Below are 57,671 nucleotides of genomic sequence, written 5' to 3'. Positions count from 1 at the left end.
AATAGATGAAATCATTTCAGAAGCATTTTATTCTTCAAGTCAATTTACGACGTCTCATTCTATTCATCGCACTTTCCGGTATGTCAGTTATTTTTGTAAATAGCTATTTCGCCTTCTACGACACGCAAAAAAAATTATTGACCGATCAGTTTTTTAAAATAAACCTTAACTATTCATTAAAACTCGCAAATACCGTCGAAACTTTTTTTTCCTCTTCCCAGTCACAGCTCAGTTTTAGCGCCCAACTGCTCGCCGATAACATGAAAAATGCCGACACGCTGCAAAATGAGATCGAGCGAATTCGGCAGATTGGCCATCGCTTCAACTCCGTGTCGGTCATTGATAAACAGGGCTATGTTCGCGCGTTCTCGCCATTACAACCAGGGGTCATTGATGCGCGGCTGACATCCCCTTCCCATGCGGCCGCCATTCAGGCCAACACCTTTTTTATCAGCCAGCCCTATGTTTCTCTGATTGGCAACCTGATTGTCTATATTTCTGTTCCTATCCACAATGCCGATGGTGAACAGTTAGGGTACGTCGGCGGTTCTATTTATCTCAACAACCGCAATGCTACAAATGAATTTATGAATTCGCAGTTTGATGACGATAATTACGATACCTTTGTCCTCAATAAAGATGGCACAATTATTTATCATCATGATAAAAATCGAATTGGGCAAAAAATAGACGACAACTCTTTAAAACAGATGGCGCTATTAGGGAATAAAGGCAATTTTCGTCTGACAGATTCACAAGGCGCAACATTTTTAGCCGGGTTTGCCAAAGTTAAACGCGCGGATTGGATTATTCTTACGCTACAAACCGAGGATATTGTCACTCAGGCATTAAATAACGTAATGATTGATGTGACCAAGAAAAGCGCTCCGGTGCTGCTCATCACTTTATTTATGATTACCTTGCTGACCATCTATATCGCCAAACCGCTGCGCATGCTGGGATTGGCAGCCAGCCGTATGGACGATCCCGATGTCATCAGCAAGATTCGCGCAGTATCCTCCTGGTATTTCGAAGTTGAGCACCTAAAGCGCGTTATCCTGTGGGGCACTATTCTGCTGCATAAACGTATTGGAAAACTCAGCTCGCAGGCTCACACCGACCCGCTCACCGGCCTGCTCAATCGGCGTGGATTGCATGAAAACATTGAAATGTCGCTGCTCAACAACAGCGTCGTTTCAGTGATTGTTATCGACATTGATCACTTTAAAAATGTCAATGACACCTACGGGCACGATGTGGGTGATGAAGTGATTAAAATGCTGGGACGGCATCTTAAAACCAACTCGCGCAAAACGGATCTGGTGTGCCGAACCGGCGGTGAAGAGTTTTTGATGCTGCTGCCCGGCATTGATATCCATCTGGCCGTGGTCATCGCCGAGCGGCTTCGCAAAAATGTCGCAGAAATGAGTTTTCCCATCTGCCAACACATCACCATTTCGATTGGCGTAACCTCCTTCCTGCCGAAAGAAGTGCCTATCGATGCCGCACTAAAAACCGCTGATAACGCGCTGTATCGCGCTAAAAAGGCTGGGCGCAATAAAGTGATCGTGCAGGATATCCCTGAGGATTTGGCGCTAATGCTGCATAAGCAGCAAAATGATTAGTGCTGGAGGGGAAAGAAAAACCCCGTAACCTTTTACTTGGCTACGGGTGATATCTATTCCCAACACACTGATATATTACGTAAAGAATAATACTGCCTGTACGGCAGTGAACAGCGGGTTTAGGGCCTGACGGCTTCAGGTTGATTTTCTAAGCTGCCTATGCGGCAGTGCACCGATATCCGGCACGCAGTTGCGCCCATTTCCATTTATAAGCTGCCTATTCGGCAGTGCACTGTGCATGCAAGCAAGTGGGGGCTCCCTCAGCTTTCTAAGCTGCCTATACGGCAGTGCACGATTAAGGCGGCATAGTTATAAATCAACGGGATTTCTAAGCTGCCGTATAGGCAGTTTAGAAAATCACAGATTATCCGGCGGAAAGAAACGCTAGTGCACTGCCGCACAGGCAGCTTGGCAAGTATCAGTTTCATGGACGCAGCGGGTTCGTCGGTTCTCTGCTGTCGAGCAACGTAAATGAATGGGCGCTGCCAATGCTGCGCCCAGAAGAGAGATCAAAACGAGGTCCAGTCCTGATTATTCTGTGCGGAGGTGCCTGTAGCTAACGCCAGCGTAGGCTTGGCAGGCCGGGTAACCGTTGATTCCCGCGCGGTCAACGGCGTGGCAACCGTCTCCCCGGCGTTAAGTTTGAATGCGCTCACCGTATGGGTTAATGCCGAAGCCTGAGATTGCAGCGACATCGCCGCCGCGGCTGACTCTTCCACCAACGCAGCATTCTGCTGAGTCGTGGTATCAATCTGTCCAACGGCGACGTTAATCTGGCTGACGCCATCGCTCTGCTCTTGGCTGGCTTGGGAAATCTCCGCAATGATCGCGTTAACATCCTGCACATGGTTGGTCAAACGACCCAGGGTTTCATCGGCACTGTCTACCAGACTCATCCCGTCCTGAATGTTGCTGACGGAATCATCGATCAACGTCTTAATCTCCTTGGCCGCCGTCGCGCTGCGCTGCGCCAGTGAACGCACTTCGCTGGCAACCACGGCAAAACCGCGTCCTTGCTCACCCGCGCGCGCCGCTTCAACCGCCGCATTGAGTGCCAGAATATTAGTTTGAAACGCAATGCTGTCGATAACGCCGATAATCTCAGCCATACGCTGCGATGACGATTGAATACCGCGCATTTTTTGCGTCACCGAGAGCATCACTTCACTGCTGTTTTTGGCCGCATCCGATGCCTGATGCGAAACCGACGTTGCCTGACGGGTGTTATCGGCGGTGTTCTTGATGGTTGAGGTCAGCTCTTCCATGGAGGAGGCGGTTTGTTCCAGCGAGCTGGCCTGTTCTTCGGTACGCGCCGAGAGATCCTGATTACCGGCGGCAATCTGCGAAGCCGCAGTAGAAATCGCCTCGGCGCCGTCGCGCACTTGACCCACAATATGACGCAAGCTGCTGTTCATGTTATCCAATGCCTTGAGCAGCAAACCGGTTTCATCCTGATGGACAGCCTGTACGTGGTAAGTAAGATCGCCCTGCGCTACGCGATCGGCCAACTCCAGCGCCTGATGAATCGGGCGGGTCACGCTGCGCGTAATCAGCCAGGCGATCATACCGCCCGCCGCTGCCGCCGCCAGGCAGATCAGCACCAGCAGCAAACGCGTTTGATTGTATGTGGCCGTCATGGTGTCGAGGGTTTTGGACATGGTGCCGTTTTGAAAGGCGACCAGTTTGCGCACTTGCTCGCGGTAGTTGCGCTGTATGTCATTCATGGCAGTAGTGAATTCACGCACACCCGCCTCACGATCCCCGGCGTTCAATGACGCGATAATCTTATCGCCAGATGCCAGAAACTGTGGGCGAATCTGTTGGATATCCCGAATAATCTGTTGCGACGCCTCGGGGCTATTGCTGGCGACCAATTTATCCAGCAACTGACCGCCGCGTTTGCGCAGATCGCCCAGCATCTCCAGCGTGCTTTTCACTTGAGCCGGATCGGTAACCAGCAGCAGTCGCTGGTAGGCAACCAGCGTGCTGTTCACCACATCGATAAGATCGGTGGTTGTCACCGTATCAGGATAAACCCGCGTGACAATCAGCTTCGCATCTTCATGAAACAACGATAGTTTCGAGATTGAGAACGCATTGACCACAAACAGCATCAGTACCAGAAAAGCAAATCCACTGCCGAGACGATAACCGATGCGCCAGTTAGCGATATTCATTCTTCACTCCTTCCCATATTGCGTATCACAGCCAGGTTATTCTTCCATTGTTAAATCCCATCAGAATGAGTGATGATCTGTTGCTGGCGAAGCCTGTCTCGCGTTAACACTAAGCAATATAAATGGCTGTTTTGTCGATGTTAGGGAAATAGCATCCCCTCACCCATTATTCAGTGCTATCATCGAAAAAATAAAATCTGACGCTAAGAATTGCGGCTTAATGTTACCCAGCAATCGCCGTCATAATACGTTGCTGATGTTGTTGTCTGCTTCGTTTCGCCCCAGATTACCCCTGATGTCTCTAGGTTTATCGGCAGTAAGCATATCATCTTTACACCATTGATCGTTTTAATCACTTAAAAATTAACAAATAAAAGTCAAAACCTATCAATATGAGTGGATCGATCGACAGAATCATGCAATAAGTAAAAGATACCTCTGCGGCTATTTTTTAATAGGATAAGTGGCGCGTCATACACAGAGAAAATAGAAAATAATTCTCGTGTGATTCTGTTCGAAAGGATATTTATTGCTGAGAGGAATAGCGTGAAATAAGCGCATGACAGCGAAGGCGGTGCTTATCGAAATAAAAAGTAAACGTGGCCCCCTTTATAATCACGACGCCCGGCGCAACACCGGGCGTCGTGAACAGCACTACTTGCGTGCCAATATCGGCTTGAGGAAACGGGCAGTGTGCGACGCTTCGCAATTGGCTACCGTCTCCGGGGTGCCGGACACCAGTATTTGACCGCCACCGCTGCCCCCTTCCGGCCCCAGGTCCACAATCCAGTCTGCGGTTTTAATCACATCCAGATTGTGCTCAATCACCACAATGGTGTTGCCCTGATCGCGCAGCTGGTGCAACACGTCCAGCAGTTGCTGAATATCGGCAAAATGCAGGCCGGTGGTCGGCTCGTCAAGAATATACAGGGTCTGACCCGTTCCCCGCTTGGACAACTCGCGGGAGAGTTTCACACGTTGTGCTTCACCGCCGGAGAGCGTGGTAGCCGACTGGCCAAGACGGATATAGGAAAGCCCCACGTCGATAAGGGTTTGCAGCTTGCGCGCCAACGCAGGAATGGCATCAAAGAAATCACGCGCCTCTTCAATGGTCATTTCCAGCACTTCGTGAATGCTTTTACCTTTGTATTTGATTTCCAGCGTTTCACGGTTGTAGCGTTTGCCTTTGCACTGATCGCAAGGCACATAGATATCCGGCAGGAAGTGCATCTCCACTTTGATGACGCCATCGCCCTGACAGGCCTCACAGCGCCCACCGCGCACGTTAAAACTGAAACGCCCGGGGTTGTATCCGCGGCTTCTCGCCTCTGGCACACCGGCAAACAGTTCACGGATAGGAGTAAATACGCCGGTGTAGGTCGCCGGGTTGGAACGCGGTGTGCGCCCAATCGGGCTTTGATCGATATCGATCACCTTATCAAAATGCTCAAGGCCATGAATCTCACGGTACGCTGCCGGTTCCGCCAGCGTTGCGCCATTGAGCTGACGTTGCGCCAGCGGAAACAGCGTGTCGTTAATCAGCGTCGATTTACCCGAACCGGAGACACCGGTGATACAGGTGAACAACCCGACTGGCAGCGTCAGCGTGACATCTTTCAGGTTGTTGCCCTTTGCACCCACCAGCTTCAACACTTTGGTCGGATCGGCAGGCACCCGTTGCGACGGCACTGAGATTTTCCGCTCACCGCTCAGGTACTGGCCGGTCAGCGATTCAGGCACCGCCATAATCTGTTCTACCGAGCCTTCTGCCACCACCTGACCGCCGTGCACCCCCGCGCCCGGTCCGATATCAATCACATGATCCGCCGCGCGAATGGCGTCTTCATCATGCTCCACCACAATCACCGTGTTGCCCAGATTGCGCAGATGGATCAATGTCTCCAGCAGGCGTTCGTTGTCCCGCTGGTGCAAGCCAATGGAAGGTTCATCCAGTACGTACATCACCCCGACCAGCCCGGCACCAATTTGGCTCGCCAGTCGGATACGTTGCGCTTCACCGCCGGAAAGCGTTTCGGCAGAACGCGACAGCGACAGGTAGTTCAACCCGACGTTCACCAGGAACTTCAAACGATCGCCGATCTCCTTCAGCACTTTCTCGGCAATCTGCGCGCGTTGCCCACTCAGCTTCATGTTTTGGAAGAATGTCATCGCATGGCCGATGCTCATGTCGGAAATCTGCGGCAGCGTGGTCTGTTCGACAAACACATGGCGCGCTTCCTTACGCAGACGCGTGCCGCTGCAACTGGCACAAGGGCGGTTGCTGATGAACTTGGCCAGCTCTTCGCGCACTGCGCTTGATTCGGTTTCCTTGTAGCGCCGCTCCATGTTATTCAACACGCCCTCGAAGGGATGGCGTCGCACGGACGTATCGCCACGATCGTTGATGTATTTGAATTCGATGGTGTCTTTACCAGAGCCGTAAAGAATGACGTGACGAATTTTTTCACTCAGGCTGTCGTAAGGTGCCTCGACGTCAAAGCGGTAATGCTCCGCCAGGGAGCGCAGCATCTGAAAATAGTAAAAGTTACGTCGATCCCAGCCACGAATCGCACCGCCCGCCAGTGACAGCTCACCGTTTTGCACCACGCGCGCCGGATCGAAGAACTGCTGCACGCCCAACCCATCACAGCTCGGGCACGCGCCTGCCGGATTGTTAAAGGAGAACATACGCGGCTCGAGCTCATGCATGCTGTAGCCACACTGCGGGCAAGCAAAGTTGGCGGAGAACAGCAGTTCAGGCAGCTTGCTGTCATCCATATCCGCCACGATAGCGCTACCGCCGGAAAGCTCCAGCGCGGTTTCAAACGATTCCGCCAGACGCTGTGCCAAATCTTCACGCACTTTGAAACGATCGACCACCACTTCGATGGTGTGTTTCTTCTGTAATTCCAGCTTGGGCGGATCGGAAAGATCGCACACCTCGCCGTCGATACGGGCGCGGATATAGCCTTGTGTCGCCAGGTTTTCCAGCGTTTTGGTGTGCTCCCCTTTGCGATCTTTAACAATGGGCGCAAGCAGCATCAGGCGAGTACCTTCCGGCTGCGCCAGCACGTTATCCACCATCTGGCTAACCGTCTGCGCCGCCAGCGGCACATCGTGATCCGGACAGCGCGGCTCACCCACGCGGGCAAAGAGCAGACGCAAATAGTCGTGAATCTCGGTGATGGTGCCCACGGTTGAGCGCGGGTTGTGAGACGTGGATTTTTGCTCGATGGAAATCGCCGGTGACAACCCTTCGATATGGTCGACGTCCGGTTTCTCCATTAACGAGAGAAACTGGCGCGCATAGGCAGACAACGATTCAACGTAGCGCCGCTGCCCTTCCGCGTACAGGGTATCGAACGCCAGCGACGACTTACCGGACCCCGACAGCCCGGTGACCACAATCAGTTTATCGCGCGGAATTATCAGATTGATATTTTTGAGGTTATGAGTACGGGCACCACGAACTTCGATCTTATCCATTCACATACATCCCGGAGTTAACGCTATTTTCATCATCCCGCAGGCGGAGATAACCGGTACGAAACGTGCAATTATGACACAAAAAATCACCCGCTGCGTTTTTTAGCACCGCAGACGGCGGCTCAGTGGGGGGACAAGCAGAAAAAATACGCTAACAAAAAACTGAATAAATATCCAGTACTCTGATGCAACAATGTAACCAATAAAAAAAGTGTGGATGCAACATCGCGGGTACTCAGCACTGTGCTGGCATGTTATGATTTCTGGCTTAGACTTTACGTATTGACTCATCAGGAGACACAAGCATGGCCAGCAGAGGCGTTAATAAAGTGATTCTTGTCGGGAATCTGGGGCAAGACCCGGAAGTCCGTTATCTGCCGAACGGTGGTGCCGTTGCTAACCTGACTCTGGCCACGTCAGATACCTGGCGCGACAAGCAGACCGGCGAGCAGAAAGAGCGCACAGAATGGCACCGGGTCACGCTGTACGGAAAGCTGGCTGAAGTGGCTGGAGAATACCTGCGCAAAGGCTCACAGGTGTATGTCGAAGGTCAACTGCGCACGCGTAAATGGCAGGATCAGGGCGGACAGGATCGTTACACTACAGAAGTGGTGGTCGATATCTCCGGCTCTATGCAGATGCTGGGCGGCCGTCAAGGCGGTGGCGCACCGGCAGGCGGCAACGCAGGCAACAGCGCACCGCAGGGTGGCTGGGGACAACCGCAGCAGCCTCAGGGCGGTCAGGCCTTCAGCGGTGGCGCACAGCAAGCACCGCGCCAACAGAACAACGCCCCGATGCCTGGCGGCAATGAACCCCCGATGGACTTTGACGACGATATTCCGTTCTAAGCCTTGGGTAGGTAAAACAAGGTCCCATCAAAACGTAACGCCCTACTTTAGCAGGGCGTTACGTTCAGGATATTCTCAAGGGTACAACTGCGCTAATAGCCCGTTACTTCACCATACCGCCGTTATACAGCTCATCGCCTCTTCCTGCTTTAATCATCTGATTGGCGTGTTGCTTACGCTCAAAGTTAGCTTTTGCGCGTTCCGCTTGATTTGCTCTGTACCTGTCTTCATTTTCTCGATTAAATTGCGCTTGTTGCTGTGAACCCTTGAATTTAGAACAGACCTTATTAAGCAAAAGATCAACGTCGACATTTATTTTTTCCAGGTTGGTCCGTTTCGACGCATGATGCTGATATGAGGAGCCGTCGAGTTTACTCAACAAGGTAGTTGCGCCCTCGTTCACGCGTTCCAAAGCGGCCCTTAGACGATTAAAACTCTCTTCACCCGGTTTAAAGATCCCTGGTTTATCAAGACCCTTACAAAAATCCTCTATGCTGTTCTTCACATCTTTCAACGTTGCCTTTAGTGTGGAAACATCTTTAATGTGGACAGTTTTAGCACTGGTTACCGTCTCTCTATTCACCGCACTGATTTGATTACTGTTTACTGCCGAAATACTCATCATTACCGCTGATACCTTTCCGTTATTAAATCCAGCGATAATGCTATAGGGTGATAAACGTATAATCTTTCATTTATTGTTCACAATCTGAGCAAGGCACCGCATCTTCACCGATTAGCGCAACGCGGGCTGTGTTTCCCGCTCTGCCACCTGTGTTTTTGCCGTTTTTTGCATCATTCGACGCAAGCGAGAGAGCCCCACATCATGCTGGTAGAGGTATTCGTAAGCGCTCGCGTCCGGCGCCAGGTTCTCCAGCAAGATGCGATCCTGTTCCAGCACGGCCCAATGCAATTTCTCCAAACGGTTTCGGTACATAAAACGCCACATATCACGCTGCCAGCCGACCACACGGCGAATGCGCCAGAAAAAAACGCGGCAGTTATCGTTATCCTCCGGCACCACCATGCTGACAATCCAGAAAGGGCCGCCGGGGCCGAAACGTTTTTGATAGGGGATCGAGAGCCGCATCCAGTAAGCGCCGCTGATACCTAACTCAACCCAATCAAAATTAACCCCAGATTGGTTTTTTTTTCTGAAGATAAAACCGCTTGATGTCGGATCGAGCACCATCTCCGCTTTACGCGCCCCCTGCGCCATGGAATGAGACGCGGAATGCAGGTAAGTTCCGTGCATCGGGTCCATCACATTTTCCAGCGCATACTGGTAGTTACAGCGCCAGGCGGCAGTACAGAGAAAATGACTGAAAGTTTCTCCGTCGGTCAGCTCTTCAGGAAACACCAACGGCTCCGCTTCCTGGTTGGCGGTAATACCGAACCAAAGAAAAATGGCACCATGAGCTTCTTTAACCTGATAGCTCACCACCACCCGTTGCCCGACTAACGGGCAGCGTTCAACGGCGGGTACATCCTTGACCACACCATCTCCCGCAACCTCAACGCCGTGATACCAGCAGGCGATGCGATCGCCAAGGTTCCAGCCAAGCGACAGGCGAGCGCCCCGGTGCGGGCAGCGGTCTTCCAGTGCCTGAACCTGGCCGTCGCTGTCGCGCCACACCACAATCTGCTCCCCCAACCGCGTGATGCCGACAGGATTGGCCTGTACTTCCCAACTGGCCAGTACCGGATACCATAAGCCCCGTAACCCGCGATCGAGGTATTGCTGCACCGTTGAATCCATTGCGTCCTCCTTTACTTGCCGTTTTCTTGCAAAAAGGCCCGCAGCGTTGCTTCCTGCCAGGGCTGACCTTGCTGATCGTACAGTGCTGCTGAATTCAACCCTTCCACCAACGCGGGCAGGGTATCGATACCTTGATCAAACAGGATTTCCAGCCCGGCGATAAAGGCCAGCGTCCAGGGCATTGGCGCGCTGCTTCGACTCTGCCAGACCAGATTGCGGTATCCACCGGGAGCATGGATGCAGCCGTTACCGCCGCCAACGGACGAGATAGTCGGCTGCTGCGCTGCGAGTGCCGGATTAAATTCCTGATCGGCCTTCATGCGATGGTCTCCTCCGTTAGCCTGATTTGAATGTGATTTTCAACGCGCCGCACCCGGTAGCAATGCAGGTCACGCTCACCCGGCCCGCCGAGACATTGCCCGGTTTTAATATCAAACACTGCGCCGTGTAAGGGGCACTCAACGCTACCGTCTTCAATAAATCCCTGACTCAACAAGGCATAAGCGTGCGGGCAAATATCCTCGAGGGCGTAGTACTTGCCATCAAGCAGGTAAATACCGACGGCGTTATTTTCCACGCTGCCACTAAACGGCCTGTTTTCCTGTATCTGATCTGCCTCGCAGACACGAATCCAGCACATCGTTCTCTCCGACATCGGTTTCATTAGTGAAATAGACGCTATCGTCTTCGAACAACTATAAAATTGATGCTTAAATCGTCAAGGAAGGCGGCAAATCAAGAGTGGAATTTGTTAAAAGGCGAGAAAAGCAGATACTGCAAGGGCAACGCCAAAAAATTGACGTTGCCTCATGCTAACGCAACGTATATCCCCCGTCGCAATAGAGCGTGTTGCCCGTCATGTGCGTGTTGTCGAGCAGGAACAGCGCCGCATCGGCCTGCTCTTCCACCGTTGCAGGACGTTGCAATACGTTGAGTTTGCCCCACTGTTGGTAAGCGGCCTCGCGCACCTGCGCCGGACGACCCTGCCACAGCGTGCTGTCGGTGGTGCCCGGAGACAAACAGTTTACCCTGCGTGGCGCCAATTCAACCGCCAGCCCGCGCGCCAATCCTTCCAGGGCGGCATTGCACGCCGCATAAGCGGGCGCACCAAGGGGACGCGCAGAAGCGGCTCCCGACATCAATACCACCGCCGCATCCGGCAACAGCGAGGGCAACGCGGCATACACCGCCCAATATTGCCCCCAAAATTTTGCCTGAAACAGCGCTTCGCTGGTCTCAATGCTCCCCTCCTGAAACGCGCCCGTGGTGTAAGATGCGGCGGGCGTAAACAGCCCGGCAAGCGCGGAGGTTTGCGCAAAGAAGGCGGCCAGAGAAGCGCGATCGGTAGTGTCGACAGCATAGGCGGATGCCCGCTCGCCCAGTAACCTGAGCGCAATGGCCCGTTTTTCCGCCGAACGCCCGCCGATCGCCACGCGATCGCCGCGCGCGACCAGTCGCTGAGCCAGAGCGAACCCAATGCCTGAAGTGCCACCAAGAATGGCGTAAGTCTGTGTCTTTTTCATAAAACAGAGCTTATTGGCGAATATCATTCCGGTAAAATGAAATACACTACCAACATTTATTCCTCACGTTCAGCAATAGGCACTATGCGACATTACCCCGGAGATGACATCGGCGTATTTCTGGCCGTATGTGACAGCGGCAACTTTACCGCAGCGGCCGCCCTGCTTGGGCTCACCCCGTCAGCGGTTACCAAAGCCATTCGACGATTGGAAAACCGCCTGAAAACCCCCTTATTCACCCGCACCACCCGCCAGCAGACCATAACGGCAGAGGGTGTGACCTATCGGGATGCCTGCCGGACGGCAAGGAACGAGGTTGAGCGCGTCGAAACGCTGCTTGCCAGCATCACAGCAGAACCCGCAGGCCAGCTAGCGGTAAGTGTACCGCCGCTGCTCGGCGCGCACGTCGTCACGCCCGCCCTGTTGACGCTGTGCCAGCAGTGGCCCCAGTTGAGTATCAGTGTCTCGGCCTCTGTCGAGATGGCCGATCTGTTCGATGGATCTGTCGATCTTGCTGTGCGTGTAGGAGAACTGCCGGATGCGGCGGGAATTGTCGCCAAAAAGTTAGGCACACAACGCATCGTACTGTGCGGCACACCGGGTTACTTTGCCCACTCACCGCCGCTGCACGGCATAGACGATCTTCATCACCACACCCTGATCGGCACGCTGAAAGAGGGCTACGCCGCCCCGTGGCACTTTCAGTTGGCTGACAAAACACACCGGGTGCTGACTCCGGATAGCCGTTTATTGCTGGATGGTGCACTGTTGACCGTCAATGCCATCAAGGCGGGATACGGTCTCGGCAGGGTGCCCTATTGGTTAGTCAAGGAAGAACTCGAGAACGGCTTGCTGGTTAGCGTGCTGGACGAGGTCATTGCCGGACATTTGGCGATTCATGCCTTATGGCGGGCAACACCGGTGATGTTGCCCCGCCTGCGTTTGGCAATAGATGCGCTGGTCGCGGCCACCGCAGCACGATTTTAGGCAGGCATCAGGCGAGTGCGTTGAGACGTTTTACCGATTCTCGCACCACCAAATGCCCGGCCAATTCAACATGCTGTGTCACCCCAAGCGACTGTGCAGGCACCAGTTGCTGCGTTAATAGTTGCAGTGCGGCTCTGGCAACCGCATCAAGCGGCAAGTGCACCGTGGTCAGTGACACCGGCAGCATATCCAGCGGCAAAATATTATCCATTCCCACCAGCGATATATCATCCGGAACGCGAATGCCACGCTGTGCCAGCGCATCCACCACGCCCACCGCCTGATTGTCCGCCGCGCAAAAAATCGCGGTCACGCCAAGGCGGTCAGGATGTGCGGAAAGCCAGCGCAGCATGGCATCGCGCGCGGTGAGCGGGTGGAAATCAGGCAAAGAAAGAATCAGTGACTCATCGACAACAATCCCTGCCTCCAGCAAAGCATCACGGTAGCCGCGCTCCCGCTGTTTGATGGTGGTGCAAGACGACCAGGTCAAATGCAGAATTCGCCGGTGCCCGTGTTCTATCAGATGACGAACGGCACAGGCCGCAGCGGGATAGTTAGCGGGTGTGACGCGATTTAAACACATGGCAGGATCTTCACCGTTGATCAACACGGCAGGTATGCCACTTTTCACCACCGCCTGCAACAAGGGGGCTCGCTCGTCATTGACGATCACAATGCCTGTTTGCCGTACACCTTGCAGCGATGCGACCAGTTGATCTTCCGTCATGGCATCATGCTCCGAGGGAAAGGGGCGCAGTCGAATATTACGCTGCACGCACAAGGTTTTGAGCGCATGGATCAATGACAGAGAAACCAGGTGGTAATCACTTTCCAGCATCAGGTTGCGCGGTGCTGCCAGCAAAACATGGCGCAAGGGCTCCAAGGCTTCGGTCACCGGTTTCGCCAGTTTATGCAGGGGATAGCCCTGTTCAGCGGCAATCGCCAGGATCTGCTGTTTGACTTTAGCACTGATAGGCGCAGTGCCATTTAATACACGAGAAACCGTACTGATAGAAACGCCTGCACACTCCGCGATATCCTTTAATGTCGCCATTGCTCTTTTATCCCTGTGTTTGCGAGGCTCACGATAGACGGTGTTAGCCAGAAATCACTCAACGCATCAGCCCACTCTCCTACCGTTTATCTCTACACTGTTGAGGGTTAACGCAATAACAACCACGAGAACATTTGCACACAGACCAGGGCCAAAGCTGCGATGTCACATTCTCTTACGCCTTTCTGCTAGCGCTTTGTTTGTTATATTATAACATAACGTTAAATATCCCTCTGCATGGCACTCTCGAGTGAGCTTCTATTCTCTTTCAGCCTGGGCGCGTATCAGCATTGCGCTGGCGCTGTTGGCGTTGCTATGGGCGCTGGTCGCCTGGGCGGTATCGCTGCCATGATCGCGCTGCACAATCTGACATTTGGCTACACGCCGTCTTCACCGCTTGGCACGCTGAGCGGCAGCTTCAGCGCAGGTTCACTGACGGCCATCGTCGGTGAAAACGGCAGTGGCAAATCCACTCTGTTAAAAACCCTTGCCGGGCTGATTCCGCCCTTGGCAGGCACGCTGGTTCCCGATGGCAACGCACTGCCGCGCATTGGCTATTTGCCGCAGCTGTCGGAGTTCGATCGCCAATTTCCGTTGAGCGTTATGGATTTGGTGTTGATGGGCAGCCTGCCGCAGCGCGGGCTGTTCGGCGGCCTCACCCGCGTCTGGCGACGCAAAGCAGAGGCAGCATTGGAGGCGGTCGCGATGACCGCGTTCGCCACCCGCCCTATCGGCCATTTGTCGGGAGGCCAGCTACAGCGCGTTCTGTTTGCCCGCTTGCTGCTGACGGACGCACCGGTGCTGCTGTTGGACGAACCGTTTACCGGCGTAGATGCCGACACTACCCAGGCACTGCTGGCCTTGATCCATCAACGTCATCAGCAAGGATGCACCGTGCTGGCGGTGCTGCACGATCGTGCCATTGTCGACCGCCATTTTCCGCTGGTACTACAGCTCAGCGCCGCAGGCCATCGCTGGGGCGCAACTCATGACATATTCACCTCGACGCTCCCCGCGTCCCACGGCGCGCAGGCGCGAGTCAGGGCGGTGGTATGATGACGATAAGTCTCCTTTCACCGCTGGTGGAGTTCGGGTTTATGCGGCGCGCGCTGGTGGGATGTATCGCGCTCACGCTCAGCGCCACACCGTTGGGTTGCTTTTTGTTGCTACGCCGCATGAGCCTGATTGGCGATGCGCTGTCGCACGCGGTGTTGCCCGGCGTCGCCATCGGGTATCTGCTCTCCGGCATGTCGCTGTTGGCAATGGGTACCGGCGGGTTTATCGCCGGGCTGGCCGTGGCGCTGCTGTCCGGTTTTGTCAGTCGCAACACGGCGTTAAAAGAGGATGCCAGCTTCGCCGGACTCTATCTTGGCTCGCTGGCGCTTGGCGTGACGTTAGTGTCACTGCGCGGCTCCAGCGTCGATCTGCTACACGTGCTGTTTGGATCGATTTTGGCAGTCGATCGCGGCGCACTGATCGATATCGGCCTGATCTGTTCGGTCTCGATACTGCTGCTGGCATGGCTCTACCGTGCGCTGGTGATCGAATCGTTTGATACCACCTTTATGCAGCTCGCCTCACCGCGCGGACGCACGCTGATTCACGCGTTATTTCTCGCACTGGTGGTACTCAATCTGGTGGCGGGGTTTCAACTGCTGGGCACGCTGATGACGGTGGGCATGATGATGCTGCCCGCCACCTGCGCCCGCTTCTGGACAGCGCGCTTGCCCGTGATGCTGGCGGTCTCGGTGCTGGTGGGCATCGCATCCAGCTTTATCGGTCTGCTGTGGTCCTACTATGCCTCACTGCCCGCCGGGCCTGCCATCATCCTGACCGCTACGCTGTTTTTCGCGTTCTCGGCCGCTTTCGGCGCCGAGGGCGGCATGCTGCGCCTGCGTCGCTAATATCATCCCCCTGTCATCAATGAGGACATCATGAAACATCCTGTTATCGCACTGGCATTTTCCAGCCTGTTATTCAGCACGTTTGCGATGGCGAAGCCGTTGCAGGTTGTCGCGAGCTTTTCCGTTTTAGGCGATATGGTCAGTCACATTGGCGGCGATCGCATCACCGTCACCGATTTGGTCAAACCGAACGGCGATCCGCATGAATTCGAACCCTCACCGCAAGACAGCAAAACGCTGGCAAAAGCAGATCTGGTTTTCGTCAACGGACTCGGTCTGGAAGGCTGGTTAACGCGTCTGGTATCCGCTTCCGGCTATCAGGGGAAAGTGGTGACCGCCTCGCAGGGCATCCACACGCTGGAAATGGAAGAAGAGGGGAAAACCCAGACCGATCCGCACGCCTGGAACAGCGCGGCGAATGGGGTGATCTACGCGCAGAATATCATTGATGCGTTAGTCAGCGCGGCACCGCAGGATGCTGACTATTTCCGCCAGCAGGGCAAAGCCTATATTCAGCAGCTTCAGGCGCTGGATGCTTATGCCAAGAAGACCTTCGCCGACATTGCGCCAGAAAAACGTAAAGTGCTCACCAGCCACGATGCGTTTGGCTATTTCAGCCAGGCCTATGGCGTAACCTTCCTGGCACCGCTGGGTTATTCAACGGAAGCGGAAGCCAGCAGCAAACAAGTCGCAGAACTCATCCGTCAGATCAAGCAAGAGAAGATCGCCAGCTACTTTATCGAGAACCAGACCGATCCCCGTTTGGTGAAACAGATAGCCAACGCCAGCGGCGCACAGCCGGGCGGTGAGCTCTACCCGGAAGCGTTAACCGACAGCACTGGCCCGGCCGCCAGCTACACCGCGGCGTTTAAACACAATGTGGACACCCTTGCCGCCAGCATGAAGTAAATAGGACCTCTGGCGCGCGGGCTATTTCGCCCCTTGCGCCAGGTACTTCTGCATCTCCGCGTCTGGCACCATGCCACCGCCCGTCGCCCACACCAGATGCGTTGCCTGTTGCATCGCCGACGCGGATAACGACAAACGCGACAGATAATCCGCATTGCCCGCCACGCGCCACGGCCCGGCCATCCCGGCCAACGCCGAGGGCTCCAGACGGAGCGCTTCGGTTTGAGCCAACATCGCCAGCAAGTGATACATTTCGTCGTCACTCAGGGTGTAATAACCGTCAATCAGTCGCGCCATGGCGCGCCCGACAAAACCGGATGGACGCCCCACCGCCAGTCCATCGGCAGCGGTCAGATTGTCGATGCCCAAATCCTGCACCGCAATGCCATCGTGCAAGCCGGTGTACACGCCCAGCAGCATACAGGGCGAGTGCGTCGGCTCAGCAAAGATACAGTGCACGTGATCGCCAAACGCCAGCTTCAGCCCGAACGCCACCCCGCCCGGCCCACCGCCCACGCCGCACGGCAAGTAGACGAACAGGGGATGATCCGCATCGACCACCATACCGCGTTCAGCAAACTGGGCTTTGAGTCGATCACCGGCAACCGCATAGCCGAGAAACAGCGAGCGAGAATTTTCGTCATCAATAAAAAAGCAGTAGGGGTCATCCTGTGCGGCTTTGCGCCCTTGTGCGACGGCGACGCCGTAATCCTGCTGATATTCCACGACGTCAACGCCGTGTGCGCGTAATGTGTCCTTTTTCCATTGGCGCGCATCCGCCGACATGTGTACCGAGACCTTAAAGCCAAGGGTCGCCCCCATAATCCCGATCGACATACCGAGATTGCCGGTCGACCCCACGGCAATGCGGTATTGGCTAAACACGTGCCGCGCGGCTTCGCTGTCCAGTTGACGATAGTCATCGGTGGAAGTCATCAACCCCGCCTGTAACGCCAATTGTTCCGCGTGCACCAGCACTTCATAGATACCGCCGCGCGCTTTGATCGAGCCGGAAATCGGCAGGTGGCTGTCTTTTTTCAGCCACAGTTTGCCGGGCAATGTCTTGCCATACCGTGCGTCCAGCGCGGTTTGCATCGCGGCGATGTCAACCATATCGGACTCAATGATGCCTTCACTTGCCTCCAGCGCGGGAAAAACCTGACGGAGATAGGGAGCAAAACGGCGTAAGCGCGCCTCCGCTGCCTGAACATCCGCGTGCCCAAGCCCGACGTAGGGCAATCCCTCGGCAAGCGTGGTGCTTTCCGGGTTAAACCAGGTCACGTCACGCAGCGCAACCAGACAGGCCATGAGCGGATCGCGCTCAATCAGCGTTTTGATGTGAATATCAACCATTGTTTCCCAGCCTCCCTTTCACCAATGCTTCGCCAACCATACGCCGAATCCTGACGGGGATCACCTGCGGCGGTATCACCCGCGTTGCCAACGAACAACGTACCGCTGCGCGATCTCGATACGGATATCTGTATAAAAAACCTAACACTTCAAGTAAGTTATATTAATTAAAAAATTACCCTGATTGATAATCGGCATTTATAATTATCATTCTCAGCAACGTCGATAGCATGCAGGGTACAGAGACGGTTTTCAGTGGCTTGTAGCACATATACCCGCACCTACACTGCAATGAGTTCAACAAACACAGGTTAAACATTGCGTCATGCGGCAAACTGAAACGCCTTTTCTCAAGCCACGGTAGACATGGCCGATAACTTCACCAGATTGGCAAGGATGCGATATCTGAATCCACATGCCGAGTTATGTTCATCACCACTGATTGGATAATAACGATGCTATCCTCCAACAATGCCGGATTATGGTTCAGATTAATCCTCTTCATGCTGCTCAGCGCGGTATTGGCGCTGTTCATTGGTCAATCCTTTATTGCGCAGTCAGAACAAAAGCGTTTGGTGAGTTACGCACAAGACGTGCTGGCGCAAGGGGTCGCCGTCGCGCAAGAGAGTCGGGACACGGTGCACCGCATACTGCTACTGGGCAATATCCCTTGCTCCGATGCCGATCTGCGCGAGCTACGCTTGCTCTCCTTTTATGCGCTTAATCTGCGCGACGTGGGACGCATCCAAAACGATCGCCTGATTTGCTCTGCGGGATGGGGAAGGCTGAATCCCCCTATCGCGCTGTTGCCACCCGACCTGACTACCTCGACGGGCACACAGCTGTGGACCGCCATGGAAAGGCTGGTTGATCCCAGGATCACCGCCGATATCGCCAGCAGCGGAGGCGTAGCGACGATCACCGCTTCGGCTGCTTTTCGCCGCTATTCACAACCGCCACAGGGCTACAGCGCCACCTTAATCAACAAGAATCTCGACCATCCCTACCAAACCTTCGGTTCCCTGACACTCCCCCATAAAGAAGACTTAAGCAGATTAAAAAATGGCTGGCTCACCTTGGGTACACGCCATTTTTTCACCTGCTCAAACAGCTTTGATATCTGTGTGCTGGCACAGTTTGAAGATGCGGGTGTGATATATCGCCCGTGGTATGTGATAGCGGGCATCATTCTGATGGGGGCGGCGTTGGGCGGCAGCTTCACACTATGCTACTCACTTTACCGTGAAAAGCGGCGCTCCCTGCCGTGCCAGCTGGAACGTGCGCTGAAGAACGATCAACTGCGCGCCCACTACCAGCCACTGGTCAGCCTTGCCACGCGCTCTCTGATTGGCGTTGAAGCCCTGGCGCGCTGGCGCAACGGCGCCGGTGAGGAAATTTCGCCAGAGGTGTTTGTGCGCATCGCTGAAGAAAACGGCATGATCGATGAGTTAACCCGAGCCATCACCCGCTGTGCCATTCGGGATATGCGGCCTTATCTTACGCAGCCATCATCCTTTACGCTCAGCATCAACCTTGCGGTTAGCGACATCATCTCTCCCGACTACCACCATTTTTTACAGCAGGAGTGCGAGCGCAACGGAGTGAAGCGCGAGCGGGTGATTTTAGAACTGACAGAACGTTCTACCGCGTCGCCGCACATACTGGAGGTTGCGCTGCAATCGTTGCAGCAGCAAGGGCATAAAATCGCGCTGGACGATTTCGGCACCGGCTATTCAAACCTGGATTACCTGAGCCGCTTCTCGTTTAATCTGGTGAAAATAGACAAAATATTCGTCGGTGCCATCGGCACAGACTCCGTCAACGCCGCCTTTACCGATGTGCTGTTCTCACTGGTGCAAAAGCTGGACGCCAGCATCGTGGTGGAAGGGGTGGAAACGCAGGAACAGGCCGCTTATGTGGCGCGACACTGCCCGCATGCGATTGTACAAGGGTGGTATTTTGGTCGGCCGGTGAGTATCGATCAGTTTGTCGAACCGGAACGTTACCGCTGCCCACCCATCGAATCATAACGTGAGCCGCGTGATGCAACGCGGCAAAGGGCGTTACACCAGATGCAGTTGCACTGGCTGCGCATGCAGCAGTTGCTGCGTTTCCGGTGCCAGCGCGCTGTCAGTGACGATGTCGGTCAGTGCCGTAAGCGGCGTAACGCAAAACAGCGAATAGGCACCGTACTTGCTGCTGTCGGCCAGCAATACACGTCGGCTGGCATTCATGCCCAGATCCTGTTTTACTCCGGCTTTCTCTTCGGTTGGCGTGGTGATGCCTTTTTCCATACTCCACGAGTTGCAACTGATAAAGGCAATATCCGGGTAAATGCTGCGCAACAGGCGGCGGCCATGCTCGCCAATGCAAGACTGGCTGCTGTCATCAATGCGGCCACCGATAATGGTCACTTCAATCTGTTTGAATTCCGACAAGAACAGCGCAATCTGCAAATCTGCCGTGATCACACGCAGCGGCAGGTGCGTCAGGTTACGCGCCAGTTCGAGCATGGTGGTGCCCGCATCCAGCACCACGGCATCACCCGGTTGCACCAGGGACGCCGCGTAGCGGGCAATCGCCTGCTTCTCTGCCAGATTACGATGCAACTTCTCATTGGTGGTCGGCTGCGAGGGAATAAAACGGTTGAGCGTGACGCCGCCATGGCTGCGGCTAATCACGCCCTGTTCATCAAGCTTGATGAGATCGCGGCGGATCGTCGCCGGCGAGGCGTCGATCACGGCAACCAGTTCGTCTACCGTCACCAGATTATGGCTTTTCAGATAATCCATAATCTGGTCAAGACGGCTCTGCCCTTTTACTCTATCTCCGCTAACGCGGAAAGCATCACTCACTGTTTGCCCCACAACGATGTCCATGAGTTGAATCCCCTCCCCTGTCAGGCAAGCTGCATGGCGAGTTGAATCGAGATAGCCATGCTCTCAGACTTCGCTTTACCTGTCCAGGCGATATCAAATGCCGTACCGTGATCGGCCGAAGTACGAATAAACGGCAAGCCTGCGGTTAAATTTACCCCATCATAAAAGCCCAACAGCTTAAGCGGAATATGGCCCTGATCGTGATACATCGCCACCACCATGTCATATTGCCCTTCATAGGCTTGCAGATAGACAGTATCCGGCGCACAGGGACCGTAGACGTCCAACCCTTTCGCCTTCATCGCCTCAACGGAAGGGCCGACAATGGTGATTTCTTCATCGCCGAACAAGCCGTTCTCACCCGCATGCGGGTTAACCCCAGCGACAGCGATACGCGGTTTGGTGTAACCCACGCGTTTCAGGAAGGTATCCGCCATGCCGATGACGGTTTCTACACGGTCGCGGTTTAGGGTATCCAGGAATTTGCGCAATGCAATGTGCGTTGTCACATGAATGACTTTTAGTTTGTCGGTATACAGCACCATGGCATAATCCCGGCTGTTGGTCAGCTTCGCCAGCAGTTCGGTATGCCCAGGGTAAATGTGCCCCGCAGAGTGCATCGCTTCCTTGTTCAGCGGAGCAGTCGCAATCGCCTGAACCTCTCCGGCCAACGCCAGCGCCGTCGCTTTTTTAATGCAGCGGTAGGCCAGATCCCCTGCCTGCGCCTGCACCACGCCTGGGACGAGCGCTTGTGGATCGGCCAGCGGCTCATCAATGATATTAATAATGCCGGGGGCAAAACGCGCCTGAGCCGGTTCGTCGATCACATTCAGCTCAACCTGCGGCACAATGTTCAGCGCAAGGATACGACGCAGGGTTTGCACACAGCCCACCACCACGGCGGATGCGCCAGACAATTCCCCTTCTGCCAGGGATTTAATAATAATCTCAGGACCGATACCCGCCGGGTCACCCATGGTTATTGCAATAATTTTACTCACTCACTCTCTCCTCAATAAAGCGTAAAACGTGATGCAAGGTGGCTTCATCACCGAAGCCGCCTGCTTTAGTCATGACAGGGATATCGCCGACGATGCTGTCGACGAAGCGTCCCCAAGGTACACAGGACGCAAGCTGTCCTTTGATATGAAACCCGGTAGCACCGAGCGCTGCGGCCACGGCAATCGCCACGTCGCCACCGGAGAGATAGAGCCCTGCCGGACGGCATAACGCCACCGTGCAACGGGCCATTTCTCCCAGAAAATCACTGATACGTTCACCCAATTGCTGACGGCTGAGGCCGTGCTGCTGGCATAGCTGCGCAATCTCGTGGCGCTGTTGCTCGTCACGGCAGGTACGAATCAGGCAATGTCTGCCTGCCAGCAGCGCGTCGGCCGCGGCGCGCGCGGTGTCTTGCGCCAATGTGGCTCCCGCAGACGTAAGCAAAGGGCGGACATCCACATCAAACAGCGTCACCTGCGACAGCGCGCTCACCGCCGCGATCTGTTTTTGCGTCATTTCGCTCATCGAGCCCACCACCGCCAGCAATGCGGGGCGCGGTGGCGGCGTGAAGCTTAGGGCCTGAGCCAGCGCATCGCTCAGGCCGGCGGCGCCAACCAACAGCGGTTTCACTGGCAGCGTCTGCGCGGCCGCCACGATCAGAGCCAATGCCTGCGGTGTCTCAGCGTCTATAATCACCCCCTTGATACCCGCATCGCGCAAGCGCCGCAGCTGCGCGGCGAGAGCAGAATGATTATTTTCACTCACACTTAAGGTCGCCGTGGTCAAGGCACTTTGTTCCGCGATACGTTCGGCAATATCGGCGCTGCGTACCGGCGTTTTTGGATCGCTGGCAAATTCGGTTTCGGTCAGCAGTGTCCCGTTGACCCACACTTTCCCGTCACGGGTGATGCGCCCAAGCGCCGGAACAGCAGGTGCAATCAGCGCCATGTCAGCACCGCTGGCCGTCAACGCTGCCGCGATTTCCGCGCCGAGGTTGCCGCGCAGCGTGGAGTCAATCTTCTTGAATACCCATCCGTTGCCGCCCGCTTCACGCCAGCGGGTCACGGCGTGCACCACGCGCAGCGCGGCATCTTGCGCTGCCTGCGCCCGGCTGTCGGTATTGATAACCGTCACCTCATGCAAGGCTCCCGTCGTCAATGCGTCCAACTCCAGAATCACATTGACCTGCGCCTGCTGAAGTGCCAGCCCAACCCCGGCATCGTTAGCCCCGGTGAAATCATCCGCGACGACCAACACCTGGTTAGCTGTAAGTTCCAGGCTGACATCTTGCCGCTGTGGCATACCCACCCCTTATTTATCGATAACGGCATAACGACGATGGTGTGTCGATTACCTGATAATGATTATATTGAATCATATTTGATTATATGTGAGCAACGTCAAATTATTTAAAACCAATCTAGCCTATAAATTACGCTACAAAATGACGTCATTACGTCAATACACGATCGCCAAGCACGTATTGATTGAGAAAAATCACTTTCACTGCGTGAACACTGTAAAGGAACGCCATGAACATCAATAGCACTATCATCAGCGGCAGCCAGGCCATTAACGATATCCGCTACCTGTTAACCTCACGCCAGCACGTGCTGTTCGTGACGGACCGCAACATCGTGCAGCAGCCCGGCGTACAGGCACTGCTCAATCAGGTTAAAGCATGCGTTCCGGCCATCACCCTGATTGATAATGTGCCGCCGGAGCCGAGCCAGCACGATGTCGCTCATATTCTGGAAGCGCTGCCCAATGCGCGCACCGAACTGGTGATTGGCGTAGGCGGCGGCAGCGTGCTGGACGTGGCCAAACTGCTGTCGCTGCTGTGCGTCGGTGATGACGCGGTCTCTCTCGACAGCTTGCTGGCCGGTGAAAAACCGACGCGCCGCACCGCCTCCTTATTGATCCCGACGACGGCGGGCACCGGCTCCGAAGCCACGCCGAACGCCATTCTGGCGATCCCTGAGAAAGCCACCAAGGTGGGCATCATCACACCGGTCATGCTGCCGGACTACGTGGCACTGGTGCCGGAACTGACCACCAGCATGCCGTCTCACATTGCGGCGTCCACCGGTATCGATGCGCTGTGCCACCTGATCGAATGCTTCACCGCGACCATCGCCAACCCGGTGGGTGATAACTACGCGCTAATCGGTTTGAAAAAGCTGTTTGCCAATATCGAGCTGTCCATCCGTGAACCCGGGAATCTGGAAGCACGACTGAACATGCTGTGGGCGTCCTATTACGGCGGTGCCGCCATTGCCCACGCGGGCACGCATCTGGTGCACGCCATGTCTTATCCGCTCGGCGGCAAGTACCACATTCCCCACGGCGTGGCGAATGCCATTTTACTGGCCCCTTGCATGCGCTTTGTGCGCCCGGCGGCGGAAGAAAAATTCGCGCAGGCCTACGACCTGCTGCCCGACGCCAACCTGTCGCTCTCCGTCACGGAGAAATCGCACGCGCTGGTCACCTATTTCACCGATCTGGTTCAGCGCCTGGCGCTGCCCAGCTCACTGCAACAATTAGGTATCGAAAAAACGCATTTGCCCGATCTGGTCGAAGGGGCTTTGCAGGTTCAGCGTCTTATGAAAAACGTGCCCGCCACGGTGAAGGCGGACGACGTGCGCGATATTTATCTGACGCTGTTCTGATTCACAGACTTGGTGTTCTTTTTTGATTACGCAGTAACGAGGAAAAACAATGAGCAAACGTATTACTGGCGTGTTGACCGCAATCGTCACGCCCTTTGACGGTCAGGGTGAATTCAATCCAACAGCATTGCGCGCGCAGATTCAGCGCCAGATGCAGTATGGCAACGGTATCTTCTGCAACGGTACCAACGGCGAATTCTTCGTATTACACACCGATGAAAAAGTCGCGGTCACCGAAACCTGCGTGGATGAAGTTGCAGGCAAGGTGCCGGTGGTAGGCCATATCGGTGAAATCTCTACGCGTGAAACCATCAAGCTCGGCAAGCGTATCGCCGCACTGGGTGTCGATGCGGTTTCCGTTATCACCCCCTATTTCATTCCGCTGAAACAAGAAGAACTGATCGCCCACTACCGCGCGGTGGCGGATGCGTTAACGGTTCCGGTGTTCCTCTACAACATTCCTGCACGTACCGGCAATACGCTTACGCCGGAAACCGTGCGCATTCTCGCCGATCATCCCAACATCATCGGCATCAAGGACAGCGCAGGCAGCTATGAAAGCCTGAACGGCTTCCTGCAAGCCGCCAAAGGTATTCCGAACTTTGACGTGCTCAACGGGCCGGATTCATTGATTCATCAGGGCTTCGTCGAAGGCTGTTCTGCCTGTATTTCCGGGCTGGCTAACGTGGCACCAGAGCCTATCAGTCAAATCTGGCACCGTTTCCACGCCGGTGACATCGACGGTTCACGTCAGGCACAGGAACAGGTCAGCGAGCTGAGAAAAACGCTGTACGCCATTGCGTTCTCGCCTGCTGCGGTGAAAAAGGCACTGACATTAATGGGCCATGAGGTTGGCGTCAGTCGCTATCCCATCCAGTTCTCTGAACAGGATGAAGCGGCTATCCGTCGAATCGTCAGCGCCTTTGCCTAACAACGTTTATTGCCCTGTTTGATAACAACCACCCTGCGACAACAACGACAACGATAGGTCGAAAGATATGAACCATTTTGATCTGACAGATACCCTCATCATCATTGGGATGATAGTGTTTTATATCGCGTTCACTTCCTGGCTGACGCTGAAATTACGCAGTAAATCCAGCTCCGAATTTATGGAAGGGTCGCGTGCGCTGCCCGCGTTTATCGTCGGTATTTTGCTGATGACCGAGTTTATCGGCGCAAAATCCACGGTAGGGACGGCGCAAGCCGCGTTTGAAAGTGGCATCGCCGCCTCCTGGTCCGTGATCGGTGCTGCCATCGGCTTCCTGCTGTTCGGCATGATCCTGGTGAAGAAGATCTACAACACCGGTAAAGTGACCATTTCTGGCGCCATCGCCGAGAAGTACGGCACTTCCACCAAGAACATTATTTCGATCATCATGATCTACGCTCTGCTGCTGGTGAACGTGGGTAACTACGTCAGCGGCGCGGCGGCCATCTCCACCGTACTGAAAATCTCTCTGCCAGTAGCCGCCTTGATCACGGCGATCGTTAGTACTTTCTACTTCTACTTCGGTGGGTTGAAAGGCGTAGCGTATGTCACCCTGATCCACAGTGGCGTGAAGTACATTGGCGTGATGATCATCCTGTACGTGGCCCTGAAGATGACTGGCGGTATTACCCCGATGGTTCAGCAGATGCCAGAGTTCTACTGGACCTGGGATGGCAACATCGGCGCGAGCACCATCTTTGCCTGGCTGATCGGTACTATCGGTTCGATTTTCTGTACCCAGTTCGTGATTCAGGCGATTTCAGCGACCAAAGATGCAAAATCCGCCAAACGCGCCACCTGGATTGCCTTCCTGTTCTGTATGCCGATTGCTCTGGCCATCGCCGTGATTGGTGTGGCTGCGAAGTTCGTCCACCCGGAAATCAAGAGCCTGTACGCACTGCCGGTGTTCCTGCAAGACATGAACCCGTGGGTCGCGGGTCTGGTTACTACCTCGCTGGTGGCGTCCATCTTTATCAGCGTGAGTACCGTGGCGCTGGCGATTGCTTCACTGATCGTGAAAGATTTCTACGTACCGTACTACAACCCGACGCCAGAAAAAGAGATGAAGATGACGCGCGTGTTCTCGCTCATCATCGGTTTTCTGCCGCTGGTCTTTGTGCTGCTGGTGCCTGAAGTGCTGAAGCTGTCGTTCTTTACCCGTGCCATCCGTCTGTCCATCTCGGTGGTCGCGATGATTGCCTTCTACCTGCCGTTCTTTAACAGCACTCGCGGTGCCAACGCCAGCCTGATTGCTGCCTGCGTAGTCACCTCGGTATGGTATGTGATGGGCAACCCGTTCGGCATCGATAACATGTATGTGGCCCTGGTCACCCCTGCGGTTGTGATGCTGCTGGATCGCCTGATTCCGAACAAGAACGCACCGCAGTCAGAAAAGAAAACATCCGTCTCTCAAACAGGAGCCTAATCGTCATGACGACTGAAACCATCACCGTAGAACGTACCGGCGTGATTCACCAGGCCGAAGGGGATGCGCAGCGCATTGATGCCTACCTGCCTTCCGTCTGCCCACAAAACCACGCGGCCAACCTGCTGCATTTACCAAATGGCGATGTGCTGTGCGTCTGGTTTGGCGGTACGCAGGAAGGGATCGCGGATATCTCAATTTACCAGTCGCGTCTGGCTAACGGCAGCGCACAATGGTCGGATGCGGTTAAGCTATCGGAAGATGCGACCCGCTCCGAGCAGAACCCGGTGCTGTTTCTGGCACCAGACGGCGTGCTGTGGCTGCTCTATACCGCGCAGAAATCCGGTAATCAGGACACCGCCATTGTGCGTTATCGCCAGTCCACCGATCAGGGCTACACCTGGGGGGAAATCGGTACGCTGCTGGACCAGCCGGGCACCTTTATCCGCCAGCCGATCACTGTGCTGCCAAACGGCGACTGGCTGCTGCCGGTGTTCTATTGCCGCGTCGAGCCGGGTGAAAAGTGGGTGGGTAACAACGATGACAGCGCAGTCAAAATCTCCAGCGATCAGGGTAAAACCTGGCAGGAATACCCGGTGCCAAACAGCACGGGCTGCGTCCACATGAACATCACGCCGCTGGCGGACGGTTCACTGCTGGCGCTGTTCCGCAGCCGTTGGGCTGACTTTATCTATCGTAGCCATTCCACGGATGGCGGCAAAACCTGGTCGGTACCGGTGCCCACCACGTTACCGAACAACAACTCGTCGATTCAGGTGACGACGCTGCAAAACGGCCATCTGGCGCTGGTGTTCAACCACATGAGCGCCGCCGATGCCACCGAGCGTCGCGTGTCGTTGTATGACGAAATCGAAGATGAAGAAGGCGGCAATGACGCCAAAATGCCGGAAATCACCGAAGGGCGCAGCGCCTTCTGGGGCGCACCGCGCGCCCCCATGACGCTGGCCATTTCGGAAGATGGCGGCAAGACCTGGCCGTGGCAGCGCAATATCGAAGTGGGCGACGGTTATTGCATGACCAACAACTCGCAGCAGAAACTGAACCGCGAGTTCTCCTATCCCAGCATCAAGCAGGGACCGGAGGGGAAATTGCATGTGGCTTTCACCTATTTCCGTCAGGCCATCAAGTATGTATGTGTCGATGAGGCGTGGGTAAAAGGCTGATACACCGAGAGACACCGCCTTTGCGGTGTCTCTTTTTTTCAGGAGCTACACCATGATTGCAGGCAATTTGCAGCATCTGCCGTTGGCGACGCTGCCCGCACCGCTGTTAGCGATTCTCTCCTCACCCGGCATGACGCTGGATGAACTGAACGCCAAGCCGGAAGGGAAATACCAACCGGAAGGGGCAGACTGGTTTTACAGTATTGGCACCGTATCTACCGCACCGCAGGCAGAACGTCATACCGAGTTCCACCACAACTTTCTGGATATTCAGTTGATTCTGGCTGGGGAAGAGATCATCGGTTATGGGCTGAACAGTGTGATTGGGCAACCCGCGACCGAGCGTAAGCCGGATCTCTATATTCTGGACAATCCGCAAGTGCCGCATCAGATCCATTTGCGCGCCGGCGATTTTGTCACGTTCTACCCTGGAGAACCGCATCAGGCGCTGTGCGCGGTAGGCAATATTCCCGCACCGGTGAAAAAAGCGGTGTTTAAAGTGCCCGTCAGCGATGTTACCCAACGGTAGTACTGACGGGTCTTGATACAGGAGAGCACCTTATGGCTGTCAGCGAACGCAAACATGCGCTGATTACCGGCACCAGCTCCGGCATTGGTGCCGCCATTGCCCAAACGTTATTGGATCAGGGATGGAAAGTGACGGGGCTGTCGCGCCAACCCGGCGCGCTCACGCATCCGCAGTTTACCCATCAGGCGTTGGACGTTACCGATCTCGACGCGCTGCAAGGTTATCTTGCGCACATCGCACAGGTCGATGCCGTGATTCACGCCGCAGGCATGATGAAAGCAGCCCCGCTGGGTCAACTCAACCTGGCTGACAGCGCAACGCTGTGGCGCTTGCATGTGCAGGTTGCCGAAGTGCTGGCCGACAGGCTGGTCGATAAATTACCGAGCGGTGGTCGTATCATTCTGCTGGGCAGCCGCACTTCGAGCGGCGCGGCAGGGCGCAGCCAGTATGTCACCACCAAATCTGCCATGATCGGTATGGTAAGAAGCTGGGCGGCAGAGTTGGCACCGCGCGGTATCACAGTCAATATCGTGGCACCGGGAGCCACTGAAACGCCGATGCTAAACCAACCCGGCAGACAGCGTTCACCGCCGAAGCTGCCCCCCATCGGGCGTTTTATCCAGCCGCAGGAAGTGGCCGATCTGGTGTGCTATCTGCTCTCGCCGTCTGCCGCCGCCATTACCGGCCAGCAGTTGGTGATATGCGGTGGAGCATCATTGTAGTTTCTCAATAGAGACCCACCTGATTGCCGCCCTCCGTGATGAGTATGCAGAGGGCGGCAAACCACATAGCACCCTATTGCTTATTCTGCATATGGTTAGCAAATATACTTTATTGTTTTGTCCGTTATATCACCCGATAGTGCTTCCATCTCCTCATCTCCCCTGAGCATTGCCGCTTGTTGCGTGTGTTGACGCGCGGCGCGGTGATGGTTTGGCAACAGTATTGGAACACGTTCGCGTTATGTCTGAATTACCGCTTTCCTCGCAAGATAAACCAGAGCCCGCAATACGCCTGGCCGTTGATGTTGGCGGCACCTTTACCGATGTGGTATTGCTCGATGGTGAACAACGTTACACGTCAAAAACCCTGACCACCCCCACTGAACCGGAACAGGGCGTGCTGCAAGGTATCGAAGAGAACCTGAAGCTCGCAGGCCGGACGCTGCACGATGTGGACCTGTTGATCCTCGGCACCACGCTTGCCACCAATGCGCTGATTGAACGCAAAGGGGCGCGCACGGCACTGATCACCACCCAGGGCTTCCGCGATCTGGTCGAAATTGGTCTGGAAGATCGCTTCGCACAGTACGATGTGTTCCTGCAAAAACCCGCTCCGCTGGTGCCACGCTATTGGCGCTTTGGCGTCACCGAGCGCATCAATGCGCAGGGGGAGGTGCTGCTGCCGCTCAATGAGGACGACGTAAGGCGCATTGCACAGTCACTGCGCGAGGAAGATATCGACAGCGTCGCCGTAGTGCTGCTGCACAGCTATCGCAACCCGCAGCATGAACAGCGCGTTGCTGAGATCCTGCAACAAGAACTGCCTCATCTCGCGGTGTCGCTTTCCAGCGTGGTGTGCCCGGAAATCCGTGAATACGAACGGCTCTCTACCACCTGCGCGAACGCTTACGTGCAACCGCAAGTGGCCGGCTATCTGTCACGTCTGGAGCAGTTGTTGACCGCACGCGGATTACACATCCCACTGTTTTTGATGACCTCCGGCGGCGGGATCACCACGCTGCAAACCGGCATCGAACAGCCGGTGCGTCTGGTGGAATCCGGCCCGGCGGGTGGTGCTATCCTGGCCCAGCGCGTGGCCGCTGAACTGGGTGAAACCCGAGCGCTGTCGTTTGATATGGGCGGTACCACGGCAAAAATCTGCTTTATCGATGATTATCATCCGCAAATTTCCCGCAACTTCGAATTTGGTCGCGTGCACCGTTACCAGAAAGGTTCCGGGCTGCCGATCCGCATTCCGGTGATCGAAATGGTGGAGATCGGCGCAGGCGGCGGCTCGATCGCCCGCGTGGATACCCTGCAACGCATTCAGGTTGGCCCGGACAGTGCCGGTTCCGAACCGGGACCGGTCAGCTACGGATTAGGCGGCACGCAGGCCACGGTAACCGATGCCAATGCGGTACTGGGTCGGCTGGACCCCGCGCGCTTCGCCCGCGGTAAAGTGGCCTTAAATATTGAAGCCGCACAGCAGGCGCTCGCCGCGCAGATCGGTGCACCGCTGGGCTATTCCTCCGAGCTGGCGGCGCTCTCTGTCGCTGAGATCGTGGCAGAGAATATGGCTAACGCCGCACGTGTGCATGCCAGCGAACAGGGCAAACACGTGGAGCACTATACCCTTATCGCCTTTGGCGGTGCCGCGCCGCTTCAGGCGGCACGGCTGGCACGCAAGCTGGGCATTACCCGCGTGGTGATCCCCCGCTCTGCCGGTGTCGGCTCGGCGCTGGGTTTTCTTTGGGCACCGATAGCCTATCAGGCCGTACGCAGCTTCTATCAACGGTTAGATCGCTTGAACTACGATGAGGTCAACGCGCTGCTGGCCGGATTGACCGAGCAAGCGACCGCTATCGTACGTCAGGCCGCGCCGCAGGGGGATATTCAAGTACAGCGCATCGTCTATCTGCGCTATGCCGGCCAAGGGCATGAGGTGCCCATCGAACTGCCGGACGGTGCCGTGCAGGTACAAACCGTCCACCTACTGCAAGCGCGTTTTGCACAGCGCTATCGCGAGCTGTATGGCCGCAGTCTCGACCATGTACCGGTTGAGGCCATCAGTTGGTCGGTTGCCGCCTCGACCCATGACGATCTTGCCCCGGCGACCGCTCGCTGGGTGCCGAGCCACACGCTTACCGCCGCCTCATCGCTACATCAGCGTTCGGTGTATCAGATTGAGGACAACGCCTTTATCGCCACGCCGCTTTATGAGCGTACGGCGCTCGCGCAGGGACACTTCGTATCCGGTCCGGCACTGGTGGTAGAAGAGGAAACCACTACCGTGGTGGACAGCGGTTTTTCTGCCCATCTCAGCCCGCAGGGGCATCTGATTCTTGAGCTTGGCACTGAGGATTTTCATCATGAGTAACCTAACGTCCGCCTCCGCGCCAGTGGCAGCATTGCAGTATCAGGTGATGTGGAACCGGCTGATTTCCGTGGTGGAGGAGCAGGCACAAGCGCTGATCCGCACCGCGTTTGGCACCTCAACCCGGGAAGCCGGTGACTTGTCCGCCGGGGTCTTTCTGCCGGATGGACGCATGATCGCACAGGCGGTTACCGGCACACCCGGCCATGTCAATTCGATGGCGGAGTCGGTCAAACACTTCCTGCGCGCGTTCCCCTTGGAGCAGATGCGTCCGGGCGATGTGTTTTTAACCAACGATCCCTGGAAAGGCACCGGCCATCTGTACGATATGACGATGGTAACGCCGGTATTTCGTCAGGAACAGGCGGTTGCCCTGTTCGCCTCTACGCTGCACGTCGCGGATATCGGCGGCTTGGGCCCAGGCCCAGACGGTCAGTTGATCTATCACGAAGGGCTGTTTCTGCCGCTGCTGCGCTTTATCGATGGCGGCCAGATCAATCAGGTGGTGCTGGATATTATTCGCGCCAACGTGCGTGAACCGGAGCAGGTCGAAGGCGATTTGCTGGCGCTGGTGGCCTGTAACGACGTCGGCGCTCGCTTCCTCAACCGCATGATGGATGAATTCACCCTCGATTCGCTGGTGCCGGTGGGTGAGCATATTTTACAGCACTCCGAGCAGGCGATGCGCGATGCGGTGCGTCAGTGGCCGCAAGGGAGTTGGAGCAACGAACTGCTGGTGGACGGCTATGATGCGCCGATCCGCATTCGCGCCACGTTGCACATCCGCGACGGCGAGATTGAAGTCGATTTTACCGGCACCGATCCTTATGTTCCGCAAGGCATTAACGTGGTTAAAGCCTACACCGATGCCTACACCTCGTTTGGTATTCGCTGCCTGATTGGTGCCGATATTCCCAACAATGCCGGATCGTTAGGCGTGATTCGCGTTAGCGCGCCGGAAGGTTCCATCGTCAATGCGCCTTACCCTGCGGCAGTGGCCGCGCGCCACATTATCGGTCAGTTGTTGCCGGATGTGGTGTTTGGCTGCCTGCGTCAGGCGCGCCCCGGCGCGGTGCCTGCCGAAGGCTCCTCGTCGCTATGGAATATCCGCCTGTCGGGCGGCCACCCGATTGCGGGCTATTCCAATGAACGTTTGGTCAACGAACAGCGCTTTACCATCACCAGCTTTTCCACCGGTGGCACCGGTGGTCGCCCGGTGCTGGATGGGCTTTCTACCACCTCGTTCCCCAGCGGCGTGCGCAATATCTCCATCGAAATACTGGAAACCATGAGTCCGCTGGTGTTCTGGCGTAAAGAATATCGACCGGATTCCGGCGGTGCAGGAAGGCAACGCGGAGGGTTGGGGCAAGTTATCGAAATCTCCCATGGGCAGCAGGCACCGATGTTACTGGGCGCAGCCTGGGATCGCATCGTTTATCCCGCCCGTGGCGCAGAAGGCGGTGCGGACGGCGCGCCGGGCAGAGTCAGTCTGGCCTCCGGCGCACTGCTGAAAGGTAAAGGCCGACAGGCGATCCCACCGGGAGAACATCTGGTGGTGGAAACGCCGGGCGGCGGCGGTTTGGGCGATGCGCGTGAGCGTTCAGCACAGGCTATCGCGCAGGATGTCCGTAGCGGACTGGTCAGCGCACAAGCTGCCAGCCGCGATTATCACCACGGTGATTAAAACAAATAACGATATTGAGGTGCTTATGAATTGGTTTGACTTTCGTTTAGGGAAAAAGCATCAACCGCGTCCGGTGAAGCTAGCGGCAACGCTGGCGCTGTACGCTCTGTTAGCCACCAGCGGTGCCACCGTATACGCGCAAACGCCGGAGCCACAGCGCGGCGGCACGCTGAACATCGTCTTGAACGCCGAGCCGCCGACGCTGGTGGCGCTGTCCACCGTTGCGACGCCAAGCCTGAGTGTGAGCGGCAAGGTGACGGAGGGGCTGCTGAAATACGATTTCGATCTCAATCCACAGCCGCAGTTGGCTACCGCCTGGGAGGTCAGTCCCGATGGCAAAACCTATACTTTTCACCTGCGCAAAGGGGTGAAATGGCATGATGGGCAGGATTTCACCTCAGCGGACGTGGCCTACTCGATCGAACTGCTTAAAAAGTATCACCCGCGCGGTGCCAGCACCTTCGCCAGCGTCACTGAGGTGAAAACGCCGGATGCCAACACGGCGGTGATTGAGCTGTCACAACCTGCACCTTATCTGTTACGTGCATTGACCGCAGCAGAATCGCCGATGTTGCCCAAGCACATCTACGAGAATACCGATCCGCTTAAAAACCCGAACGGAAGCGCACCGATCGGCACCGGCCCCTACCTGTTTAGCCAGTGGGAGCGCGGTAGCCATCTGATCCTCAAGCGTAATCCTAATTATTGGGATAAAGAAAAGCCGTATGTCGATCAGATTGTGATCCGCTTTATTCCTGACGCCTCATCGCGTTCGGTTGCCTTTGAAACCGGCACCGTGGATCTTGGCTATCGCTCACCGGTGGCGCTCAGCGATCTGGATCGTTTGAAGGCGATACCAAAACTGGCGTTTGAAACCAAGGGCACCAGCTATTCCTATAACGTCTCCTCGCTCCAGTTCAATCTGGATGATGAGCATTTTAAAAACCTGAAAGTGCGTCAGGCGATTGCACACACGTTAGACCGAGAACTGATTCGCAAAGTGGCTTATTACGGCTATGCCACGGTGACCACCTCGCCCATCGCACCGGGGTTAAAGGATTTCCACGATCCGTCACCCTCGCCCTACGCTCTGGACATCAAACGCGCCAATCAACTGCTGGATGAAGCGGGCTATCCGCGCGATGCCAAGGGCATCCGTTTTAAAACCACGTTGGATTACAACCCGATCTCCGACGGCTTGAAACCCACCGGTGAGATTGTGCGCTCATCGCTGGCAAAGATCGGCATTGACGTCACGCTGCGTTCGCAGGATTTATCCGCCTTTGTGAAACGCGTTTATACCGATCGCGATTTCTCATTCACGTTAAACGGACATAGCAATCTGTTCGATCCGACGGTTGGGGTGCAACGCGTTTACTGGTCGAAGAATTTCCGCAAAGGCGTCCCGTTCTCCAATGCGTCTCACTACCAGAATGCTGAGGTTGATCGCCTGTTGGAAGAGGCGCAAACCGAAAACGATCCGGCAGTGCGTAAGCAAAAGTTTATCGAATTTCAGAAAATTGTCGGACGTGAACTGCCGGATATCAGCCTGATCTCACCGCAGTACATCACGATTTACAACCGGCGCGTACACGATCACTCACTCACGGCGGATGGCATTGAAAACACCCTGTCTGACGTCTGGGTGGAAGCGCAAAAGTAACAGAACAACGGTAATGCGCTCCAAGGGGCCTAGAGCACAGCATCTGAAGGAAACAGCGCCTGCGTTTAGCAACGCAGGCGTTTGATTATCGGGGGTGTTGCACAAATTCCCGGTACTTGGCTGCCAGCGCTAAAAAGTCATCCAACCCACACAGCGCCAGACTCTCTTCATCGTAATAGCTCATGCCCTCTTCCATCTCATCCATGGCGAAGGAGAGTTGATTAGCGCGAATCAGTACCTCTTCGCTATCCAGCAACAGGGTATATTCGTGCCCGACTTTTTGCCATTGGCGCTCACTGCCAGCCACATCGCGCGCCGCCTCTTCTACCTCGTCAAGCAGAGCAAGCTGTTCTTTGACTTCTTCGTTAAACCAGTGGCCAACGGCTTCGTGCCCCATTGACATACGCACAATGACCTGGCCTGAGACATCCCGCAAAAATTCATAATCCATGACGCCATCCTCCCACGGTAGTGCTTACTATCAAGTGTAGCGGGCCACAGTGCATCTCACAGTGATAGCCTGCAAATATTGCAAGGTCGCGCAGCGCGGCGGGGATGATACCCGCTATTGCGACAAAACGCGCACGTTTCTCTGGAAGAAACCAACAATAAATACTGTGACAATAAGCCAGCCGCTTGCCCCGGCTGAAAAAAAAGATGCTTTACACTCGCCAGACACGGAATACTGCATGGAGCACTAAATGGATATACCTGGCGTAGCAGCGGGCGGCGTATCCCCAAGGGACGACCGTATTTATGAGGATTCAAAAGGAAGGCCGGTTGGCATAGCCGCGATGTTCAACCGCATCACCAACACGCTTGAGCGCCCTAAGATAACACCGTCAATGACTCCGGAGGATAAACGCATTCTGGACACGCTGTTTAAGCGCTGCATCGGCCATGCAGAAGCCTACCTGCGTGCTCAACGGCGATCGGACAAAAAAAAGAGCCCCTATCATCAGGGGCTCTTGTCGTATTTATCACACACAGAAATTAGACAGCGCTTTGGAAAATCACCCCGTCCGCTTTCGCCGTATACTGATCCAGCCGATCGAAATTCAGGTAGCGATAAGTATCCTGCGCGGTTTTATCCACCTGAGCCATCGCGGCGAGATATTCGTCGGGGGTCGGCAGTTTGCCCAGCAGTGACGCCACCGCCGCCAGCTCCGCAGACGCCAGATAGACATTAGCGCCGGTGCCTAAACGGTTCGGGAAGTTACGGGTGGAGGTAGACACCACCGTTGCGCCATCGGCCACCCGCGCCTGATTGCCCATACACAAGGAGCAGCCTGGGATCTCAACGCGCGCACCGCTCTTGCCAAACACGCTGTAATAGCCCTCTTCTGTCAGTTGCGCGGCGTCCATCTTGGTCGGCGGCGCAACCCACAGGCGCGTCGGCAGTTGGCCTTTGTGCTGATCCAGCAGCTTACCCGCCGCACGGAAGTGGCCGATGTTGGTCATGCAGGAGCCGATAAACACTTCGTCAATCTTCTCGCCCTGCACATCCGACAGCCAGCGCGCATCGTCCGGATCGTTCGGCGCACACAGGATCGGCTCTTTGATGTCCGCCAGATCGATATCGATCACCGCGGCGTATTCCGCATCGGGATCGGCTTCCAGCAGTTGCGGATCGGCCAGCCATTTTTCCATGCCCTGCACGCGACGCTCCAGCGTACGACGATCGCCGTAGCCTTCGGCGATCATCCACTTGAGCAGCACGATGTTAGAGTTCAGGTACTCGATGATCGGGGCTTTATCCAGCTTGATGGTACACCCGGCGGCAGAACGCTCTGCTGACGCATCGGTGAGTTCAAATGCCTGCTCCACTTTCAGATCGGGCAACCCTTCGATTTCCAGAATACGGCCAGAGAAGATGTTCTTCTTGCCTTTCTTCTCAACGGTCAACAAGCCCTGTTTGATGGCGTACAGCGGGATGGCATGCACCAGATCGCGCAGGGTAATCCCCGGCTGCATCTTGCCTTTAAAGCGCACCAGCACCGATTCCGGCATATCCAACGGCATCACACCGGTGGCGGCAGCAAACGCCACCAGCCCGGACCCTGCCGGGAAGGAAATACCAATCGGGAAACGGGTATGGGAGTCACCGCCGGTGCCTACCGTATCCGGCAGCAGCATGCGGTTGAGCCAGGAGTGGATCACACCATCGCCCGGACGCAGGGAAACACCGCCGCGGTTCATGATAAAGTCCGGCAGCGTGTGATGCGTGGTGACGTCAACCGGCTTCGGATAGGCGGCCGTGTGACAGAATGACTGCATCACCAGATCGGCAGAGAAGCCAAGGCAGGCCAGATCTTTCAGTTCATCACGGGTCATCGGACCGGTGGTGTCCTGAGAGCCGACGGAGGTCATCTTGGGTTCGCAATACTGATCCGGACGAATCCCGGCAACGCCACAGGCGCGGCCCACCATCTTCTGCGCCAGTGAGAAGCCGCGCGTACTTTGCGCCACATCCTTCGCCTGACGGAAGACATCGCTCACCGGCAGGCCCAGCGCTTCGCGCGCTTTGGTGGTCAGACCGCGACCAATGATCAGCGGAATACGCCCGCCCGCACGCACTTCATCCAGCAGTACGTCGGTTTTCAGTGCAAAGGTTGCCAGCACGGTGTCACTGTCGTGCAGGCGAACTTCGCCTTGGTAGGGGTAGATGTCGATCACATCGCCCATGTTTAATTCATTCACATCCACTTCGATCGGCAACGCGCCCGCATCTTCCATGGTGTTGAAGAAGATGGGGGCGATTTTGCCGCCCAGCACCACACCGCCACCGCGCTTGTTCGGCACGTGAGGGATATCTTCACCCATAAACCACAGCACCGAGTTGGTGGCGGATTTACGCGAAGAACCGGTTCCCACCACATCGCCCACATAGGCCAGCGGGTATCCTTTCTGGTTGAGCGCTTCAATCTGTTTGATTGGGCCAACGGCACCGGGTTGATCCGGCGTAATGCCATCGCGGGCGTTTTTCAGCATCGCCAGCGCATGCAGTGGGATATCAGGGCGAGACCAGGCATCGGGTGCCGGAGAGAGGTCATCGGTATTGGTTTCACCGGTGACTTTAAAAACGGTGACGGTAATTTTCTCCGCCAGTTTAGGGCGAGACAGGAACCATTCGGCATCGGCCCAGGATTGCACCACGCGTTTGGCGTGCACATTACCTGCTTTAGCCTTCTCTTCCACATCGTAGAAGTTATCGAACATCAGCAGCGTGTGCGACAGCGCATCGGCGGCAATGGGAGCCAGCGCCTCATTGTCCAGCGCGTCAATCAGCGGATGGATGTTATAACCGCCTTGCATGGTGCCAAGCAGTTCGACGGCTTTTTCCGGGCTGACCAACGGAGAGTGGGCCTCCCCTTTTGCAACAGCCGCCAGAAAACCGGCTTTTACATAGGCGGCTTCATCAACGCCCGGCGGTACGCGGTTCACCAGCAGATCCAGCAACACCTCTTCTTCGCCAACAGGCGGTTTCTTCAGCGCGTCTACCAGCGCTGCCATCTGTGAAGCGTCTAACGGCTTGGGTACGATGCCCTGTGCAGCCCGGTCGGCCACGTGCTTGCGATATTCTTCTAGCACGATTCTCTCCTCGCTCTCATTGTCTTCGTTATGTCCGGCGCTCTCGCTCCCGGTTGTGATGTCCATACCCGGTTACGCGTCAGGCGATGTGTCCTCCGCCTGTGAAAATGTAGGGTGGCGTATCCGGCAGTAAGATCGTCATGCACTCCAGCATATCAATTTTTGAACGTTTTGTTAATTCCGTTTACATAAAAGCAACATAAATAACGCAGCGTTGGCTGCTCACGCAAAGGCACACGCCCTGTAAAGCATGATGGGAATAAACGTTTTTTACTTGAGCATACCACGAGCATCCCTTATCGACATATCCTCCGAACGCGATTGGGGTTTACATTAGGTAACTTTCAACAATTTCAGCTTGTTATACTGCCCTCGACCTATAAAAAAGACGTATGTAAGAATTCCCGTATCTTGCCGTAGCTTAACATCACCAGGGGTTGGAAAGTGGATAGGTATCACCATGTCTTTTTTACGCAATATGACCATCAGAAAGGTGCTGCTGATGGTGTTGACGCTGTTTCTTTTGCTGTGGGGCGGCGTGGCGTGGTTTACGCTCTCCGCCCTTAATCAGGCAACGCACTATTTGATCGTGGGTAACACCCAGGTGGAAGGGCTGAATATGCTGACCAAGGGTGCCAATCAATCCATGAACACCGCAATCCGCCTTAATCAGGTGGTGACGCTGATGCAAAGCGGCAAACTGACCGACGTCGATGCCACGCTGGCGCAGGCGGTCGACGAATACAAAAACAGCGCCGCCAGTCTGGACGCCTTCAAAGTCATGCCCCACCCGCAGGTTGCGCAGCAAACGGTCGATGAAACCGTGCAAAACTGGCAGAACGTCCTGCAACAGGGTTTGCAACCGATGATGAGCGCGCTGCAAGAGAAAAAATTTGCCGAATATCGGCGCGTATTCCGCGATGATTTTCATCCGTTGAATGAAAAGTTTATTGCGGCCGTCAATGGCTATCAGGCAGTCGCCGCCGATAACCAAACCGTGCAAACCATCGATCGTCTGGTGTCATGGTGCAAAAACATCCTGATGGCGGCACTGCTGGCCGGTGCGGTGATTCTGTTGCTCACCGATCGCTATCTGGTCGGCTGCGTCATCAAGCCGCTCACCGCGATCCGCTATCATTTCCGCACCCTGACCGAAGGCAAGCTGGAGAAAAATCTGGATGGCTTTGGCCGCAACGACGCCGGGCAGTTAGTGCCCTATTTACGGGAAATGCAGGACAGCCTGAAGGCAACCGTCATTGCTATTCGCGGCAGCGCCGACGCCATCTACGTGGGTACGTCGGAGATCTATGCGGGCAATAACGATCTCTCCAGCCGTACCGAGCAGCAGGCGGCAGCACTGCAACAAACGGCGGCCAGCATGGAGCAGTTGGGGACCACGCTCAAGCACAACACCGACAATGTCCATCAGGCCACGCGTCTGGCAGAAAAGGCCACCGGCGTGGCGAAACAGGGCTGGGAAATGGGCAAAGAGCTGGGTGGCATTATGGACAGCATCGCCGCCAGCTCGCATAAAATCACTGACATCACCAGCATGATCAACAGCATCGCGTTCCAGACCAATATTCTCGCGCTGAACGCGGCGGTCGAAGCGGCGCGCGCCGGTGAGCAAGGACGCGGCTTTGCCGTGGTTGCCAGTGAAGTGCGCAATCTGGCGCAAAAAAGTGCGCAGGCCGCCAAAGACATTGAAACCCTGATTGCCGAATCCGTCGAGCGCGTCGATGCCGGTGCGCGTCATGTAACCCGCACCGGCGATGTGATGGATAGCATTATTGAGGCCATCGGTCAGGTGAATGCGTTGATCGAAGAGATTGCTACCGCGTCCGATGAACAAAGTCAGGGCATCCATCAGGTAAGCCAGGCAATTAATGATATCGATGGCGTCACGCAACAAAACGCCGCGCTGGTGCAACAATCCGCTGCCGCAGCGGCATCGCTGGAAGAACAAGCACGCCAGCTCACGCAGGCGGTGGCGATTTTCCAGGTCAACGATGTACCGCGCTATCAGGAGCAGACAACCGCGTTTATTCCGCGTCTGGCGGCCTCTTCCTGAGCGGTTAAAATCAACGACAGCGGGCGTTGCACACGACCGGTATGCGTTACGCAGGCCAACGGTATCCATAAGAGAAAGTATTGTATGCTATCCTTGCGCGAGGGCGAGGATAATACAAAAGGATACTTAACGTGAATCTGCCGGATACCACGAGTGCAACACCGCTGTATAAACAGCTTGAAGAAGCGCTGAAAGAGGCGATTCTCAGCGGTGAATTTCCGCCCGGCCAGCAAATCCCGACCGAGAACGATCTGAGCGCCAGCTGGAATGTCAGCCGCGTCACGGTACGCAAAGCGCTGGATGCATTGACGCGTGAGAAGCTGCTGACCCGCGTATCGGGTAAAGGCACCTTTGTATCAGAAGAGAAATTTCAGCGCAGCATGACGGGTATCATGAGCTTTAGTGAACTGTGTCGTTCACAGGGGCGGCGACCCGGCGCTCGCACCATCAAATCCGTGTTCGAACCCGCCAACAAAGAGATTCGTGAACGCTTTGGCATGGGCAAAGAGGAAAAAGCGGTGGTGCTGGAGCGCATTCGCTATGCCGACGAGGTGCCCGTTTCGCTGGAAACCGTATGGTTTCCGCCGCGTTTTGCCTTCCTGATCAACGAAGATCTGAATAATAACTCGCTGTATGACGTCCTGCGCCAACGCTACGATCTGTGGTTTACCCACTCCAGCAAAGTAATCGAACTGGTGTACGCCAATTTCGACGTCGCACACTACCTTGGCGTCGCCGAGCGCCATCCGCTCATCTCGATCATGAGTGAAATGGTAGACAACCACCGCGATATCTCATGCATTTCCCACCAACTGGTGGTCGGTGACAAGCTGCGTTTCACCGTGTAATCACTTTTTCTTTCTGTTCATCGCGTCCTGTTACGGCTTAAATCGGGATCCGCATCGCGGGTCCCGATTTTTTATGGTCGCGTGTATTGCCATAAATGTATCTCAATGTTATACACATATAACAATACATTTAGATACATTGAAGATTCAATGTGCAAGGCATGACGTGATAGCGCCAATGTCGGCAGCGACCGAAGAGGAAAAGTGATGAGTATTAAACAGATTATCAGCGACATCGTAGCCAGCAAAACGGAGAAAGGGGGCGTTAAGCACGTTTACTACGTCGCCTGCGGGGGCTCCTATGCGGCGTTTTATCCGGCGAAAGCCTTTATTGAGAAAGAGGCAACAACGGTGTCTGTCGGGCTGTATAACAGCGGAGAGTTTATCCATAACCCGCCGGTAGCACTGGGTGAAAATGCCATCGTCGTCGTAGCGTCTCACAAGGGAAACACGCCGGAAACCATTCAGGCGGCAGCGCTGGCGCAAAGCCGTGGCGTGCCGGTTATCGGGTTAACCTGGGTAACGGATTCACCGCTGGTAGCTCACTGCGATTTTGTTGAAAGCTACAGCTTTGGCGATGGCAAAGATATCGCGCAGGAGAAAACGCTGAAAGGGCTTATCAGCGCCGTAGAGATCCTGCACCAGACCGAAGGCTATGCCCATTATGATGATTTCCAGGATGGTCTGAGCAAAATCAACCGCATTGTTTATCGTGCCTGTGAACACCTGAGCAAACGGGCTGCGGCCTTCGCTCAGGAATATAAAGATGACAAGGTGATTTATACCATGGCCAGCGGAGCCGGTTACGGTGCGGCCTATTTGCAAAGCATCTGCATTTTTATGGAAATGCAATGGATCCATTCTGCCTGTATTCACAGCGGCGAATTTTTCCACGGTCCTTTTGAAATTACCGATGCCAACACCCCCTTCTTTTTCCAGTTTTCTGAAGGCAGCGCGCGCGCCGTCGATGAGCGCGCCCTTAATTTTTTGAAAAAATATGGCCGTCGGATAGAAGTGGTAGATGCGAAAGAATTGGGCCTATCCACCATCAAACCCAGTGTGATTGATTATTTTAACCACTCACTGTTTAACAACGTGTACCCGGTATATAACCGCGCGCTGGCAGAGATTCGCCAACACCCATTAACCACCCGCCGTTATATGTGGAAAGTGGAATACTGATAACACCTGGGGAAATAGACTGGCAGGGACGCCCCCAATAACGTTCGCGCATAAGGAATCACGATGAGCATTAAGGTGATAGGCATTGGTGACAATGTCGTCGATAAATATCTGCACACCGGCATCATGTATCCCGGCGGCAATGCGCTGAATTTTGCCGCCTATGCGCGACTCGCCGGTAATGAGAGTGCGTTTTTAGGGGCGTTCGGTAGTGACGATGCCGCTCGCCACGTGCAGGCAACGCTGCGTGAATTGGCCGTTGATACACAGCGCTGTCGTCACTACGACGGCGAGAACGGCTATGCCTGCATTCGGTTGAATCAGGGAGACAGGGAGTTTGTTACCAGCAATAAGAATGGCGTATTGCGCGAACATCCCCTGCATTTGACACCCGAGGATATGGATTATATCGCACAGTTTGACCTGGTCCATTCCAGTTTAAACGGACACCTCGAAACGGAACTGGAAAAAATAAAACTGCGCAATATCACTCTGTCATTTGATTTCTCCGCGCGAGGAACAGATGACTATTTTAAACAGGTTTGCCCGTGGGTGGATTATGGTTTTGTCTCCTGCGGTACGTTAACACCCGACGAAACACAAATAAAAATAAGGCAACTTTATGATTACGGTTGTCGCCATATTATCGCCACCCGGGGACATGAACATGTTTATTACCATTCTGAAAAAATACGTATCACCTGGCAGCCGGAATATATCGAACCGGTCGATACGCTGGGTGCCGGAGATGCATTTTTAACCGGTTTTATGCTCTCGCTGTTAACCGCCAAGCCGTCTGAACCGAGCGAAGACGACGTCCTTCGAGCCATGACGGCGGGCGGAACAGCGGCACGCCATGTACTTAATCATTATGGTGCCTTCGGGTTCGGAAAATCGTATTCCGAATAATAAAAGGCCCTTCATACAATTTACCCTTAATAGTTCGGGTTGCAGCCAACGCGCCTGCAACGTGAAGTATGACGGGTACTGATGTCTGGCATTCAGCCCGTAATAATCTGGGGGTAGGTATGTTTTGGACGGAATTAGCCTTTATTCTCGTTGCTTTGGTTTTTGGTGCCAGGGTCGGAGGGGTATTTTTAGGGATGGTGGGCGGTCTCGGCGTCGCCGTACTGGTGTTTGTTTTTGGCCTGACACCCTCTTCCCCACCGATTGACGTGATTTTAATTATTCTGGCCGTGGTGCTGGCAGCCTCCTCGTTGCAGGCATCCGGCGGGCTGGATCTTCTGGTACGGTTAGCGGAGAAAATGCTACGCCGCCACCCGCGCCACATTACCCTGCTGGCCCCCTTTATCTGCTACCTCTTCACCTTTATGTCGGGCACCGGGCACGTGGTGTATAGCCTGCTCCCGGTCATCGCTGAAGTTGCCCGTGGCTCAGGGATCCGCCCGGAACGTCCGCTGTCGATTTCCGTGATCGCCTCGCAACAGGCGATTACCGCCAGCCCGATCTCGGCCGCGATGGCTGCCATGATCGGTTTGATGGCACCGCTGGGGGTTTCTATCGCCACCATTATGATGATTTGCGTGCCTGCCACCTTGATCGGCGTCGCGGCTGGCGCTGTGGCTACGTTTAACAAGGGCAAAGAGCTGGCAGATGACCCGGAATATCAGCGCCGGTTGGCGGCAGGATTGCTTAAACCTGTCGAACACACGCAGAAAAGCGTTGAAATCGCACCGCATGCCAAGCTGTCGGTGCTGCTGTTTCTGACCGGTGCGGTGGTGATTGTGCTGCTTGGTCTGATCCCCGGCTTGCGCCCGCTGGTGGAAACCGCCAAGGGCCTTCAGCCGCTGTCGATGTCCGCCACCATTCAAATGGTGATGCTGAGTTTTTCCTGCATCATCGTACTGCTGTGTCGCCCACCGATTGATAACATCCTGAGCGGCACCGTATTTCGTGCCGGTGCGCTGGCTATCGTGTGCGCGTTTGGCCTTGCCTGGATGAGCGAAACCTTTGTCAGCAGCCATATTGGGCTGATCAAAGCGGAAGTGCAGACCCTGCTTCAGTCCCACACCTGGCTTATCGCCATCATGATGTTCTTTGTTTCAGCCATGGTCAGCAGTCAGGCGGCGACCACGCTGATCCTGCTGCCGCTCGGGCTGGCACTGGGGTTACCGGCTTATGCGCTGATTGGCTCCTGGCCTGCGGTAAACGGTTACTTCTTTATTCCGGTTGCCGGACAGTGCCTCGCCGCGCTGGCCTTTGACGACACCGGCACCACTCGCATTGGCAAGTACGTGCTAAACCACAGCTTTATGCGACCTGGATTGGTCAATGTGGTGGTTTCCGTGGTGGTGGGGCTGACGCTGGGCAAGCTGATTATCGGCTAATCCACGGTTCTACACCGCATAAAAAAACCCCCGGCGAGTTTCGCGCTCGCCGGGGGTTTGGTTTTTATATCGCTTAGAACGAAGTGTTGACGCTTACATAGAACGTACGACCCGGTTCGTTAAAGGTGGCTGCGCCTGCACCGTAGCTAGTGATTGAAGTCACTCCAGTGTTATCATCGGTACTGGTCAATGATTGAGCATTGCCTTTACGGAACTGACGTTTATCGAGCAGGTTATCCACCCCTCCGGTAATGCTCAGGTTTTTGTTCACTTTATAGGTTGAACTTAAACCAAACACCGCATACGGACTCACCTCGTTAGTATCATAGGCAGCCGTCAGTGGAATTGATGCCACTGGCGTACCCTGATAGTTGTATTTCTTCGGTTTCTGACGACCATACCAGGTCATTTTACCCAGGAAGGAAAGATCGTCGGTTGCCTGCCAACTAACAGAGGAGTTCAGCGTAAATTCTGGCGTAATCGACAGGTATTCTCCCGTCGTTTTGTTTTCAGAACGCAGCATCCAGGTGATGTTGTTATTCCAACTGATGGTTTCCGTAACAGGTACCGTCAAAGAACCTTCCAGCCCTTCCACTAACGCTTTAGGTACGTTTTCCCATTGGAAAATGTTGGCATTGGCATACCTCGCGGTGCTTCCTGTCGTGCTTCCGCCAACAGCGTTACCAATCTTGGTAACACCAGATTCAATCTTATTGCGATAATCGTTACGGAAATACGTCACACCCGCTTGATAGCCATTACGTTTAAATTCAAGGCCAATCTCTTTATTGACGCTAGTCTCTGCGCTGAGATCGTCACGCCCCATCAAGTAGCACGAGCCCGCACCATTACAACCATTACCACGGCTATACAGCAGGTAATTCGGGTTCAGTTGATAGAGGTTTGGTGCTTTATAAGCACGCGCGATACCCATTTTCAGGGTAAAGTCCTCGCCCAATTGCTGTGACAGATTCAGCGACGGGCTCCAGTTGGTACCCACAATGCTATGATGATCGAGACGTAGTGCTGGTGTCAGCATGGTGCTGTCGGTGACTTCGATATTGTCTTCGACAAATACGGAAGCAATACGGGCAGAGATATCATGGCTGCGGTTAGTATCCGCAATAGTACCGATGCTTCCGCCTTCATCTGTCGCTTGGTTATTGGAGGAAGGGTCCTGCATCTTCTGTTCAACCCATTCCAAGCCCACTGTCGCCGTTTGATTAAACAGCGCCTCAAACGGAATATTCATTTCGCTATGGGCAGTGTATGCATCTAACTTGATGGTGCTGTATGGCTTATTCGGCAACGGACGTCCCGCAGGACCACCCGAGGTAGGCTCATCAATACGCGTGTTCTGGGTTCTTTCATATTGCAGGTAAGACAGCGTGCTTATACCACTATCCCAATAACCACGATGGGTAACCGCATATTTCTGACGGTACATACGGTTAGTTTCCTGACCGTACAGCGACTGGGTATCTACTTTGCCGTTGTTGTTCTCGGTATCACCCGCATAGATATTACCCTGGCGGCTGGCACCCATTTCAAATTCCAGCGTCTGCTGTGGCATAAACTCCCAACGCAGCAAGCCGTTAATATCTTTGTTACGCACCCCTTCACGCCCGGCAGGAATAGCCGCTTTCGGTGATAGCTGATGGCCATTGTTGATATCCCAGGCATCGGCCTGCGTTTTGCTGTAGTTACCGTACAGACGCATGCTCAGGGTATCGGTCAGGCCGCCCATCAGGTTAAAATCGGTACGTTTGGTGGCCGCTTCTGATTTGTGCTCAGGGAAGCTCATATAGCTGTTCCACGCACCGTGCCACTCATCGGTAGGCTGTTTGGTGATAATATTCACCACGCCACCCGCAGCACCGTTGCCGTAGCGTGCCGCCGCCGGGCCACGCAGCACTTCGATGCGTTCCACCATATTGCTCGGCACCCAGTTGGTGTCACCGCGGGTATCGCGCTCACCGCGCCAGCCGTAACGCACTGACGAACGACTGGAAACCGGTTTGCCATCGATCAGAATCAAGGTGTTTTCCGGCCCCATGCCGCGAATGTCGATTTGGCGGTTGTTGCCGCGCGATCCGCTGGTGGAGTTACCGGTCAGGTTGACGCCCGGCATGGTACGGATGATCTCAGAGAGATCGTTCGCCGGCGGGCGGCGCTGGATATCTTCCTGGGTAATGACCGACACGCCCGGTGCCTGACGCGTTTGTTCCGCTGCCGTCACCACCATGGTATCGCCGCTGTTTTGTTCAACCTCAGTGGGGGTTGCCGCTTGCGCTGAGACCAGCAAAGACGCAGCGCCACAGCTGGCACCGATCAAGGTCGCCAGAGTGTGGCGGGAAAATCGTTTTTTCATCAGAGTCGCCCTGTAATGCTGTCATAAGTAAGAAAAATGCCCTCAGCCATGGCGAATGTGCACATGGGCGGCATCGGAAAATAGTTGTCGAAGTCGGAGAGAAAACCGGCGGGAGCGGCGGTTTATCGGGAAGGTGCGCAGTGCGTCATGGTCTTCTGTATGGCGTTACCCTCTCCGCTTGTCAGGCATGCGCCACTCTCATTGCAGTCATTCGACATCATAAAGACGAAAAATGCTACTGAGAAGTATTTGCATTACCAATTTGACGCCGACATTGTTACATTTGTGCTTCTGGAAAGGGTTTGCGCCAGACGCAAAGTCTTTTGCATAAGCGCCAATATGGATGGTAAAAAACCACGTTAACCATAGGTGATAGAGACTCGTGCATAGCAGCGTTCCATCCTCCAAGGCGATTTACAAAGATCATATCGTTCAGCAGTCCAGCCTGGTCTCTAACCAGTACCGCTTTGTCGGACCGCGCTTGATTGATGAAACACCGGTGTTGTACGGCAGCTTTAGCGTGATGCCGCTCAATCGCCACCTGATTTTGCACACCGCTGATGTGATCAATTTGCACAACATGAAAACGCAGGGTCAGTTGGAAGATGCGATCAAACTGGCTATCGTGGTCAATGGACAGGCACAGGTCAGCTATGACCACCAGCAATTGCATCTCAACAAGGCGCAGCCCGCCTCGCTGGTATCGCTGATGTCTCCGGTGCTGTTCACCCGCATCGGCAAGCGCGATGAGTACGAACGCACCCTGTCGCTCACCTTTAGCCGCGAGTGGCTGTACGGCAATCTTTTGGACTCCGTTGACGAGTGGCGCACGCTCTATGACTTCACCCAGACACATTTAGCGGTGCACCACTGGATGCCGTCACGTCAGGCGATGGCGATCGCCATGCAGATCCTCAATTCCGATCCCTGCTCCACGCCGTTGCAGCGTTTGCAATTGGAATCCCAATGCCTGAGCCTGATCGTTGAAGCCTTCAGCTCATTGCTGAGCACCGCGCAGGAAAAAAATGCGCGTGTACCCCTGCGTATCTACCATCGGGTGCAGGAAGTACGCGATATGCTGGAAAGCGGCGCGGCGGATCAACTGTCGATGGAAGAGATAGCGAAGCAGGTCAACATGAGTGAAAGCACCTTACAGCGCCATTTTCGTCAGGCGTTTAATATGAGCGTGTTTGAGTACCTGCGCCGCAATCGACTGCAACGCGCCATGGTCGCCATGCAAAAAGAGGGACTCGGTATCGCGCAGGCCGCCCATGTGGCGGGCTATAACAGCCCGGCCAATTTCTCCACGGCTTTTCGCCGCGCATTTGGCATCACTCCGGGGCAGCTTAAAGACCGTTTCTAAGTGTGATGCAATGCTAATGCAAAATTTGCGCTATACAGCGTACGGTGGTTTCAATTATACCTATAGGCATTCATGTATTTACTTGATTGCCTTTTCAAATGACCACATCGCACGATATCACCGCCACACTCGCTCATCACATCGTTAATACCCTACCGGATACTGCCGCGCTCGACGCCGCGCGCGACGGCGTGATGGATTTTGTTGCCACTGCCCTGCCCATTGCCCAAGGTGCCATTCACGACAGCAATCTGACGCCACTGCGTCAGGTGTTTTCCGCGCCGGACAGCCTGACGCGCAGTGTGATATTGGGCTATGTGGGGCACGCGCTCGACTTTGATGACTACCATCCCGCCTTTCGCGGCCATCCGAGCACGGTGATTCTACCTGCGTTATTTGCACTGAGCGCCGAAGATACCCGCTTACGCGAAGCGGATTTTCTTGCCGCCTATGTGATTGGCGTGGAAGTTGCCGGGCGCATCGGGCTCGCGGCTGGCGCACGTCACTACGGCCTCGGCTATCACAATACCGCGACACTCGGTGCGGTTGCCGCCGCGGCTGCCACTGCGCGCTTGCTCGGCGCTTCGGTGGCACAAACACAGAACATTCTCGGGCTGGCGGCAACGCAGGCTGCAGGGCTGCGTGCGCAGTTTGGATCGGCGGTAAAACCGCTGCACGCCGGGCTGGCGGCGCGCGCCGGGTTAACCGCCACTAAGCTGGCATTGGCGGGGTTTAGCGGAAACGCCACGCAGGTACTGGATGATTTTCTGTCATCACACGGTGACGGTCAGCAACACCCAGAGAAATTGCACGAAAACTGGGGTGCGCCCTGGCGTATTGTCACGCCCGGTCTGGAATTCAAAAGCTATCCCACCTGTGGCGGCACACACAGCGCGGGAGAAGCCGCGTTTGCACTACGCCAGCAATGGCTGGCGCAGCACGATGATATCCACTCGCTGATCGCCCGCGTTGAGAGCATTACCGTTGCGTTTCCCCCCGGTGGAGACGTTGCGCCGTTTATTCATACAGCCACCACCGGCATGGAGGGACGCTTCAGCCTGGAGTATGTGATTGCGGCGGGCCTGCTGGAAGGAGAACTGACGCTGGCGCGCTTTGCCGAAGGCCCGGTTGATAAGGTTATCGCGGCGCTGGCGGATAAAGTGCAACGTCAACCGGATGCCAGCGCACCGCCGGATGAGCTTAACCCTGACGCGCGCTTTCACCGTGTGACGCTGCACCTGACAGATGGCTCAAGCCTGACTGAGTGCGTCACACGTCAGCAAACCGTAGCGCGCAAAACAGACCTGAACGCCAAACTGCGACAAAACATCCACTCACTGCCGCAGCTCGACATTGCGCGGATTCAGGCAAGCTGCGCGCTGAATAAACCGGGCGATATCGCCTACCTGAATCAGCTGTTGCTCAGTTAACGGAGAAAGCGCTACCCATAGGCGCGGCGATGTACCCCGCGCCTATGACATTACGGTTTTGGCATTAAGTAACGATCCAGCCAGCTAAACACTTCCGCCTGCTGTTCCTGATAGAACACGTGCCCTAACTCAGGCCACATTTTGGTTTCCAGCTTGCTGTCGGCATTTTGTGATTTCCACACGCGGTGCATCTTATCGTAGGCCCCTTGCACCGCACTTTCTGGGAACAGCTTATCTTTGCCACCGTTAAAGAACAGCATAGGATTGGGTGCCGCTACGCTTGCCACATCGGGGAAATCAAACTGCGCAGGCAAACCGGGATGCAACATATAGAACGCAGACTGACCACGCAGCACGTTATTGCCCGGCGTCATTAGCCCGTCATAGGTGCCAATCCACGAAACGGCGGCCGTTGCCGCCACCTTGTCGGAAAGCGCCGCCAGTTGCCAGGCGCGGTAAGCCCCCATCGAGAACCCGACGACACCTACACGTTTGGCATCCACCTGCTTGAGCGAAGCGAGAAAATCGGTAGCGCGCATATCTTCATATGCCATCTCGCCCGCCAGCGATCGGCCCAGATTGAAGAAGTTGCTCGCCAGCGCCTGTTGCTGCTCATACTTCAGCGGGCCGCGATCTCCCCAGCCAATAGCGTCTACCGCCAACACCACATAGCCGCGTTTCGCCAACTCGTCACCGACAAAACGCCCAGTGAAAAATTTATCGGCCCACGCCTGCGCCGATGCCAGTTTCTCAGCGTTGCCCCATGGCTTGATCATCTTCTCTTTGCCGATATCAAACTTCGAGCCGTGATCGTGCAACAAGATGATCGCCGGATGCGGCCCCGGAGTTTTGGGCGTTAGCAGCAGCCCCGCCACCCGGCTTTGGTCGGTGATATTGAATGCCACCTTCTCAGCAATATAGCCATCCCGCTCTTCGCGTTCTAGGGTCGCAGGGGCAAAATCGCGGTGCGAATCCGGCGTCAGCAACATTGCCCGCAGTTTCTGGCGCGCCTCGATTTTCCAAGCAGCAAAATCCTTCTCATTGCCTGACAGCCAGGATCCCGGATAGGTAAGCTGCTGTTTGAGTTCGGGATAGAACACCGGCAACCCCTCTTCGGTTACCGCAGACGTTTGGTAAGTCATGTCGTTCGCCATCGCTGAAGCACTACAGAAACACGCCGCCATAAGCGCAGCGCAGAAGCGTACCGGAATGCGCATGATAAGAGCCCTTAAAATAAAACACCGTTTCTTTTTGAGAATTTATTGTAAGGCGCTGGGAAAAAAATAAATGTGCGCTCGCCACACTATGAGCAATCACCGCAAGCATCCCTTAGCAGGCGAATATGTTGTATTACGCGCACTGTTACGTGACATACAGCACATTCCAACACTAACAATAATAAATTTCATAATGATCATTATTTGCAATATTTTAAACCATAAATATACGATTCAATCCTATTTAAACCTGAAAATTTCGCCGCGCGTAGACTGAGAAAAATGTAATTCCATGTAAAGGGGAGATGCATTATGAGGTCTATATCACTGTTATTACTGTTTTTATCCACGCATGCTTATGGAACAACGCCTTCAGCCAGTGAAACATTCCCCACAGACCGAACAGAAGTGGAACAGCAGCAAAAAGCGCTGTTAGAACAGGCGGAACAGCAGCGTGAATCACTGCGGCAACAGCAGTCTCCCTCCGCCCCGCCAGAAGTACAGCCTGAACAAGACGAAGGTGTGTGCCGCAATGTCCGCCACATCGCTATAGAGGGAAGTACCGTTCTTTCCCTGCCTACCCAAAAAACCATCGTTGCGCCCTGGCAGCATCGCTGCCTGACGGTCTCTCACATGCGCCAACTGGTGCGCGCGATTTCTCAACGCTATCTGGAGCGCGGCTATGTCACCTCACAGGCGTGGTTACCGGAACAGGATGTCTCCACGGGCGTCTTGCGCATTGCCATAACAGAAGGCCGAATCGAGTCCATCACTCAGCAGGGAAAAACACCGCACTCACTTGCCATGGTCTTTCCCGGCAATCAGGGACGCCTTTTAAACCTGCGCGATCTCGAGCAAGGGTTAGAGCAGCTCAACCGACTGACATCCCAACCGGTGACGATCGATATCCAACCCGGTCATCAATCAGGCTACTCGCGGATACTGATTGTGAGTAAGCGCAAAGCGTTTCCCGCCAGCGTGAGTTTCAGTGCAGATAACAGCGGACAAAAAAATACCGGCGTTGCCCAGATGAGCAGCTCCGCCACGCTGGATAACCCGTTCCAGCTTGCCGAACGCTGGAATCTCTCAGCTACCCGCAATGCGACATTTCAGAGAGACAGGCGTAATCGTAGTCTTTCAGGCGGCGTCACATTACCTTATGGCTATTGGCTATTTAGCTATCAACACCACTGGAATGATTTTCATCAGCCCATTCCCGGTAGCCGCTGGCGCTATCAGGGGATGTCACAGTCACAGCGCTTTGGCATTAACCGCACGTTGTTTCGTGATGGTAACCAGAAACTATCATTCGATGTGGCGCTCACACGCCGACGCACAGAGAACCGCCTCGCCGACCGTGTGTTGACCAATAGCAGCACGACGGTAAACAGTATAGCTCTCAGTCCGCATTACAGCCGCCGGATAGGCAAGGGATTTTCCACCCTTAATCCCACCGTGAGCTGGGGGCTGCGCGGCTTGGGCGCCACAAAAGATCGACCGCATGCACCAGATGCCCCGCGCAGCCAGTTCCTTAAATACAGCATCAGCGCCAGCTATCTCTTTCCCCTCGCCCCTTCGCTCTATTACCTCACCAGCGCCTATGCCCAAACCTCGCAACACAATCTTCACACCAACGAGCAGATTGCAGTTGGCGGCCATTACTCGGTGCGCGGGTTTAAAGAGCAATCACTCAGCGGCGTGCAGGGGGCTTACTGGCGCAACGAGATCAACTGGCAACCGGGCATCTTCTCCGCACTGGGCGATATAACGCTGATTGCCGCGCTTGACGGTGGCTGGGTAAAAAAACAGCGTGGCCGCACCGAGGGTGGCAGCATCGTCGGTGCCGCATTAGGTCTGACGCTCAATGCACGACATTTCGCTCACAGCATCACGCTCGGAAAACCTCTCATCCACCCCGATACGCTGGCCCCCGATCGCTGGGCACTTTACTGGCAAACCACACTCGCTTTCTAGTTTCAACAGGTTACGTCAACCCGACACAACATGGACAACACTGAAAGGAGATAACACGATGAAGACACCTTCCCCCCCAATCAGCCGCGGTATCAGCTATCTGCTGATTTATATGACGGCGGTGTATCCGCTACACCCTGCCTTCGCGGCGGGTATCAAGTCCGCTAATGGCAACACCCACGTGCAGGCAGGCAACGTGCCAGTGGTGAATATTGCAACGCCCAACGCCGCCGGCATTTCCCACAATGTGTATCAGGATTTCAACGTCAATGCGTCCGGTGCCGTGCTCAATAACGCCACCGCTGCGGGAGCATCGCAACTGGCAGGCAAACTGAATGCAAACGCCAACCTCAAGGGCAACGCGGCTGAACTGATTATCAATGAAGTCACGGGCGGCAGCCGCTCTGAGCTGATGGGCAAACTGGAAGTATTTGGCAATAAAGCCCAACTGATGATTGCCAACCCCAACGGCATCACCTGCGACGGCTGCGGGTTTATCAATACCCCTAACGTCACGCTGACCACCGGCAAACCGCAGTTTGACAAGCAGGGCGCACTGGATGCGCTGGAGGTGCAAAAAGGCAGCGTCATCATCGGCGGCAAAGGGATGGACGTAAAGGCACAGGAGTACGTTGACATCATCAGCCGTGCCACGGAACTGAACGGCAAGATAACCGCACAGAATCTGGCGCTGACACAGGGGGCTAACCGCATCAGCTACCGTGATGGCTCAGTCAAAAACCTTGCCGGGCAAGGCACCCGTCCGACACTGGCAGTAGACACCAAAGCGCTGGGCGGCATGTATGCCAATAAAATCCGGCTGGTCGCCAGTGAAAGTGGCGTGGGCGTTAATCTGGCCAACGTCGTTACTGCACAAAACGACCTCACCATGACGGTGGATGGCAAAGTCTCTCTTGGCAACATCAATGCCAAAACCGACCTCAATATCAGCAGCAAAGCGATTGAGGTTAACAACAGCAGCATCAACGCGGGTCGCGATATTACGCTTGCCACCCACACACTGAAAAACACCGGGAAAATCGTGGCTGGCAAGGATATGCGCCTGTTTGCGGATACCGTGACCAACCGGGGAGGTAACGCGCTCATTCAGGCCAATGATAATTTGTGGATACAAAAAGACGCCGCCGGCGCGCTGAGTACGTTAGTGGATAATATTTCAGGCACCATTAAGACCAATAAGGGTGATGTGATTATTCGCTCTGCCGCTTTATATAACAGGCCTGAGAATATGGATTTTCATACCGAAGAGGTTTCTGGCGAGAATAAAAAGGCGTTACTTGCCAGGGTTAGTGAGGAAAATCTTCCCATCCGAAAAGAAATAGGAATCATTGCTTTTTTCCCACCTCAGCTTGGGATCACTCCAGCGGTCATAAAAGGTGAAATCAAAACCCCGATAAAAATAGAACCGAACAAAACCACAATAACAAAATCCACGATAAAATCGCACACACCTCATGCCGTAATAAGTAGTGGGAAAAATTCCTACCTCAGAGCTAAGCGGTTCGAAAATTATCAAAGTAACATTGAGGCTAAACAGAATCTTATTTTAACCGGGGATGTTTTTTATAACCAAAGATGGTCTAATAACAGAAAAATATCAACAGCCTTATCATCCCCCCCCGACAAAGAAGAGATTGAAAGAATATGGATATATGATGAAACCTATTCAGGAAAAATCATTGCAGGAAAAAACCTGGCACTCGACTTTAAGGATTCAATAGCATTTGGTTGGAATTACAAAAGTGAAGATCCTAAATTCCTCAATATGGTATCAAAAGAACCCATTGATGTTGCCACGGCAGAAAACATTATAATAAAAAGCAAGAAAACCACTCTCCAAGAGCGTATCAAAGCAAATAAAAATCTCTCAATCATCACCGACGATAGCATCAAATTATACCAGGGAACTCTTCATGCAGGTAACAACCTGGCAATAACATCTGGAAATGCAATTACAATAAGGGACGGTCATCTAAAAGGTAAAAACATTAGCTTACTGGCCCGCACCGGCGATATGTTAATTTATAATGACATATATCGTTTTTATGGTTCAGATAAAAAACTGCAATTCTCAGAAATTTCAGCACAAGAAAAACTGGATATTTTTGCAGGAAAAATGATTTATTTGAATGGTGCTGTCTTAGAAAAAAACGGACAAATTTCACTCACTGCCGGTACCGATATTAAAATGGTCAAGCATGAGACGCCACTGACATTCCCCTTGCTGGGCGTAAAACTACCGATTGATGATACACAGATAAAAAAGATCGGCCTGTGGGAAAGCGCTGGCGATATCACCCTTTCAGCGGGCCGATACGTACTTCTGTTTGGGATGTCGTTAACCAGCGATAAAGCCATCACCATCGGTGCAGGTCAAAACATCCGAATCATCCCTCGCCCTTTCGAGCATCGCGATGATGACACATTTAAATTCCAACGCCGCCCGGAAATGCGTCCGGAGTTAACGGCAAAAGAGAATATTACACTTACGGCAGGGAAGGAAATCACTCTGCGAGGTGCCACCGTGAATGCAGCCAACCAGACAACGGTAGTTGCAGGGCGTAATATCGAGATAGATGCCGTTCCCTACTCGGCCATTCCCAATCCTACACAGAACCCTAGAGACGAACGTCACTGGGGGGCAGATATTCAAGGGGTAAAAGGATTAACATTGGCGGCAAACGGTACACTGAGGGTGCAAGGGAGTAAACTGCACTCTGCCGGTGATGTTACATTGTCCAGCAATGGCAATATGCGTTTCGAGTCCGTTCGCAACACCTATATTAATGACAGCACGGAAAATCATACTCAGCAAAGCACTGAATTAAGCAGCGGTGAAAACCTCAAAGTAATATCCAATGGCAGCATCTTATTTCAGGCGACCAAATTAGTGGCCAAGGGCACGATGGATATCGCCGCAAAAGGCGGGATTCTCTATGCTCAGGCCATGGAAGAGTTTAATAAATGGGAAGAGGAGGAGAAAAAGTGTAAAGGGAGAGTTAGTGTTTTTGGGGGGTGTCTTTTCGGAAAAAAAACCATCACCCATCACAGAGCCAGTTCAAGTAATAAAGTCACCGAATTCACTGCCGGGGGCGATATCACCCTGATGGCGCGTGATGATATCACGCTGGAAGCCGCCAAAATCAATACCGCCAAGAATGCCAGACTCACCAGCCAGAAAGGGAAAATCAATTACAAAGCGGTGAAAGATACCCGTTTTGAGCAAACCATCACCAATACCCGAAGCGTCTATATCACCCATGAAGACGAAGGCTTTATTGAAGGAAAATGGGTACTGCCCAGCATCTACACCGGGGGTAAGCTCACGGTTACTGCGGCAAAAGGCATCAATGCCGATGTCAAAGCCAAAGCGGGTCAATCCCTTGAGCAGGCCATCGATATTCTGGGCAACTCGCCGGGCTACGAATGGCTAAAACCGCTTAAAAGCAAAGAGAACGTAAACTGGAATCGGGTCAAAGACACCTACACCAGTTGGTACGATGAAGTGTCAAATCTCAACCCGGTCTTTGGTGCCATCATTGCCGTTGCCGCTGCGGTGGTAACGTATGGTTCCTCGTTAGCCACGACAGTAGGGGGTATGGCGGCCAGCAGCGCAGGCAGTGCAGCAGCCAGTGCTGGTGCCTCTGCCTCCGCCGCCGCCATGGCATCCGCTACCGCCGGTGCCGCCGCACAAGCGGGCCTGGCGACCATCGCCTCACAGGCCGCCGTTGCGTTGGCCCAGAACAAAGGAGACCTTCCCGCCACCTTTAAAACGCTGGCTAACAGCGACTCGGTAAAATCACTCGCCACCAGCATGATTATTGGCGGTGCCCTGGGTGGACTCGACAAAGCCATGGGGTGGACCGCAGCCGTGAAAGGGGGCACCACGCCCGTCACCAGTAAGCTGCTTATCACGGATAATGCCACCTGGAACAGCGTTGCCCAACGCGTTGCGGCACACTCCGTCGTCAGCTCTGCGCTGGGCACCGCCATTCAGGGCGGCAGTTTTGCTGACAACCTCAAACTCGCTCTGTTAAGCAGTGTTGGCAGTCAGCTCCACGCGGAAGGCGCATTCCTGATTGGCAATAACGGCCAGATCCTTGGCATACCGGGAAGTAAAGCGGTGAGCCATGCGGTAATGGCCGCCGTCGCTGCCGAGATCGGAGGAGGAGATGCTAAGGGAGCGGCGGCGGGCGCGCTGGCAGCGGAACTGGCGGGGGTGATCATCAATGACAACCTTGCCAAAACAGAAAACTGGCAAGAGCAACAGGCACAAATCAGCCGACTTTCTGGTGCATTAGCCGGTGCCATTGCCACAGGCAAGGCTTCGGGTGTGTATAGCGGAGCCAATACCGGTGAAATTGTCGAACGCTTCAACCGGCAGCTGCATCAGGATGAGCTAGAAGCCATTGCTGCGCTGGCAAAAGGGAATAAAGAGAAAGAAGCCCGGTTGATGGCCGCGTCCTGCCGGAAATTGCATTGCAGCAGTCAGGAGTCTTTGAACTCG

At 54.7% G+C, this 57,671-nt stretch carries 41 protein-coding genes (1 of these 41 running past the window's edge); 25 read left to right on the top strand and 16 right to left on the bottom strand.

Annotated features, from left to right (window positions below; genetic code table 11):
* Nucleotides 1–80: 80 nt before the first annotated feature.
* The gene (locus J5067_RS16395) at nt 81–1,625 is read left to right on the top strand and encodes a sensor domain-containing diguanylate cyclase (RefSeq protein WP_264651573.1); all 1,545 of its coding nucleotides are present in this window, start codon (nt 81–83) and stop codon (nt 1,623–1,625) included.
* Nucleotides 1,626–2,134: 509 nt separating this feature from the next.
* Here J5067_RS16395 and J5067_RS16390 read toward each other — a convergent pair.
* The gene (locus J5067_RS16390; protein WP_264651572.1) at nt 2,135–3,802 is read right to left on the bottom strand and encodes a methyl-accepting chemotaxis protein; all 1,668 of its coding nucleotides are present in this window, start codon (nt 3,800–3,802) and stop codon (nt 2,135–2,137) included.
* 654 nt (nt 3,803–4,456) lie between these two features.
* On the bottom strand, nt 4,457–7,288 hold the full coding sequence (gene uvrA, locus J5067_RS16385) for an excinuclease ABC subunit UvrA (protein WP_264644634.1): 2,832 nt from the start codon (nt 7,286–7,288) through the stop codon (nt 4,457–4,459).
* Between the two features lie 305 nt (nt 7,289–7,593).
* Here uvrA and J5067_RS16380 point away from each other — a divergent pair, with 305 nt between their 5' ends.
* The gene (locus tag J5067_RS16380) at nt 7,594–8,136 is read left to right on the top strand and encodes a single-stranded DNA-binding protein (RefSeq protein WP_264644633.1); all 543 of its coding nucleotides are present in this window, start codon (nt 7,594–7,596) and stop codon (nt 8,134–8,136) included.
* A 103-nt stretch (nt 8,137–8,239) separates the two neighbouring features.
* On the opposite strand, the gene J5067_RS16375 is transcribed toward J5067_RS16380, so the two are convergent.
* From J5067_RS16375 to J5067_RS16355, 5 genes are all read right to left on the bottom strand, one after another.
* Entirely contained in the window at nt 8,240–8,761 is a 522-nt protein-coding gene (locus tag J5067_RS16375; RefSeq protein WP_264651571.1) for a hypothetical protein, read from the bottom strand.
* 111 nt (nt 8,762–8,872) lie between these two features.
* On the bottom strand, nt 8,873–9,895 hold the full coding sequence (locus tag J5067_RS16370; RefSeq protein ID WP_264651570.1) for an aromatic ring-hydroxylating dioxygenase subunit alpha: 1,023 nt from the start codon (nt 9,893–9,895) through the stop codon (nt 8,873–8,875).
* Between the two features lie 11 nt (nt 9,896–9,906).
* Nucleotides 9,907–10,215 carry a recombinase-like helix-turn-helix domain-containing protein gene (locus J5067_RS16365; RefSeq protein WP_264651569.1) on the bottom strand — a complete coding sequence of 103 codons (309 nt, stop codon included), beginning with the start codon at nt 10,213–10,215 and terminating at the stop codon, nt 9,907–9,909.
* On the bottom strand, nt 10,212–10,535 hold the full coding sequence (locus tag J5067_RS16360; protein WP_264651626.1) for a non-heme iron oxygenase ferredoxin subunit: 324 nt from the start codon (nt 10,533–10,535) through the stop codon (nt 10,212–10,214). Before J5067_RS16360 ends, J5067_RS16365 begins: the two co-directional genes overlap by 4 nt.
* Before the next feature lie 172 nt (nt 10,536–10,707).
* Nucleotides 10,708–11,418: an SDR family oxidoreductase gene (locus J5067_RS16355; RefSeq protein ID WP_264644629.1), complete on the bottom strand. Its 711-nt coding sequence runs from the start codon at nt 11,416–11,418 to the stop codon at nt 10,708–10,710.
* 84 nt (nt 11,419–11,502) lie between these two features.
* Here J5067_RS16355 and J5067_RS16350 point away from each other — a divergent pair, with 84 nt between their 5' ends.
* Nucleotides 11,503–12,405: a LysR family transcriptional regulator gene (locus J5067_RS16350; protein ID WP_264644628.1), complete on the top strand. Its 903-nt coding sequence runs from the start codon at nt 11,503–11,505 to the stop codon at nt 12,403–12,405.
* A 7-nt stretch (nt 12,406–12,412) separates the two neighbouring features.
* On the opposite strand, the gene J5067_RS16345 is transcribed toward J5067_RS16350, so the two are convergent.
* Nucleotides 12,413–13,459, bottom strand: coding sequence for a LacI family DNA-binding transcriptional regulator (locus tag J5067_RS16345; RefSeq protein WP_264651568.1), 1,047 nt, complete (start codon nt 13,457–13,459; stop codon nt 12,413–12,415).
* Between the two features lie 348 nt (nt 13,460–13,807).
* Between J5067_RS16345 and J5067_RS16340 the strand changes: the two genes are divergently transcribed.
* The 3 genes from J5067_RS16340 to J5067_RS16330 are packed head-to-tail and all read left to right on the top strand — an operon-like array spanning nt 13,808 to nt 16,272.
* On the top strand, nt 13,808–14,515 hold the full coding sequence (locus J5067_RS16340; protein WP_264651625.1) for a metal ABC transporter ATP-binding protein: 708 nt from the start codon (nt 13,808–13,810) through the stop codon (nt 14,513–14,515).
* Entirely contained in the window at nt 14,512–15,363 is an 852-nt protein-coding gene (locus tag J5067_RS16335) for a metal ABC transporter permease (protein WP_264651567.1), read from the top strand. The genes J5067_RS16340 and J5067_RS16335 overlap by 4 nt, the downstream gene beginning before the upstream one ends.
* Before the next feature lie 30 nt (nt 15,364–15,393).
* Nucleotides 15,394–16,272 (top strand): metal ABC transporter substrate-binding protein, encoded by an 879-nt coding sequence (locus J5067_RS16330; RefSeq protein ID WP_264651566.1) that lies wholly within the window; start codon nt 15,394–15,396, stop codon nt 16,270–16,272.
* A 21-nt stretch (nt 16,273–16,293) separates the two neighbouring features.
* Here the strand turns inward: J5067_RS16330 and J5067_RS16325 are convergent, their stop codons facing one another.
* Nucleotides 16,294–17,625, bottom strand: coding sequence for a D-serine ammonia-lyase (locus J5067_RS16325; RefSeq protein WP_264651565.1), 1,332 nt, complete (start codon nt 17,623–17,625; stop codon nt 16,294–16,296).
* A 455-nt stretch (nt 17,626–18,080) separates the two neighbouring features.
* On the opposite strand from J5067_RS16325, the gene J5067_RS16320 reads away from it, so the two are divergent.
* On the top strand, nt 18,081–19,655 hold the full coding sequence (locus J5067_RS16320; protein ID WP_264651564.1) for an EAL domain-containing protein: 1,575 nt from the start codon (nt 18,081–18,083) through the stop codon (nt 19,653–19,655).
* A 33-nt stretch (nt 19,656–19,688) separates the two neighbouring features.
* On the opposite strand, the gene J5067_RS16315 is transcribed toward J5067_RS16320, so the two are convergent.
* Genes J5067_RS16315 through J5067_RS16305 form a run of 3 tightly spaced genes read right to left on the bottom strand, consistent with a single transcriptional unit; the run spans nt 19,689 to nt 22,808 of the window.
* Nucleotides 19,689–20,504 (bottom strand): DeoR/GlpR family DNA-binding transcription regulator, encoded by an 816-nt coding sequence (locus tag J5067_RS16315; protein WP_264624628.1) that lies wholly within the window; start codon nt 20,502–20,504, stop codon nt 19,689–19,691.
* 20 nt (nt 20,505–20,524) lie between these two features.
* Entirely contained in the window at nt 20,525–21,505 is a 981-nt protein-coding gene (locus J5067_RS16310) for a D-threonate 4-phosphate dehydrogenase (protein ID WP_264644621.1), read from the bottom strand.
* Nucleotides 21,498–22,808, bottom strand: coding sequence for a four-carbon acid sugar kinase family protein (locus tag J5067_RS16305; RefSeq protein ID WP_264651563.1), 1,311 nt, complete (start codon nt 22,806–22,808; stop codon nt 21,498–21,500). The genes J5067_RS16310 and J5067_RS16305 overlap by 8 nt, the downstream gene beginning before the upstream one ends.
* Nucleotides 22,809–23,038: 230 nt before the next feature.
* Here J5067_RS16305 and J5067_RS16300 point away from each other — a divergent pair, with 230 nt between their 5' ends.
* The 9 genes from J5067_RS16300 (at nt 23,039) to J5067_RS16260 (ending at nt 34,748) form a co-directional block, all read left to right on the top strand.
* Nucleotides 23,039–24,175: an iron-containing alcohol dehydrogenase gene (locus J5067_RS16300; protein WP_264651562.1), complete on the top strand. Its 1,137-nt coding sequence runs from the start codon at nt 23,039–23,041 to the stop codon at nt 24,173–24,175.
* Between the two features lie 49 nt (nt 24,176–24,224).
* On the top strand, nt 24,225–25,106 hold the full coding sequence (locus J5067_RS16295; RefSeq protein WP_264644618.1) for a dihydrodipicolinate synthase family protein: 882 nt from the start codon (nt 24,225–24,227) through the stop codon (nt 25,104–25,106).
* Nucleotides 25,107–25,173: 67 nt separating this feature from the next.
* Complete coding sequence (locus tag J5067_RS16290; RefSeq protein WP_264644617.1) at nt 25,174–26,592, top strand: sodium:solute symporter family protein; 1,419 nt, start codon at nt 25,174–25,176, stop codon at nt 26,590–26,592.
* A 5-nt stretch (nt 26,593–26,597) separates the two neighbouring features.
* Nucleotides 26,598–27,776, top strand: a complete 1,179-nt coding sequence (locus J5067_RS16285) for an exo-alpha-sialidase (protein WP_264651561.1) — start codon at nt 26,598–26,600, stop codon at nt 27,774–27,776.
* Between the two features lie 52 nt (nt 27,777–27,828).
* Nucleotides 27,829–28,305 (top strand): YhcH/YjgK/YiaL family protein, encoded by a 477-nt coding sequence (locus J5067_RS16280; RefSeq protein WP_264651560.1) that lies wholly within the window; start codon nt 27,829–27,831, stop codon nt 28,303–28,305.
* A gap of 32 nt (nt 28,306–28,337) precedes the next feature.
* Nucleotides 28,338–29,027 carry an SDR family NAD(P)-dependent oxidoreductase gene (locus J5067_RS16275; RefSeq protein ID WP_264651559.1) on the top strand — a complete coding sequence of 230 codons (690 nt, stop codon included), beginning with the start codon at nt 28,338–28,340 and terminating at the stop codon, nt 29,025–29,027.
* 241 nt (nt 29,028–29,268) lie between these two features.
* A complete protein-coding gene (locus J5067_RS16270; RefSeq protein WP_264644613.1) occupies nt 29,269–31,404 on the top strand; it encodes a hydantoinase/oxoprolinase family protein in 2,136 nt (711 codons plus the stop codon).
* Nucleotides 31,397–33,085 (top strand): hydantoinase B/oxoprolinase family protein, encoded by a 1,689-nt coding sequence (locus tag J5067_RS16265; protein ID WP_264651558.1) that lies wholly within the window; start codon nt 31,397–31,399, stop codon nt 33,083–33,085. Before J5067_RS16270 ends, J5067_RS16265 begins: the two co-directional genes overlap by 8 nt.
* A 25-nt stretch (nt 33,086–33,110) precedes the next feature.
* Nucleotides 33,111–34,748: an ABC transporter substrate-binding protein gene (locus J5067_RS16260; protein WP_264651557.1), complete on the top strand. Its 1,638-nt coding sequence runs from the start codon at nt 33,111–33,113 to the stop codon at nt 34,746–34,748.
* An 85-nt stretch (nt 34,749–34,833) separates the two neighbouring features.
* On the opposite strand, the gene yacL is transcribed toward J5067_RS16260, so the two are convergent.
* Together yacL and acnB are read right to left on the bottom strand one after the other, a co-directional pair.
* Nucleotides 34,834–35,199: a protein YacL gene (gene yacL / locus J5067_RS16255; RefSeq protein ID WP_264644610.1), complete on the bottom strand. Its 366-nt coding sequence runs from the start codon at nt 35,197–35,199 to the stop codon at nt 34,834–34,836.
* Between the two features lie 542 nt (nt 35,200–35,741).
* Entirely contained in the window at nt 35,742–38,339 is a 2,598-nt protein-coding gene (gene acnB / locus J5067_RS16250; RefSeq protein WP_264644609.1) for a bifunctional aconitate hydratase 2/2-methylisocitrate dehydratase, read from the bottom strand.
* 460 nt (nt 38,340–38,799) lie between these two features.
* On the opposite strand from acnB, the gene J5067_RS16245 reads away from it, so the two are divergent.
* From J5067_RS16245 to J5067_RS16225, 5 genes are all read left to right on the top strand, one after another.
* Nucleotides 38,800–40,410, top strand: coding sequence for a methyl-accepting chemotaxis protein (locus J5067_RS16245; protein WP_264651556.1), 1,611 nt, complete (start codon nt 38,800–38,802; stop codon nt 40,408–40,410).
* 131 nt (nt 40,411–40,541) lie between these two features.
* The gene (locus J5067_RS16240; RefSeq protein ID WP_264627820.1) at nt 40,542–41,258 is read left to right on the top strand and encodes a GntR family transcriptional regulator; all 717 of its coding nucleotides are present in this window, start codon (nt 40,542–40,544) and stop codon (nt 41,256–41,258) included.
* A gap of 204 nt (nt 41,259–41,462) precedes the next feature.
* A complete protein-coding gene (gene fraB, locus J5067_RS16235) occupies nt 41,463–42,440 on the top strand; it encodes a 6-phosphofructose-aspartate deglycase (RefSeq protein WP_264627821.1) in 978 nt (325 codons plus the stop codon).
* Nucleotides 42,441–42,503: 63 nt separating this feature from the next.
* On the top strand, nt 42,504–43,349 hold the full coding sequence (locus J5067_RS16230) for a fructoselysine 6-kinase (protein WP_264651555.1): 846 nt from the start codon (nt 42,504–42,506) through the stop codon (nt 43,347–43,349).
* Between the two features lie 119 nt (nt 43,350–43,468).
* Entirely contained in the window at nt 43,469–44,788 is a 1,320-nt protein-coding gene (locus tag J5067_RS16225) for an anaerobic C4-dicarboxylate transporter family protein (protein ID WP_222158163.1), read from the top strand.
* 73 nt (nt 44,789–44,861) lie between these two features.
* Here the strand turns inward: J5067_RS16225 and J5067_RS16220 are convergent, their stop codons facing one another.
* Nucleotides 44,862–47,159: a TonB-dependent siderophore receptor gene (locus J5067_RS16220; RefSeq protein ID WP_264651554.1), complete on the bottom strand. Its 2,298-nt coding sequence runs from the start codon at nt 47,157–47,159 to the stop codon at nt 44,862–44,864.
* Between the two features lie 382 nt (nt 47,160–47,541).
* Here J5067_RS16220 and J5067_RS16215 point away from each other — a divergent pair, with 382 nt between their 5' ends.
* A complete protein-coding gene (locus J5067_RS16215; RefSeq protein WP_264651553.1) occupies nt 47,542–48,522 on the top strand; it encodes an AraC family transcriptional regulator in 981 nt (326 codons plus the stop codon).
* Between the two features lie 98 nt (nt 48,523–48,620).
* Nucleotides 48,621–49,952 (top strand): MmgE/PrpD family protein, encoded by a 1,332-nt coding sequence (locus tag J5067_RS16210; RefSeq protein WP_264651552.1) that lies wholly within the window; start codon nt 48,621–48,623, stop codon nt 49,950–49,952.
* Between the two features lie 50 nt (nt 49,953–50,002).
* Here the strand turns inward: J5067_RS16210 and J5067_RS16205 are convergent, their stop codons facing one another.
* On the bottom strand, nt 50,003–51,169 hold the full coding sequence (locus J5067_RS16205; protein WP_264651551.1) for a dienelactone hydrolase family protein: 1,167 nt from the start codon (nt 51,167–51,169) through the stop codon (nt 50,003–50,005).
* 312 nt (nt 51,170–51,481) lie between these two features.
* On the opposite strand from J5067_RS16205, the gene J5067_RS16200 reads away from it, so the two are divergent.
* Entirely contained in the window at nt 51,482–53,143 is a 1,662-nt protein-coding gene (locus tag J5067_RS16200; RefSeq protein WP_264651550.1) for a ShlB/FhaC/HecB family hemolysin secretion/activation protein, read from the top strand.
* Between the two features lie 58 nt (nt 53,144–53,201).
* Nucleotides 53,202–57,671: the 5' portion of a DUF637 domain-containing protein gene (locus J5067_RS16195; RefSeq protein WP_264651549.1), read on the top strand. 702 nt of this gene lie beyond the right edge of the window; only the first 4,470 of its 5,172 coding nucleotides appear in the window; its start codon is at nt 53,202–53,204; the stop codon falls past the right edge of the window.

Origin of the sequence: Candidatus Symbiopectobacterium sp. NZEC151, assembly GCF_025962655.1 — a bacterium.
In the GTDB taxonomy this organism is placed as follows: Bacteria; Pseudomonadota; Gammaproteobacteria; order Enterobacterales; family Enterobacteriaceae; genus Symbiopectobacterium.
Note: the sequence above shows the minus strand (reverse complement) of the source record. Positions and strands in the feature narration are given on the sequence as shown.

Coding starts and splice junctions, on each gene's coding strand:
- J5067_RS16300 (WP_264651562.1), top strand. CDS start 23,039: ATGAACATCAATAGCACTATCATCAGCGGCAGCCAGGCCATTAACGAT.
- J5067_RS16295 (WP_264644618.1), top strand. CDS start 24,225: ATGAGCAAACGTATTACTGGCGTGTTGACCGCAATCGTCACGCCCTTT.
- J5067_RS16265 (WP_264651558.1), top strand. CDS start 31,397: ATGAGTAACCTAACGTCCGCCTCCGCGCCAGTGGCAGCATTGCAGTAT.
- J5067_RS16230 (WP_264651555.1), top strand. CDS start 42,504: ATGAGCATTAAGGTGATAGGCATTGGTGACAATGTCGTCGATAAATAT.
- J5067_RS16225 (WP_222158163.1), top strand. CDS start 43,469: ATGTTTTGGACGGAATTAGCCTTTATTCTCGTTGCTTTGGTTTTTGGT.
- J5067_RS16395 (WP_264651573.1), top strand. CDS start 81: ATGTCAGTTATTTTTGTAAATAGCTATTTCGCCTTCTACGACACGCAA.
- J5067_RS16360 (WP_264651626.1), bottom strand. CDS start 10,535: ATGTGCTGGATTCGTGTCTGCGAGGCAGATCAGATACAGGAAAACAGG.
- J5067_RS16245 (WP_264651556.1), top strand. CDS start 38,800: ATGTCTTTTTTACGCAATATGACCATCAGAAAGGTGCTGCTGATGGTG.
- J5067_RS16355 (WP_264644629.1), bottom strand. CDS start 11,418: ATGAAAAAGACACAGACTTACGCCATTCTTGGTGGCACTTCAGGCATT.
- J5067_RS16290 (WP_264644617.1), top strand. CDS start 25,174: ATGAACCATTTTGATCTGACAGATACCCTCATCATCATTGGGATGATA.
- J5067_RS16315 (WP_264624628.1), bottom strand. CDS start 20,504: ATGGACATCGTTGTGGGGCAAACAGTGAGTGATGCTTTCCGCGTTAGC.
- J5067_RS16210 (WP_264651552.1), top strand. CDS start 48,621: ATGACCACATCGCACGATATCACCGCCACACTCGCTCATCACATCGTT.
- J5067_RS16220 (WP_264651554.1), bottom strand. CDS start 47,159: ATGAAAAAACGATTTTCCCGCCACACTCTGGCGACCTTGATCGGTGCC.
- J5067_RS16260 (WP_264651557.1), top strand. CDS start 33,111: ATGAATTGGTTTGACTTTCGTTTAGGGAAAAAGCATCAACCGCGTCCG.
- J5067_RS16345 (WP_264651568.1), bottom strand. CDS start 13,459: ATGGCGACATTAAAGGATATCGCGGAGTGTGCAGGCGTTTCTATCAGT.
- J5067_RS16340 (WP_264651625.1), top strand. CDS start 13,808: ATGATCGCGCTGCACAATCTGACATTTGGCTACACGCCGTCTTCACCG.
- J5067_RS16350 (WP_264644628.1), top strand. CDS start 11,503: ATGCGACATTACCCCGGAGATGACATCGGCGTATTTCTGGCCGTATGT.
- J5067_RS16320 (WP_264651564.1), top strand. CDS start 18,081: ATGCTATCCTCCAACAATGCCGGATTATGGTTCAGATTAATCCTCTTC.
- J5067_RS16280 (WP_264651560.1), top strand. CDS start 27,829: ATGATTGCAGGCAATTTGCAGCATCTGCCGTTGGCGACGCTGCCCGCA.
- J5067_RS16330 (WP_264651566.1), top strand. CDS start 15,394: ATGAAACATCCTGTTATCGCACTGGCATTTTCCAGCCTGTTATTCAGC.
- J5067_RS16275 (WP_264651559.1), top strand. CDS start 28,338: ATGGCTGTCAGCGAACGCAAACATGCGCTGATTACCGGCACCAGCTCC.
- J5067_RS16325 (WP_264651565.1), bottom strand. CDS start 17,625: ATGGTTGATATTCACATCAAAACGCTGATTGAGCGCGATCCGCTCATG.
- J5067_RS16205 (WP_264651551.1), bottom strand. CDS start 51,169: ATGCGCATTCCGGTACGCTTCTGCGCTGCGCTTATGGCGGCGTGTTTC.
- J5067_RS16285 (WP_264651561.1), top strand. CDS start 26,598: ATGACGACTGAAACCATCACCGTAGAACGTACCGGCGTGATTCACCAG.
- yacL (WP_264644610.1), bottom strand. CDS start 35,199: ATGGATTATGAATTTTTGCGGGATGTCTCAGGCCAGGTCATTGTGCGT.
- uvrA (WP_264644634.1), bottom strand. CDS start 7,288: ATGGATAAGATCGAAGTTCGTGGTGCCCGTACTCATAACCTCAAAAAT.
- J5067_RS16365 (WP_264651569.1), bottom strand. CDS start 10,215: ATGAAGGCCGATCAGGAATTTAATCCGGCACTCGCAGCGCAGCAGCCG.
- J5067_RS16335 (WP_264651567.1), top strand. CDS start 14,512: ATGATGACGATAAGTCTCCTTTCACCGCTGGTGGAGTTCGGGTTTATG.
- J5067_RS16370 (WP_264651570.1), bottom strand. CDS start 9,895: ATGGATTCAACGGTGCAGCAATACCTCGATCGCGGGTTACGGGGCTTA.
- J5067_RS16270 (WP_264644613.1), top strand. CDS start 29,269: ATGTCTGAATTACCGCTTTCCTCGCAAGATAAACCAGAGCCCGCAATA.
- J5067_RS16380 (WP_264644633.1), top strand. CDS start 7,594: ATGGCCAGCAGAGGCGTTAATAAAGTGATTCTTGTCGGGAATCTGGGG.
- J5067_RS16375 (WP_264651571.1), bottom strand. CDS start 8,761: ATGATGAGTATTTCGGCAGTAAACAGTAATCAAATCAGTGCGGTGAAT.
- J5067_RS16390 (WP_264651572.1), bottom strand. CDS start 3,802: ATGAATATCGCTAACTGGCGCATCGGTTATCGTCTCGGCAGTGGATTT.
- J5067_RS16200 (WP_264651550.1), top strand. CDS start 51,482: ATGAGGTCTATATCACTGTTATTACTGTTTTTATCCACGCATGCTTAT.
- J5067_RS16305 (WP_264651563.1), bottom strand. CDS start 22,808: ATGCCACAGCGGCAAGATGTCAGCCTGGAACTTACAGCTAACCAGGTG.